Annotated in this window: 49 protein-coding genes, 1 tRNA gene, 1 other RNA gene and 2 riboswitches; of the genes, 16 read left to right on the top strand and 35 right to left on the bottom strand. The window is 54.6% G+C overall.

Annotated features, from left to right (window positions below):
* Positions 1-262 precede the first annotated feature (262 nt).
* The 6 genes from MJ257_RS15975 to ffs form a co-directional block, all read right to left on the bottom strand.
* Positions 263-526, bottom strand: coding sequence for a pro-sigmaK processing inhibitor BofA family protein (locus tag MJ257_RS15975; protein ID WP_240270196.1), 264 nt, complete (start codon positions 524-526; stop codon positions 263-265).
* 25 nt (positions 527-551) lie between these two features.
* A complete protein-coding gene (locus MJ257_RS15970; protein WP_372489824.1) occupies positions 552-779 on the bottom strand; it encodes a DUF2508 family protein in 228 nt (75 codons plus the stop codon).
* Between the two features lie 211 nt (positions 780-990).
* Entirely contained in the window at positions 991-1,590 is a 600-nt protein-coding gene (recR, locus tag MJ257_RS15965) for a recombination mediator RecR (RefSeq protein WP_059040434.1), read from the bottom strand.
* 27 nt (positions 1,591-1,617) lie between these two features.
* Positions 1,618-1,929: a YbaB/EbfC family nucleoid-associated protein gene (locus MJ257_RS15960; RefSeq protein ID WP_178024067.1), complete on the bottom strand. Its 312-nt coding sequence runs from the start codon at positions 1,927-1,929 to the stop codon at positions 1,618-1,620.
* 98 nt (positions 1,930-2,027) lie between these two features.
* The gene (dnaX, locus tag MJ257_RS15955) at positions 2,028-3,794 is read right to left on the bottom strand and encodes a DNA polymerase III subunit gamma/tau (protein ID WP_240270194.1); all 1,767 of its coding nucleotides are present in this window, start codon (positions 3,792-3,794) and stop codon (positions 2,028-2,030) included.
* 126 nt (positions 3,795-3,920) lie between these two features.
* Positions 3,921-4,187: signal recognition particle sRNA large type (gene ffs, locus MJ257_RS15950), an RNA gene on the bottom strand.
* A gap of 184 nt (positions 4,188-4,371) precedes the next feature.
* Between ffs and MJ257_RS15945 the strand changes: the two genes are divergently transcribed.
* Positions 4,372-5,628, top strand: coding sequence for a stalk domain-containing protein (locus tag MJ257_RS15945; protein ID WP_240270193.1), 1,257 nt, complete (start codon positions 4,372-4,374; stop codon positions 5,626-5,628).
* A gap of 447 nt (positions 5,629-6,075) precedes the next feature.
* Here MJ257_RS15945 and rpmE read toward each other — a convergent pair whose 3' ends face one another.
* The 8 genes from rpmE to rpoE form a co-directional block, all read right to left on the bottom strand.
* Positions 6,076-6,273 carry a 50S ribosomal protein L31 gene (gene rpmE, locus MJ257_RS15940; protein WP_155608687.1) on the bottom strand — a complete coding sequence of 66 codons (198 nt, stop codon included), beginning with the start codon at positions 6,271-6,273 and terminating at the stop codon, positions 6,076-6,078.
* Positions 6,274-6,374: 101 nt separating this feature from the next.
* Positions 6,375-7,643 (bottom strand): radical SAM family protein, encoded by a 1,269-nt coding sequence (locus MJ257_RS15935; protein ID WP_240270192.1) that lies wholly within the window; start codon positions 7,641-7,643, stop codon positions 6,375-6,377.
* A gap of 54 nt (positions 7,644-7,697) precedes the next feature.
* On the bottom strand, positions 7,698-9,062 hold the full coding sequence (gene rho / locus MJ257_RS15930) for a transcription termination factor Rho (protein WP_240270191.1): 1,365 nt from the start codon (positions 9,060-9,062) through the stop codon (positions 7,698-7,700).
* Between the two features lie 112 nt (positions 9,063-9,174).
* Positions 9,175-10,431, bottom strand: a complete 1,257-nt coding sequence (gene murA / locus MJ257_RS15925) for a UDP-N-acetylglucosamine 1-carboxyvinyltransferase (RefSeq protein ID WP_240270190.1) — start codon at positions 10,429-10,431, stop codon at positions 9,175-9,177.
* Between the two features lie 196 nt (positions 10,432-10,627).
* Positions 10,628-11,482 (bottom strand): class II fructose-1,6-bisphosphate aldolase, encoded by an 855-nt coding sequence (fba, locus tag MJ257_RS15920; protein WP_240270189.1) that lies wholly within the window; start codon positions 11,480-11,482, stop codon positions 10,628-10,630.
* 223 nt (positions 11,483-11,705) lie between these two features.
* Positions 11,706-12,083: a response regulator gene (locus MJ257_RS15915; protein ID WP_059040443.1), complete on the bottom strand. Its 378-nt coding sequence runs from the start codon at positions 12,081-12,083 to the stop codon at positions 11,706-11,708.
* A gap of 161 nt (positions 12,084-12,244) precedes the next feature.
* Entirely contained in the window at positions 12,245-13,846 is a 1,602-nt protein-coding gene (pyrG, locus tag MJ257_RS15910) for a CTP synthase (RefSeq protein ID WP_240270187.1), read from the bottom strand.
* A gap of 340 nt (positions 13,847-14,186) precedes the next feature.
* Positions 14,187-14,756 carry a DNA-directed RNA polymerase subunit delta gene (gene rpoE, locus MJ257_RS15905; RefSeq protein WP_240270186.1) on the bottom strand — a complete coding sequence of 190 codons (570 nt, stop codon included), beginning with the start codon at positions 14,754-14,756 and terminating at the stop codon, positions 14,187-14,189.
* Between the two features lie 426 nt (positions 14,757-15,182).
* On the opposite strand from rpoE, the gene MJ257_RS15900 reads away from it, so the two are divergent.
* Positions 15,183-16,334 (top strand): S8 family peptidase, encoded by a 1,152-nt coding sequence (locus MJ257_RS15900; RefSeq protein ID WP_240270185.1) that lies wholly within the window; start codon positions 15,183-15,185, stop codon positions 16,332-16,334.
* A gap of 91 nt (positions 16,335-16,425) precedes the next feature.
* Here the strand turns inward: MJ257_RS15900 and argS are convergent, their stop codons facing one another.
* The 5 genes from argS to speE all read right to left on the bottom strand — a co-directional run bounded on the left by argS (position 16,426) and on the right by speE (position 21,455).
* Positions 16,426-18,105 carry an arginine--tRNA ligase gene (gene argS, locus MJ257_RS15895; RefSeq protein WP_240270184.1) on the bottom strand — a complete coding sequence of 560 codons (1,680 nt, stop codon included), beginning with the start codon at positions 18,103-18,105 and terminating at the stop codon, positions 16,426-16,428.
* Positions 18,106-18,525, bottom strand: coding sequence for a YwiB family protein (locus tag MJ257_RS15890; RefSeq protein WP_240270183.1), 420 nt, complete (start codon positions 18,523-18,525; stop codon positions 18,106-18,108).
* A gap of 155 nt (positions 18,526-18,680) precedes the next feature.
* Positions 18,681-19,607, bottom strand: a complete 927-nt coding sequence (locus MJ257_RS15885) for a hypothetical protein (protein ID WP_240270182.1) — start codon at positions 19,605-19,607, stop codon at positions 18,681-18,683.
* A 133-nt stretch (positions 19,608-19,740) separates the two neighbouring features.
* Positions 19,741-20,610 carry an agmatinase gene (gene speB / locus MJ257_RS15880; protein ID WP_240270181.1) on the bottom strand — a complete coding sequence of 290 codons (870 nt, stop codon included), beginning with the start codon at positions 20,608-20,610 and terminating at the stop codon, positions 19,741-19,743.
* Between the two features lie 17 nt (positions 20,611-20,627).
* Positions 20,628-21,455, bottom strand: coding sequence for a polyamine aminopropyltransferase (gene speE / locus MJ257_RS15875; protein ID WP_240270180.1), 828 nt, complete (start codon positions 21,453-21,455; stop codon positions 20,628-20,630).
* 210 nt (positions 21,456-21,665) lie between these two features.
* Between speE and MJ257_RS15870 the strand changes: the two genes are divergently transcribed.
* The 5 genes from MJ257_RS15870 to MJ257_RS15850 all read left to right on the top strand — a co-directional run bounded on the left by MJ257_RS15870 (position 21,666) and on the right by MJ257_RS15850 (position 28,532).
* Positions 21,666-23,741: a transglycosylase domain-containing protein gene (locus MJ257_RS15870; protein WP_240270179.1), complete on the top strand. Its 2,076-nt coding sequence runs from the start codon at positions 21,666-21,668 to the stop codon at positions 23,739-23,741.
* A gap of 91 nt (positions 23,742-23,832) precedes the next feature.
* Positions 23,833-24,519 carry a DNA-3-methyladenine glycosylase gene (locus MJ257_RS15865; protein WP_240270178.1) on the top strand — a complete coding sequence of 229 codons (687 nt, stop codon included), beginning with the start codon at positions 23,833-23,835 and terminating at the stop codon, positions 24,517-24,519.
* Between the two features lie 159 nt (positions 24,520-24,678).
* Positions 24,679-25,044 (top strand): ArsR/SmtB family transcription factor, encoded by a 366-nt coding sequence (locus tag MJ257_RS15860; RefSeq protein WP_240270177.1) that lies wholly within the window; start codon positions 24,679-24,681, stop codon positions 25,042-25,044.
* Positions 25,045-25,048: 4 nt separating this feature from the next.
* Positions 25,049-27,295: a heavy metal translocating P-type ATPase gene (locus MJ257_RS15855; protein ID WP_240270176.1), complete on the top strand. Its 2,247-nt coding sequence runs from the start codon at positions 25,049-25,051 to the stop codon at positions 27,293-27,295.
* Positions 27,296-27,368: 73 nt separating this feature from the next.
* Positions 27,369-28,532 carry a copper amine oxidase N-terminal domain-containing protein gene (locus MJ257_RS15850; protein ID WP_240270175.1) on the top strand — a complete coding sequence of 388 codons (1,164 nt, stop codon included), beginning with the start codon at positions 27,369-27,371 and terminating at the stop codon, positions 28,530-28,532.
* 82 nt (positions 28,533-28,614) lie between these two features.
* On the opposite strand, the gene MJ257_RS15845 is transcribed toward MJ257_RS15850, so the two are convergent.
* Positions 28,615-29,127: a YwhD family protein gene (locus MJ257_RS15845; RefSeq protein ID WP_240270174.1), complete on the bottom strand. Its 513-nt coding sequence runs from the start codon at positions 29,125-29,127 to the stop codon at positions 28,615-28,617.
* Positions 29,128-29,417: 290 nt separating this feature from the next.
* On the opposite strand from MJ257_RS15845, the gene MJ257_RS15840 reads away from it, so the two are divergent.
* The 6 genes from MJ257_RS15840 (at position 29,418) to MJ257_RS15815 (ending at position 35,399) form a co-directional block, all read left to right on the top strand.
* Entirely contained in the window at positions 29,418-31,418 is a 2,001-nt protein-coding gene (locus MJ257_RS15840; protein ID WP_240270173.1) for a M1 family metallopeptidase, read from the top strand.
* 53 nt (positions 31,419-31,471) lie between these two features.
* Positions 31,472-32,302 carry a hypothetical protein gene (locus MJ257_RS15835; protein WP_240270172.1) on the top strand — a complete coding sequence of 277 codons (831 nt, stop codon included), beginning with the start codon at positions 31,472-31,474 and terminating at the stop codon, positions 32,300-32,302.
* Between the two features lie 221 nt (positions 32,303-32,523).
* Positions 32,524-32,660, top strand: a riboswitch (cyclic di-AMP (ydaO/yuaA leader).
* Between the two features lie 4 nt (positions 32,661-32,664).
* Complete coding sequence (locus tag MJ257_RS15830) at positions 32,665-33,156, top strand: C40 family peptidase (RefSeq protein ID WP_240270171.1); 492 nt, start codon at positions 32,665-32,667, stop codon at positions 33,154-33,156.
* 241 nt (positions 33,157-33,397) lie between these two features.
* Positions 33,398-33,623: riboswitch (cyclic di-AMP (ydaO/yuaA leader) on the top strand.
* A gap of 4 nt (positions 33,624-33,627) precedes the next feature.
* On the top strand, positions 33,628-34,119 hold the full coding sequence (locus MJ257_RS15825; RefSeq protein WP_240270170.1) for a C40 family peptidase: 492 nt from the start codon (positions 33,628-33,630) through the stop codon (positions 34,117-34,119).
* Between the two features lie 259 nt (positions 34,120-34,378).
* Positions 34,379-34,876: a GNAT family N-acetyltransferase gene (locus MJ257_RS15820; RefSeq protein WP_240270169.1), complete on the top strand. Its 498-nt coding sequence runs from the start codon at positions 34,379-34,381 to the stop codon at positions 34,874-34,876.
* A 163-nt stretch (positions 34,877-35,039) separates the two neighbouring features.
* A complete protein-coding gene (locus tag MJ257_RS15815; RefSeq protein ID WP_240270168.1) occupies positions 35,040-35,399 on the top strand; it encodes a c-type cytochrome in 360 nt (119 codons plus the stop codon).
* 77 nt (positions 35,400-35,476) lie between these two features.
* Here the strand turns inward: MJ257_RS15815 and MJ257_RS15810 are convergent, their stop codons facing one another.
* Positions 35,477-35,776 (bottom strand): 4a-hydroxytetrahydrobiopterin dehydratase, encoded by a 300-nt coding sequence (locus tag MJ257_RS15810; RefSeq protein WP_178024095.1) that lies wholly within the window; start codon positions 35,774-35,776, stop codon positions 35,477-35,479.
* A 170-nt stretch (positions 35,777-35,946) separates the two neighbouring features.
* Positions 35,947-36,240: a hypothetical protein gene (locus MJ257_RS15805; RefSeq protein WP_240270167.1), complete on the bottom strand. Its 294-nt coding sequence runs from the start codon at positions 36,238-36,240 to the stop codon at positions 35,947-35,949.
* Between the two features lie 189 nt (positions 36,241-36,429).
* Between MJ257_RS15805 and motA the strand changes: the two genes are divergently transcribed.
* Together motA and motB are read left to right on the top strand one after the other, a co-directional pair.
* Positions 36,430-37,233, top strand: coding sequence for a flagellar motor stator protein MotA (gene motA, locus MJ257_RS15800; RefSeq protein ID WP_240270166.1), 804 nt, complete (start codon positions 36,430-36,432; stop codon positions 37,231-37,233).
* Positions 37,217-38,023 carry a flagellar motor protein MotB gene (gene motB / locus MJ257_RS15795; protein WP_240270165.1) on the top strand — a complete coding sequence of 269 codons (807 nt, stop codon included), beginning with the start codon at positions 37,217-37,219 and terminating at the stop codon, positions 38,021-38,023. The genes motA and motB overlap by 17 nt, the downstream gene beginning before the upstream one ends.
* A gap of 56 nt (positions 38,024-38,079) precedes the next feature.
* Here motB and rluF read toward each other — a convergent pair whose 3' ends face one another.
* Positions 38,080-38,784 (bottom strand): 23S rRNA pseudouridine(2604) synthase RluF, encoded by a 705-nt coding sequence (rluF, locus tag MJ257_RS15790; RefSeq protein WP_240270164.1) that lies wholly within the window; start codon positions 38,782-38,784, stop codon positions 38,080-38,082.
* A gap of 41 nt (positions 38,785-38,825) precedes the next feature.
* The gene (locus MJ257_RS15785; protein ID WP_240270163.1) at positions 38,826-40,724 is read right to left on the bottom strand and encodes an ATP-binding protein; all 1,899 of its coding nucleotides are present in this window, start codon (positions 40,722-40,724) and stop codon (positions 38,826-38,828) included.
* A 370-nt stretch (positions 40,725-41,094) separates the two neighbouring features.
* Here MJ257_RS15785 and tadA point away from each other — a divergent pair, with 370 nt between their 5' ends.
* Complete coding sequence (gene tadA, locus MJ257_RS15780; RefSeq protein ID WP_240270162.1) at positions 41,095-41,574, top strand: tRNA adenosine(34) deaminase TadA; 480 nt, start codon at positions 41,095-41,097, stop codon at positions 41,572-41,574.
* Between the two features lie 89 nt (positions 41,575-41,663).
* On the opposite strand, the gene MJ257_RS15775 is transcribed toward tadA, so the two are convergent.
* From MJ257_RS15775 to MJ257_RS15725, 11 genes are all read right to left on the bottom strand, one after another.
* Positions 41,664-42,740, bottom strand: coding sequence for a hypothetical protein (locus MJ257_RS15775; protein WP_240270161.1), 1,077 nt, complete (start codon positions 42,738-42,740; stop codon positions 41,664-41,666).
* Between the two features lie 105 nt (positions 42,741-42,845).
* Positions 42,846-43,733: a YitT family protein gene (locus MJ257_RS15770; protein WP_240270160.1), complete on the bottom strand. Its 888-nt coding sequence runs from the start codon at positions 43,731-43,733 to the stop codon at positions 42,846-42,848.
* 237 nt (positions 43,734-43,970) lie between these two features.
* Positions 43,971-44,126 carry a small acid-soluble spore protein P gene (locus MJ257_RS15765; protein ID WP_240270159.1) on the bottom strand — a complete coding sequence of 52 codons (156 nt, stop codon included), beginning with the start codon at positions 44,124-44,126 and terminating at the stop codon, positions 43,971-43,973.
* A gap of 667 nt (positions 44,127-44,793) precedes the next feature.
* Positions 44,794-44,882 (bottom strand) — tRNA-Ser (locus MJ257_RS15760).
* Between the two features lie 61 nt (positions 44,883-44,943).
* Positions 44,944-46,230 carry a serine--tRNA ligase gene (serS, locus tag MJ257_RS15755; protein ID WP_240270158.1) on the bottom strand — a complete coding sequence of 429 codons (1,287 nt, stop codon included), beginning with the start codon at positions 46,228-46,230 and terminating at the stop codon, positions 44,944-44,946.
* Between the two features lie 141 nt (positions 46,231-46,371).
* On the bottom strand, positions 46,372-46,950 hold the full coding sequence (gene pdxT / locus MJ257_RS15750) for a pyridoxal 5'-phosphate synthase glutaminase subunit PdxT (protein WP_240270157.1): 579 nt from the start codon (positions 46,948-46,950) through the stop codon (positions 46,372-46,374).
* Between the two features lie 114 nt (positions 46,951-47,064).
* Positions 47,065-47,946, bottom strand: a complete 882-nt coding sequence (gene pdxS / locus MJ257_RS15745) for a pyridoxal 5'-phosphate synthase lyase subunit PdxS (protein ID WP_059040471.1) — start codon at positions 47,944-47,946, stop codon at positions 47,065-47,067.
* Between the two features lie 88 nt (positions 47,947-48,034).
* Positions 48,035-49,468: a D-alanyl-D-alanine carboxypeptidase family protein gene (locus tag MJ257_RS15740; protein WP_240270156.1), complete on the bottom strand. Its 1,434-nt coding sequence runs from the start codon at positions 49,466-49,468 to the stop codon at positions 48,035-48,037.
* A 126-nt stretch (positions 49,469-49,594) separates the two neighbouring features.
* A complete protein-coding gene (guaB, locus tag MJ257_RS15735) occupies positions 49,595-51,052 on the bottom strand; it encodes an IMP dehydrogenase (RefSeq protein ID WP_240270154.1) in 1,458 nt (485 codons plus the stop codon).
* A 370-nt stretch (positions 51,053-51,422) separates the two neighbouring features.
* Positions 51,423-52,013, bottom strand: coding sequence for an ATP-dependent Clp endopeptidase proteolytic subunit ClpP (gene clpP, locus MJ257_RS15730; protein WP_240270152.1), 591 nt, complete (start codon positions 52,011-52,013; stop codon positions 51,423-51,425).
* 19 nt (positions 52,014-52,032) lie between these two features.
* Positions 52,033-52,854, bottom strand: a complete 822-nt coding sequence (locus MJ257_RS15725; RefSeq protein ID WP_240270150.1) for an RNA polymerase sigma factor — start codon at positions 52,852-52,854, stop codon at positions 52,033-52,035.
* Between the last annotated feature and the right edge of the window lie 367 nt (positions 52,855-53,221).

Raw genomic sequence — 53,221 nt, 5'->3', positions numbered from 1 at the left:
TCAAGGTGTTTGACTTGCTCATTTAAAACAAACTGACGAGATTTAAAATCTCAGTTTATTACTCACTCGTTGTTCAGTTTTCAAAGATCAAACGATGTTTTTCGTTATCGCTTCGTTTCAGCAGCGACCTTTATAATATATCACGCTGCCCACTCTTTAGTCAAGACCTTTTTTATTGTCACCATCTGGAAGGCCTTGTCCGGCTTGTCCCGCCGGAGAAGCGATTTATAATGTACCACAGATGAACAAGCCGAGTCAACCTTCAGATCATGGTTAATTTTAGGCCGACCAATAGAGCGACTCCGGGCAGGCCAAGTACCAACACCGTGCTTAAGGTAACCGGATTTAAGGGAATGTACACTTCGGTCAATAATCCGGAGAAATTGATCACATAGATGCCCAGCGCCGCCAGCACGATATGCAGCCCAAACCGGGAAAGCCACACCCAACCGATTTTGCGCGAGAACAAAATATATAACAGCAGCACCAGCGATACGACAAGAATGCCGATTAGCACAAGCTTCATCTTTTATCCCCTCCTCCCTCAAAGTTCACGAACTTTCCCCAAAATAGGATCCATTGCGAAAAGCGTCCCAATCCACCTGAGCCTGCTTCGCCGCCTTGAGTTGGATCTGGTACCTGCGCTCCGCCGCCTCCAGGGTATAAATCGCCACATCTACCTCATCGTGTCCCACCGCTTCCTGGAAAGCGATCCGCGCCCGCTCCCACTCCTTTAACGCATTGATGACCTCTGCATACAATTCCCGTTTGTATTCCATGACCTCGTTTCTGCGAGTCTGGTTTGAGCGGCCTTCGCCCCAGAGCTTCAAACCCTTCAAGTTTGATCGCCTCCTCATCCGGTTTTATTTCATGTTTATCGGGAGAGGGACAAACTTAGAACCGGAGCAGCCGGAAAACAAAAAGAACTTTAAGCCCCAAGCGAAAGCGCAGGGCCTAAAGTTCTCCGGTTCCAAACGGTAAGAATAAAACCTAATTTAGTTCTCGTCGCCCTTCCAGCGCCTTGGATAACGTCACTTCATCCGCATACTCCAGGTCGCCGCCGACCGGCAGCCCGTGAGCAATCCGGGTAACGCGAATATCGAAAGGCTTCACGAGACGGGAAATATACATGGCGGTCGCCTCCCCCTCAATGTTCGGGTTGGTCGCCAAAATCAGCTCCTTCACCCGTTCATCGCTCAACCGGTTCAGCAGCTCCTTGAGCCGAATATCATCCGGTCCCAAGCCTTCCATCGGCGAGATCGCCCCCTGCAGCACATGATAGTAGCCATCGAACTCCTTCGTCCGCTCCATCGCCACCAAGTCCTTGGATTCCTGCACGACGCAAATCACGGAAGCGTCCCGGGTCTTATCCTGACAAATCCGGCAGGGATCGGTATCCGTGATGTTGCAGCAGACGGAACAGTAATGGAGGTTACGCTTCACGCTTACCAGCGCTTTGGCGAAGTCGATGACGTCGTCTTCCTTCATGCGCAGCACGTGAAAAGCCAGTCTGGCCGCCGTCTTCGGCCCGATACCGGGCAAATGGGTAAAAGCATCGATCAGCTTCGCGATCGGTTCGGGATAATACAATGGGGCCTTCTCCTTCAGTTCGTAAAATTAGAACAGGCCTGGAATTTTCATTCCGCCCGTAAACTTGCCCATATCCTGGTTCGCCAGTTCTTCGGCTTTCGTCAAAGCATCATTGACTGCGGTAAGCACCAAATCCTGCAGCATTTCCACGTCGTCCGGATCTACCGCTTCCGGCTTGATCGTCAAGGACAACACCTTCTTGTGGCCATTGACCTGCACGGTCACTACGCCGCCGCCGGCACTGCCTTCTACGGTTTTGCCCGCGAGCTCTTCCTGTGCTTTGAGCATTTGCTCTTGCATTTTCTTCACTTGCTTCATCATTTGGTTCATATTGTTCACGTCGTTCACATCTCCTTAAATTGGTCTGCATGTACGTCATGCGTTATATAGAAAAAACATAACCACGATTCTACGGTCTATACCTGGCCGGTGTTTAGTTATTCCTTGATGACGACCAGGTCATCCCCGAAAATATTCAACGCTTCGTCCACCCAAGGTTCTTTGCCGGATCCGCCATCCTCAGGCGGTGGTTCCAACTCGAACGGTTCGCCGCCGGGACGTTCGCCCGCGCCTTGCTGCGCATCGGTCCAATCCTTCTGCATCATCGTCACCAAATGGTACGGTTTGCCCAATTGGCGTTCCATGACCGTTTCGATCACCTGCTTATTGGCCGGCTTCTCGGTGGTCTCACGGTGAATATCGTTTTTGAACGCCACCAGCACGTTATCCTCCGTAACCGATACGGGCTCTCCGTTCACGAACCACGCATGGATCGTAATCTTGGCATCCTTAACGGCCTGGAGCACCTGGTTCCATTTTTGCTGGATCTCCATGAATTCCGGGCTGTTGCGGGCTGCAAGATACTGATCCATCCCGGATGGAATTTTGGCCTTCGAGGCTACGCGCGGTGCGGGGCTTCGCGAAGGACGATTTCCACCGGTCGCCGCGCCTCCCGTGACGGAACCGACGGCGGCAAGTCCACCCTGCAGCGCCCGCTCCAGCTTCGCCTCCAGTTCCGCCAACTGACGGCGGAGCTGATGGACCTCGGAAGCATCGGCGGACGACCCGGTCCCCGCTCCCGCGCTGCGGACCGAAGCCGGCTGTTCTACGGCGCCCTCTCCTCCAAACGTGCAGATCTTCAGCAAAGCGACCTCAAACAGCGTTTGCGGTTGGACGGCGTATTTCATTTCCGTCTGATAGTGGTTCAGCGTATCGATGATGCGAAACAGCTGCGGTTTCGAGAAGCCCTCGGCAATCTCCGCAAAATCCTGCGGATCCAGCACGCGTTCCGTCAACTTGTCCGCCTTCGGCACCATTTTGACCATCAGCAAATCGCGGAAATAATAGAGAAGATTCTCCATGCACTTGTCCGCGCTTTTGCCTTCCTGCATAAAACCATCGATCATCTGCAGCATCCCGCCGATGTCGCCAGCCAACAGCGTCTTTGCCAGCTCTGCGAACTGCCGGGAGGCAATGCCGCCGGTCATGTCCAGTACCTGCTGGTACGAGACCTTACGGCCGGAGAAAGATGCGATTTGATCCAAAATGCTTAACGCGTCGCGCATCCCGCCGTCGGATAATCTGGCGATATACTCGATCGCTTCCTTCTCCGCTTCGATGCCTTCCTGCTCGCAGATCATCCGCAGCCGCTCGCTTTGCTCTTCCAACGATACCCGGCGGAAGTCAAAACGCTGACAGCGCGAGATGACCGTTGCCGGCAAACGGTGCGGTTCGGTGGTCGCCAATATAAACATCACATGCGGAGGCGGTTCCTCCAATGTTTTTAAGAGCGCGTTGAAAGCTTCCGTGGTCAGCATGTGGACTTCATCGATGATATAAACCTTCTGCCGCACTTCCGTAGGGGCATATTTGACCTTCTCCCGCAAATCGCGGATCTCCTCAACCCCCCGGTTGGAAGCGGCGTCAATCTCAAGCACATCCATGACGGCGCCAGCCGTGATCCTCCGGCACGCATCGCATTCGTTGCACGGTTCTGCCGCAGGTCCTTTTTCGCAGTTTACGGCTTTGGCCAAAATTTTCGCGGCACTGGTCTTCCCGGTTCCCCGCGGACCGCTGAACAGATAAGCGTGCGACAGCCGCTGTTCGCGGATCGCATTCTGCAACGTGCGGATGATATGCTGCTGCCCCACCATGTCTTGAAACGACTGCGGCCGCCAAGCCCGGTACAGCGCAATATGCTCCATTATGCGGCACCTCTTTCTTTCCTCAAACGACGGTTGTCGTTTCCTTATTATACTATAGCCATTTGGTCTATGTACAAAAAAAACACCCCTGTCCGCAGACAAAGATGTATTCTTATCGAGTATTCACCGTGCACCTGTTATTGATCATTGCGATCCGAGCGGCACCTTTACGGCATGACTCGGGACAGGCTGCCCTCCGGCACAGGAGTAATACTGCTTATGGCTGCTTCCTTCCGGACCTGACCAGGTTCGCAGGTACTCCTTGCGGAGGACCCGTCCGTCAACATCTGCCGTAAAGACCGGCCTCACATCGACAAGACCTCTAACAGGACTTCAACCTCGCTACAGCGGATTGCGAGTTACAGGGCACCGCTACCTCCCCATCTAGCACGGTGAAACTAAGTATATCTCATGCCTGTACAAAATGCAACCGAAGGGAAGAAGTTGGCTGGAGTGCCTGGACTATGCCTCGTTTGTCATTCATTTATGCGTCTTCCTCTAAATGCAACTCTAGTTTTATTTTGATATATTAATAGAATAAGAAACTGGAAATCAGAGCATGAGAGAGGAGAAACAAATGAAACCAATCGGGAAAATTTTACTGGTTACGGCCCTTTTGGCCGGAAGCCTGGCCGGAATGCAGCCGTCTCGGGCTGAGGCGGCTGCATCGGTGCAGATCCTGCTGGACGGGTATCCGCTGGCCTTTTCCGGCGAACCGATGATCGTCAACGGCACGACGCTGGTTCCGTTCCGCTCCATATCCGAAGCGCTCGGGATTACCGTCACCTGGAACCAAGCCTCCAAAACGATCACTGCCGTCAAAGGCGCAGGGGCCGATGCGATCCACGTACAATTAACGCTGAACAGCAAAACGGCCAAGGTGAACAACGCCTCCGTCCCGTTGGCGGTTGCCCCCCGGTCCATTGGCGGCAATACGCTGATTCCGCTCAGCTTCTTCAGCCAGCAGTTCGGGGCCCAAGTCGGATGGGACCAAGCCTCGAAGACCGTATCCATCGCCTCCCCGCAGGAGCGAATGTATACGCTCGGCTTCTACGCCATATCCTCCTTCTCGGAGGTGGGGGCGGTTCCTAGCCTGGACGCCGTTGCTTTCGGCTGGAGCCGCATCAACGAGAGCGGGCAATTTACGCAAACGGGCGACGTGTTCAAGCTGCCGCAGGCCTCAGGCGAAGTGACCCCGGACAGTCTCGTGAACGACGCGGCCACCGCACGCACCTTGCCTTATTTGATGGTCTACTCTAGCGACGTGAAAGGTGAGCTGACCCGGGTCATCGAAGATCCAGCCCTGCGGCAGCAAGCGATCACCGATATGGTCAACGCTGCGACTGAAAGAGCGTTCCAAGGCATCATGCTCGATTTCGAAGGGCTCGGCTTAACTACGGAGAAGACGGCGACGCGGGAGGCTTTTAACAACTTCGTCAAGGAATTGTCCAAGCAAACCCGGGCGGCCGGGCTCAAGTTATCCCTGGCGCTGCACCCGCTGAACTCGTCCTATCAAGGTTATGATTATAAGACGCTCGGAGCGCTGGCGGACGAAATCGTGATCATGGCTTACGATTACCTCCCGGGAGACAACAGCGGTCGGCCGCAGCCCGCAGATAAAGTGGATGAAGCGATACGCCTGGCTCTGAAAGAGACCAGCGCCAGCAAGCTGATCCTCGGACTCAACCTGGACAGCGAGGATCAAACCACCATCAAAACGCTGACCGGTCTGGCGAAACGCTATGACCTGAAGGGCATCGCTTTATGGCGGCTGGGCATCATCAAGAGCGAAGAGTGGACTAGCCTCAAGCAGAGCGTGGAGTTCAAGAAATAATTGTAATCGGTTTGAGTAAGCAGGTTGGATTTGAGGGCGGACGGGTGTCGGCCATCGTTTTCCGGCCTGCTTTTTTATGATTCAATAACGAGCTTCACGGCTTCCGTCAACCAAGCGAAGTCCGCAAAGTACGGCCGTCCCCGCCAATCCGCGATCTCGTATTCCGGATGCAGGTTATCCAAGCTCCTCCGTAAAGGCCACCATACATTGCGCAAAAATAGCTGCTCTCCATGCCCATGCCCTCGTTCCAAACGATCCTTCCGTTCGCCGGAACGTGTTTGCGGTGCGATGCCAACCAATGTTGATGCGTCTCATCAAAACCCATATGTTCGCCGCCTCCCCTTAACCGAACTTATAAAATCACGCCAGTAAAAAAGAAAAAAACGCCTCCGCCTATCATCAGATAGGCAAAGACGTTCTTCGTCATGTCGTTTGTGCAAGGGTATCTTAGATACCGTATTTCTTTTTGAATCTATCCACACGTCCACCAGCATCCAGGAATTTCTGCTTCCCTGTGAAGAATGGATGGCAGTTGGAGCAAATTTCAACGCGCAGGTCTTGTTTCACGGAACCCGTCTCAAACGTGTTACCGCAAGCGCAAGTTACCGTAGTCACGTGATATTTCGGTTGAACTGCTTCTTTCATCACTTTCACCTCTTTCCGCCCTGAGCCTCAGTCGTGCCCAGAGTTATAATGACACATAATCGCATTATAGCACGGGCCATCCGTTCACGCAATTGCCTGTTTTATCCGCGTACTTTGACGCGGGCCAATTCGGCCGGAGGCACATGCGTATACGATCCGATGACGACATCCGGCAGCTCCTCCTGGAAAATCTCGATCGCTTGCTTCATGCCGAGAATCTCCCCCTTGGCTTTCGGGATCAAGTCCAGATAGCTTTCGGGGTCTATGTTCAGATTGCGCAGCTGAATCAGCTTCAGCTTGCTGCGACGGGCGAATTCGATCATCGCTTCAACTTCTTCCTCGCGGTCCGTTACCCCGGGGAAAATCAAATAGTTGATCGAGGTGTATACCCCTTGATCCGCAGCATACTTCAATGACTTCTCTACATTCGCGAGCGTATAGCCGCGCGGCTTGTAGTAGGCGTTGTAGTGGTCGTCCAGCGCGCTGATCGTGCTGACCCGCATCAGATCCAAGCCCGCATCTACGATGCCGCGGATATGATCGGATAAACCCGCATTCGTATTAATATTGATATACCCCATGTCCGTCCGACGCCGAACCTCGCGAATCGCTTCGATGATCAGCTTGGCCTGCGTCGAAGGCTCCCCTTCGCAGCCTTGACCGAAGCTGATAATCGACTCCGGCGTGGTCAAATGCTCCAGCATGACCTCCACCAGCTCTTCGACGCGCGGACGGAAGTTCATCCGCGTCTGCGGCGAGACGAACCCGCTATCGTCCGGCTGTTCAGAGATGCAGCCGAAACAACCCGCGTTGCAGGAATAGGAGACGGGGACCGCCCCTTCCCATCGATTCAAGAACGTATTGGAGGCCGTCAGGCACTCATAGCCCAGCGCGCAGTTCGATAAATGCTCATACAGCCGGTTCTCCGGGTAGCGGGAGGTATAGGCTTTCACTTGGTTCTTCAACTCCAGAGGATCGCAGTTCAGCGGGTTCCACTTCTCGGGATCGTCCGATAAGCGCGCCGTCACGTAGAACTGACCGTCCTTCCAAACAACCGCGGAGTACCCGAACAAAGGCAGTTTATAATCCTTGTCGGTCTTCACATACCCCGGCAGACAAAGACGGGTAAAGCCTTGCGGAAGCAAAGCCCCTACCGCCTGGACATTGCCCGGGAGCGGCTTCATTTCGCCGGTATCCGGGTCCATGCCGATCGGCCGGGTGGACGGTAAGCCCACCAAGGTCGCCCCCTCGGGAAGCGGAATCAGCTCATCCTCCATGATCTCCACGATCATGTCCGCGCTGCGAGCCAAGCCATACAGCGACGGGTGATCATAGACCTGTCCTTGTTCATCTGCATACACTAAGTACATGTTGTTCTCCTCTTTATATTCATCAACGGGAAGACAGCTCTCCCGATGGATCTCTTATACCGTAGAATTATGCGTGGATCCGGCGCCCGTAGAAGACGAGCCCGCCCGCGAAGACGTAGAACCCGACCGAACCGGACGACGCGCCCCGCCGTTGCCGCCACCCGAAGGGGTGTTGCCGGAAACATCGAAGGAAGCCAGGAATTCGGCATTGGTCTTGCAGTCACGCAGCTTTTTCAGGAACCCTTCGACAAAGTCGTAAGAATCGTTCATGTTCTTGCGAATCGACCAGATCGTATCCAGCTCTTCCTTGCTGAGCAACACTTCCTCGCGGCGCGTGCCCGAGCGGCGAATATCGATGGCCGGGAAAATCCGGCGTTCCGCCAGCTTGCGATCCAGATGCAGCTCCATGTTACCGGTGCCTTTGAATTCCTCATAAATAATATCGTCCATCCGCGAACCGGTATCCACCAAAGCCGTTGCCAAAATCGTCAAGCTGCCGCCCTCTTCCACATTTCGGGCCGAACCGAAGAAACGCTTCGGACGATGGAAGGCGGCCGGATCGATCCCCCCGCTGAGCGTCCGCCCCGACGGCGGAACAACCAAGTTATAGGCGCGGGCCAGACGCGTAATGCTATCCAGCAAAATCACGACGTCCTTCTTGTGCTCCACCAGACGCAAAGCGCGCTGCAACACAAGCTCCGCCACCTTGATATGATTCTCCGGCAGCTCGTCAAACGTAGAAGCGATCACTTCGCCTTTGACCGAACGCTGCATGTCGGTAACTTCTTCCGGACGTTCGTCGATCAACAATACGAATAACTCAATGTCGGGATTGTTGGTGGAGATGCTGTTGGCGATTTCCTTAAGCAGCAAGGTCTTCCCTGCTTTAGGCGGCGCCACGATCAAACCGCGTTGGCCTAGTCCGACCGGGGCAAGCAAATCCATAATGCGGGTGGATAGATGATTTGGGGAAGTTTCAAGCACCAATTTGGTCTGCGGATAGAGTGGAGTCAGCGCAGGGAAATGCAGACGTTCCGCCGCGATGGCCGGGTTTTCGCCGTTGACGGCGTTGACTTGCAGGAGGCCGAAATATCTCTCGTTTTCCTTCGGCGTTCGGCACTTCCCGGATACGAGATCCCCGGTACGCAGATCAAACTTGCGAATTTGCGAAGCGGAAATGTAAATGTCTTCCGTGCTGGGCAAATAATTAATCGGTCTCAGGAATCCGTACCCTTCCGGTAAAATCTCGAGCACGCCTTCCATAAACATGAGGCCGCTTTGTTCAGCCTGTGCCCTTAAAATGGCGAAAATCAATTCTTTCTTCTTTAATTGGCCGTAATAAGGAATCTGATACTGCTTCGCCAGCTTGTACAGCTCGGTAAGCTTCATCCCTTCCAGATCGGCGATTTGTAGATCCATATTAAAATAACCACCTATTCAATTTTATTGAAATCTATGAAGTATGGCGTAATGATAGACTCATTCGCCTAGTATGCCCCATCCTTGGCAACTTATGCGCGAGAGCGGAAAGTTATTCTTCCGTCTCTCGCCAAACGTCGGCACCCAAAGCGCGCAAATTCGGGACCAGATGATCATACCCCCGGTCGATCAGCTCTACGCCGAAGACCTCGGTAATGCCCTCCGGCACGGTTAACCCGGCTACGACCAGCGCCGCACCCGCGCGCAAATCGGCCGCTTTGACTTTGGCCGCATTGAGCGGTCCGCCTTCGATGATGGCCGAACGGCCCTCCACGCGGATTTTCGCTCCCATCCGGACCAGCTCCGGCACATGCTTAAACCGGTTGCTGTACACAAAATCGCTTAGCACGCTGACTCCCCTCGCCTGCGTAAGCAAACTGGTCATCGGCGATTGAATATCCGTCGGAAAACCGGGGTAGACTAACGCCTTGACGTCAACGTGATGGTAGTCCGGACGACCGATCACCCGGATGCTCTCGTCAAGTTCATCCACCTCGGCACCCATCTCCAGCAGTTTGGCGGTCAACGCTTCCAAGTGTTTCGGAATGACGCCGTCGATCAAAACATCGCCCTGCGTCGCTGCAGCAGCAATCATATAAGTCCCGGCCTGGATTCGGTCGGGAATAATCGAATGGCGGCAACCTTTCAGCTCGTTGACGCCTTCAATCCGGATCGTCTCCGTACCCGCCCCTTTAATCACTGCCCCCATGGAGTTCAACAAGGTGGCCACATCTATAATTTCAGGCTCTTTCGCCGCATTTTCGATAATCGTAGCGCCTTTGGCTCTTGTCGCCGCCAGCATAATATTAATCGTCGCTCCAACGCTGCTGACGTCCAGGTAAACCTTCGCGCCGCGCAGCTCTTTCGCATGCAAATGAATGGCACCGTGTTCATTGGTTACGGTTGCCCCTAACGCCTCAAACCCTTTGATATGCTGATCGATCGGACGAGGCTCAAAGTTGCAGCCCCCCGGCAAGCCGATGGTCGCTTCTTTGAAACGTCCTAACATGGCCCCCATCATATAATAGGAAGCCCGCAGTTTCTTTACCGGCCCGTTGGGCATCGGAATCGAACGAATATGGGTGGGATCAATGCGCATCTGACTGCCATCCCACATGACGCGGGCACCCAGCTCCTCCAAAATCTCCGAGTATACCGCCACGTCGCTCAAAATCGGCAAGTTATCCAGAACCACTTCGGATTCTGCCAAGATCGCAGCCGGAATTAGCGCAATCGCGCTGTTTTTTGCGCCGCTGATCGAAACGCTTCCGCGCAGCGGACGTCCGCCACGGATCATCAATTTCTCCATAAGTCCAGGATCCCCCTACGTATTTGCGTCGGTACACAAGCCCATGATTTTAACGGCAGAAATGGAAAGACACCGTCTAAGCGGTGTACTCTCCAAGTCACCTTATTCAGCTGGACGGTCCAAGGCCTTGTCCGTCCTAAAGCTTGCGCCGTATCCGCCCTAAAGGCAGTACGGCGCAAACGCTTGGCGTTGATCCTTAAGCTTTGTTGTTGGAACCAAACTCGCGGATTTTGCCAACAACCGTAGCCTTGATCGCGTCACGGCCAGGAACGATGTATTTACGAGGATCGTATGCGTCCGGTTTCGCAGCCAAGACTTCACGAACCGCTTTCGTGAACGCAATTTGGTTCTCGGTGTTCACGTTGATTTTGGAAGTACCGAGCGAAATCGCTTTGGTGATATCATGCGTCGGAATGCCTGTCCCGCCATGAAGCACGAGCGGAAGCTTAACCGCATCACGGATTTGTTCCATTTCTTTGAACCCGAGGTTCGGTTCGCCATGGTAAGGACCATGCACGGAACCCAAAGCAGGCGCCAGGGTATCGATGCCGGTTTCTTTGACGATGCGAACGCACTCGTCCAGGTCAGCGTATTTGATGCCGCCGATAACGTCGTCTTCTTGACCGCCAACCGTGCCGACTTCGGCTTCAACCGAAACGCCTTTGGCATGAGCGTATTCAACGACTTTCTTCGTCATGGCGATGTTCTCGTCGATCGGATGATGGGATCCGTCGATCATCACGGAAGTAAAGCCGGCGTCGATCGCTTCTTTACATTTATCAAAGCTCGAACCATGGTCGAGGTGAATGGCAACAGGTACTGTAATTTTCATGTCATGCAGCAGGCCTTCCACCATTTTGACAACGGTGTAGAATCCGCCCATATGACGGGCAGCGCCTTCGGAAACGCCCAGGATAACCGGGGATTTCTCTTCTTCTGCTGCAGCCAGAATGGCTTGCGTCCATTCCAAGTTATTGATGTTGTACTGGCCTACGGCATATTTGCCTGCAAGGGCTTTGTTCAACATGTCAGTCATCGATACTAATGGCATGGGTTTCAATCCTCCTAAGGATGTGGGATTTTATCTTATTTAGCCGACATTCACACACTTTCTTATTATACCACAACCTGTCAAAAATACTATTCATGCTTTCCTTTCGTTTGTGAACGCCTTGTGCTGATTTATCCCAGAAAAAAGAGGCCTCCTTTAGGAGACCGCGTGATCCAACGCCGCTCTTCTAAAGAAGGCCTTCTCTTCATCACGGCCGTACCGCCTAAAGGCGAGCTCCGCCTTTAAGCTGCATGTTGACCGCTGCACGCATTTCATCAATGTCAAAGGGTTTCGTAAAATGCATCAGAGCCCCAAGATCCGTCGCTTCCTTGATCATATCGAGCTCGCCGTAGGCCGTCATCATAATGACCTTGATCTCCGGATTGGCCTCCTTGATATGCTTAAGGATTTCCAACCCGTCCATCCCCGGGATTTTCATGTCGAGAAGCACCAAATCCGGCGAATCGCTGCGGACGATTTCCAAAGCCATTTTGCCGTTGGCTGCCTGAAACGTTTTATACCCTTCGCTGCTGAACACTTCCATCAATAAAATGCGGATACCGTTCTGATCGTCGACAATTAATACTTTCTTCTCTTCCACCGAAAAGCCCTCCTACAAGTCCACCCTGTAATCCTTGTCATAACTAATACTTCGCTCCCGATTTGCAAAACCCTTCTCCACTGGAAAAAAGAGCCTTAAAAAATCAGTCGAGCCAAAAATGACAGGGTGTCCCGGGACTGGCACAAGCGGTCAATCCGCGCTTAGGACAAATGCGCGATCGAGGCTTTCACGAACTCGCGGAACAGCGGCTGCGGACGGTTCGGCCGGGAAGTGAACTCCGGATGGAATTGCACCGCCAGGAACCAAGGATGGTCCGGAAGCTCGACGATTTCCACCAGCCGTCCGTCCGGCGAGGTTCCGGAAATGCGCAGGCCGACGCGCTCCAGCGTCTCGCGGTACGCATTGTTGAACTCATACCGATGGCGGTGGCGCTCGTATACCAACTCGTCGTCATAACACTGCATGGCGAGCGATCCCGGCGCCAGCTTGCAAGGGTACAACCCCAGGCGCATCGTGCCGCCGAGATCCTCGATATCCTTCTGCTCCGGCAGCAGGTCGATGACCGGGTACTCGGTGGACGGATTGATCTCCGAGCTGTTGGCGCCTTGGAGTCCAGCCAGCGAGCGAGCATACTCGATAACCGCCACCTGCATCCCCAGGCAAATGCCGAAGAACGGAATCCGGTTCTCGCGGGCATAACGGATCGTCGTAATCTTGCCTTCGATGCCGCGATCGCCGAAGCCGCCCGGCACGAGAATCCCGCCGACGCCTTGCAGCAGCTCGGCTACGTTCTCATCCGTCACTTCCTCCGCGTTCACCCAGCGGACCTTCACGTCCGCATTCGCGTCAAAGCCGGCGTGCGACAACGATTCCACCACGCTGAGATAAGCGTCGTGCAGCGCCACGTACTTGCCGACGATGGCAATCTCCACGGTTTTCTCCAGCTTGTTGATGCGCTCAACGAGACTCTCCCACTCGCGCATATCCGGAGCTGGCGTCGTCAGTTTCAGATGGTTCACGACGATCTCGTCGAGCCCTTCGTCGCGCAGGTTAAGCGGTACTTCGTAAAGCGTATCCGCGTCCCGGCATTCCACAACCGCGCTGGCGTCAACGTCGCAAAACTGGGCGATTTTCCCCTTGATATCGTCCGAGAGCTCATGCTCTGTACGGCAGACGATCACGTTCGGTTGAATCCCGATGCTGCGCAGTTCCTTCACGCTGTGCTGGGTCGGTTTCGTTTTGACTTCGCCGGCGGCTTTGATATATGGAATCAGCGTCACGTGAATATACATCACGTTCTCGCGCCCGATGTCGCTCTTGATTTGACGGATCGCTTCCAGGAACGGCAAGCTTTCGATGTCGCCGACGGTCCCGCCGATTTCGGTGATGACCACGTCGGAGCCCGCTTCACGTCCGGCGCGGAATACACGTTCTTTAATCTCGTTCGTGATATGGGGGATGACTTGAACCGTTCCGCCGAGATACTCGCCGCGGCGTTCCTTGCCGATGACCGAGGAGTAGATTTTCCCCGTCGTAACGTTGCTGTTTTTCGAAAGATTGATATCGATAAAACGTTCATAATGGCCCAGATCCAAATCGGTCTCGGCGCCATCGTCCGTGACGAACACTTCCCCGTGCTGATACGGGCTCATCGTGCCCGGATCGACGTTGATATATGGATCGAATTTCTGGATCGTTACCTTCAAACCTCTGTTCTTAAGCAGCCTGCCCAGCGAAGCCGCCGTAATGCCCTTCCCCAGTGAGGATACGACCCCGCCTGTCACGAAAATGTACTTTGCCACAACCCAAAACCTCCTAAAGTAGTACGTGTTCACAAATCCATCGGATCCCAGAAATTCAGGCAACTTAGATCATTAGCGTAACCTATTATCCGGTAAATCATAGCTAAAATGGCAATAAAAAAACAAAAAAGTGACACCCGAATAGGTCGGGGCACTTTTTAAAAAATGCATATGTTATAGGTTTGAATCATAAGCCCATGCAATAGTTTACCCGTTACCCCTGCCCGTGTCAAGTCAAGTCGGAAGGCATCCTCTGAACAAAATAAGACAATAAAAAGGACGGCGCAGGCCGTCCTTCAAATGTCGCTCAAAAACCGCGAAGCTCCTGTCCCAAAGCCGATCAATCCTCGTCGCTGTCGTCGAAGTCCTCGTCGGTTTCCAGTTCTTCCTCTTCTTCGGCGAGTTCGTCCTCGTCTTCGAGTTCTTCGTCCGGGAGCAGTTCGTCGTCTTCGACTTCTTCTACGTCGTCATCGTCGTCATCCGGGAACAGCTCGTCTTCGGAGTCCTCGTCGATCGCATCGTAATCCTCTTCGTCGTCGGATACGTACGTATCGTCCTCTTCCACGAAATCGTCGTCTTCCAGATCGTCGTCGTCATCATTAATGATGCGCGGACGCTTGGAGTTGCCGACCGGATCTTCCGAACGCTCGATCGGATACCAGCGCTTCAGGCCCCACAGGTTGGTGCCGACGCAGGCGAACCGTCCATCGATATTTATTTCCGTATAAAGCTGCGCAATCGCCTCGTTAATTTGTTCCTCGGTCATGCCGCGAAGCTGGGCAACCTCATTCATCAGGTCGCGGTAGTAATACGGCGTATTCGCCGCTTTCAAAATCATAAAGGCCAAGTCGACCATCGGGATTTCCTGGACCTTCTCCGGGTCGATTTTCAAATTCAGGGGGGTACTCACGTTACGGACACTTCCTCTCACGCAAATAGTTCACTATAAAGCAAAGATGAAACCTTAACCGTCGGGCCGGTTTCCTTCACTAACATATCCATATCACACAATAGTAAAACCTATTTGGAACCAAATTGCAAGTTTTAAAAACACACCAAAGCCCGCCCGAAAAAAAGGGAAGGAGCGGAGAACCCCCGGTTCTCCGCTCCTTGACTGTATCCTTCCCCAAAGAAGGCCCTGGCCCTCTCCTGGGTTGGCGAAAGCCGCAAGGCCTTCCCTTCATCCTATGTCCAGATTTGTACTTTGACACGCCGGATTCGTGCGAATTGCGGCATGCCGGGCCCATTTCCGCAAAACAGGGCCGCTTCCCCATTCAATGAAAAATGGACCGTCATACTATACTTCAACACGCTTTGTAGGAGGGGCTACTTATACATGGACTACTCCGGATTCCTCAGGTATTTGAACGATCATGTCGACGCCTCCGGAAAAAGCGGTCGTAGCATCATCCGCTTTGCGCACCCGGCCGATTTCGCCGAATGCGTACGTCAATTGCTCAAGCACAAGCGCCGGCATCCTGCGCTGCGGCATGTCCGTTCTTCATCGCTGCTGCAGGCGCTGATCTGCCCCCTCGGTTTACGGGGGGAGGCCGCCCGCTCCCGCTTCGGCCTATGGGTCGAAGAAGACAGCCTCGTCAGCGTTCATAGCCCGGCCCCGGCCAACAAGGGGCAAACCGCCACCGCGATCCCTTGGGGGGTGCGGCGAATCGGTGCCCCGGAAACCTGGTCCGTGTCCACAGGCTACCGGATTCGAGTCGGCGTCATCGATACGGGGGCTGATTTCAGTCACCCGGACCTGCGCCATTCCCTGGCCCGAGGGATCAATCTGCTAAATCGGATCAGCCTTCCGTACGACGACAACGGACACGGCACGCATATCGCCGGAACCATCGCCGCCTCCGGCGGATCGCAAGGAATGATGGGGGTGGCTCCCCGGTCCTTGATTTTTCCCGTCAAGGCATTTGACCATAACGGCTCCGCTTTTGTTTCCGACATTATTTTGGGCATCGACTGGTGCGTACGCAACCGGATGCACATCGTAAATATGAGCTTCGGCATGAAGAGCAACAGCACTTCGCTGCAAAACATCATCCGCAAAGCCCATAACGCAGGCATCGTCGTCGTCGCCTCCTCGGGGAACGACAAAAAGGGCCGCGGCGCCGATTATCCGGCGCGCTACCCGCAGACGATCTCTGTTGGCGCGACCGGCAAGGACGGCAAAATCGCCTCCTTCAGCAACCACGGTCCCAATATCGATATCTACGCCCCCGGCGAAAAAATCAGCTCGTCCTGGCTGGGCGGCGGCTACCGCGAAATGAGCGGCACCTCCATGGCGACTTCCCACGTCAGCGGGGCCGTTGCCCTGCTGTTGGCGATGAAGCCGGACATGAAGCCGGGCGAGATCAAGCGCCGCCTGCGCCGCACCGCCAAGCCGTTGCCCGGCACCGCGGCCAGGGCCAAAGGCGGCGGTGCCGGCGAGCTGAGCGCGGCGCGACTGCTGCGCGCCAAGCCGGGGCGCAGCAGCTAAAGCGCCAAGCCGGAAAGCAACAGCGTCAGAGCGGCGACGCCGTATCGGCCTAGTCGTCTCTGACGCTGCTTTTGCACGATGATTCCGGGAGTTACATCTTGTCCGGCGCGGACACGCCGATCAAGCGGAGCACATTGGCAAGCGCCGTGCGCACCCCGCCGAGCAGCACCAGCCGCGCCGCCGTTTGGTCCGCGTCTTCCGTGATGACGCGCTCCGCCCGGTAATAGCTGTGGAACAGCGCCGCCAGTTCATACACATAGCGGACCAGCCGATGCGGCGCGTAGTTCTCCGCGGCCACGCCGATTTCTTCCGGCAGCTCGCCGAGCTTCCGCAGCAGATCGTATTCGTGTTCGGCCGTCAGCTTGCCGAGGTTCACGCTCTCGGCGGCCGGAACCTGGATCCCTTGCTCTTCCGCTTGACGGAAGATGCTGCAGATCCGCGCGTGCGCGTATTGCACGTAATACACCGGATTTTCGTTGGAAGTCGAAATCGCCAGATCCATATCGAAATCCAGATGCGAATCCATGCTGCGCATCGTAAAGAAATAGCGAATCGGGTCGACGCCAACCTCGTCCATCAAGTCCACCATCGTGACCGCCTTGCCGGTCCGCTTGGACATTTTCACCTTCTCGCCGTCCTGGAACAGGCTGACCATCTGCGCGATCAACACGGTCAGCTGTTCCGGATCCTTGCCGATCGCCTGCATCGCCGCCTTCACCCGGGGAATATAGCCGTGGTGGTCCGCGCCCCAGATGTTGATGATCCGGTCGAAGCCGCGGTCATACTTGTTCCGGTGATAGGCGATGTCCGGCGTCAAATACGTGTACGTGCCGTCATTTTTCACCAACACGCGGTCCTTGTCGTCTCCGTACTCCGTCGTTCTCAGCCAGGTCGCCCCGTCCAGCTCATAGGTCTGCCCTTTATCGCGCAGCTCCGCGAGCGAAGCTTCCACTTGGCCATCCTGATATAGGGAGGTTTCGCTGAACCAGACGTCGAAGCGAACCCGGAACCGCTCCAGATCGCGTTGAATCTTGGCTAGCTCCTTGTCCAGTCCGAATTTGCGCAGGAACGCCGTCCGTTCTTCCTCCGGCATACCGAGCAGCTTATCGCCTTGTTCAGAGACAAGCTCCTTGGCGAATCCTTTGATATCCTCGCCATGGTACCCGTCCTCCGGCATCTCCACGTCCTGTCCAAGCTCCTGGCGGTAACGGGCCTCGATCGATTTGATGAGATTGACGATTTGGTTTCCGGCGTCGTTAATATAGTATTCGCGCGTCACGTTGTAACCTGCGAAATCCAGCACGTTGCACAGCGCATCGCCTACGGCCGCGCCCCGGGCATGTCCAAGGTGCAGACTGCCTGTCGGGTTGGCGCTGACGAACTCGACTTGTACCTTTTTCCCATTACCCAATGCAGTACGGCCGTAGTTCTCACCCTCGCGGTACACCTGCAGCAGAATCGGATACAGATAACTCTTGCTTAACGTAAAATTGATAAACCCCGGACCGGCGATTTCCGCCTTCTCGATCCCGGCCTTCCCGTGATCCAGCTGCCCGAGAATCTCCTCGGCGATTTGGCGCGGGTTCTTCTTCGCGATCCGCGACAGCTGCATGGCCGCATTGGTGGCGAAATCGCCGTGGGCCTTGTCCTTCGGCACCTCCAGCACGATCGCCGGGATTTCCTCCCGCTGCGCCAGCCCTGCGGATACGATCGCGTCCAGGATCGCTTCCCTCAGCGCCTGGTTCATTTGTTCCAACGGATTGTGTGGCATTTAAACGTCCTCCTGTATATGTAAACTGAGTTCAAAACGTCCGGATAGTTCCTCGAACATGTACAAATCGTATTCCCAGATCACCTGACCAACCGCGCCATCCCATCGGGATTCCAGCTTCACGGTGTCGGTAGACAGGTTAAACTTGGTGAAGGGCGAGCGATAAAACCCCGGAATGCGGCAGCCGCTGCGGAAGGTCTGCTCGGCCTCCACGCCTCCGTGGCGCATGATTTTCAGCTCGTCGCCGGTTAGTTTAATCATCGCGCGGGTCTTGGCGCCATTCGGCCCCGGGTCTGGTTCCTCATATCGGATATACAAGGTGTCGCTCCGGCGAACGAGTTCTCCCCGCAGTCGCTGCACCGTTTCCTCCGCTCCCTGTCGGCTCGTCAGCACGAGGCTCACCGGTTTTTTTTCCGGCATACGGCAAATCTCCTTCCGACATCGATCCTTACTGTACTACTATAGCCAGTTCGCCCCGGCAATTCAATACATGCGCGGCACAGCGCGTCTCCCAACCAAAAAGAAGCCGCTGCTTCAGCGGCTCCTTCTCTCGCCCCGGCACGGCCATTCGCGGCCTACAGGGGTTGGCTTAACGCGAGGTATTTGACTTTGCCATCCGCATAATACACGTGAAACCGAAAATAATCGCCAACCTTATAGCTCCAGCGGCTGACCAGCTTCAGCGCCTGCGGCCCCAGCTTCGCTATCACGTCTTCCGTACCGATCCCCGTCTTCACGCCGTCCGCGGACTGATGCTCCGGCCGGGTAAACACGATCATCCGATTCACAGCCAGCACCCCGTCCTTAAATAAACGTGCCTGCTTCACCTGGCCGGTACCGTCGTCGTAAAACGGCTTCGCCCAAACGATCTCCTCCGGCTGGGCCTTAGCCAACCGCTGCTCCCAGCCATCAAAGTCGAGCCCATCCACCCGTGCGGCCTCCGCGTCCAAAGGATCCGGGTCAACCGTACCCGCCTGCTCTTGCTCCACCCTGGCCTGCTCCAGCAGCGCATCCAGCGACGCCAGCTCCTCCCGCTCGCGGAAGAGCCCTTGTATCAGCAACAACACCTGGTCGTCCGCGTAGTAATATTGCCCTTGGTACTCAAAGGCGTTGTCGGTTAAGTCATAGGTCAGCTCATAATGGGTGTCCGCCAGCTTGAACTGCAGGACGATCGGCTTCCGGGAAGCCGCCGGAACCGGAGCCGCAAGCGCGCTTTTCATATCCGTGTAACGCAGCGATTGCAGGAGGACGAACCGACGTTCCGCCGGAACGTCGGCATGGATGCCGTTCCCGCCGGCCGTAATCGCCAGGACCTCCTCTTCCTTAAAGGGAAGATGGTCCAGCAAATACGGCGATTCGTCGGCCGCTTCGTGGTTCGCCTCCCCGGCGGCTTCTCCCGGCTCCTCCGCTGGCGCTTGAACCGGCGCGTTCGTCGAAACGCCGGAAGGAGCATCAGGGCGGCCGTAAAAGATCCAGCCGGCCACCATAACCACAATAATCATCGTAAGGCCCGCAAGCAAGCTTCGGACCGGGTTATTCGTTTTGATAAAAATCCCGCCTTACCCCATGAGAAAGTAGTGATATAAATCATACTATCATACTTTAAACGGACCATTTATAGTCCGATCGGCATATTTATTTCACGAAGCCGAGCAGCATTTCCCGAATCAGCTTCGCCGCTACGATTTGCGTCTGTTCGGTCGGGTCATACACCGGGGCCACCTCCACCACGTCGCAGCCGACAACGCGAACGTCCGAACCGGCGATCAGATGAACCGCCTCCAGAAGCTCCCGCGACGTAATGCCGCCGGCTTCGGCCGTACCGGTTCCCGGCGCGCAGGACGGGTCCAGCACGTCGATATCGATGGTGACGTAAACCGGGCGTCGGCTTAGCTCCGGCAGGACGCTCTTTAACGGCGAGGCCACGTCGTACGGATATAAATGGGTCTCTTCGCGGGCGAACCGGAACTCTTCCATCGAACCGGAACGGATCCCGAATTGAAAAATGTTCTTTCCGCCGATCAGCCCCGCCGCCTTGCGGATTGGCGTCGAGTGGGACAAAGGTTCGCCTTCGTACTGCTCGCGCAGGTCGGCATGGGCGTCGATGTGAACAAGCGCCAGATCGGGGTATTTCTCATAGACGGCCTGAATCACCGGCCAGCTGACAAGATGCTCTCCCCCGAGGCCAAACGGAAATTTTCCGTCGCTTAGCAGGCCCCGGACATAATCGTGGATGATCTCCAGACTGCGGGCAGCATTGCCGAACGGAAGCAGCAGGTCCCCGGCGTCGAAATAGGTGAGGTCGAGGATGCTTTTGTCCAGATAAGGGCTGTACTCTTCCAACCCCACGGAGGCTTGGCGAATGCGGGACGGACCAAACCGCGAACCGGGGCGGAAGCTGACCGTGAAGTCCATCGGCATGCCGTAAATGACTGCCTTCGCCGAAGCGTAATCCCCCGAGCTGCAAATGAACACGTTGCCGGAATAGGCTGGATCGAGTTTCATAGGCGATTTCCCACCTCTTACTTCACGAGATCTTCCACGAATTTAGGCAGCACGAACGCGGCCTTATGGATTCGCGGGGTATAGTATTTCGTATCCAGCTCGGGGATTTTCGTCTCGTCCACCTGCAGCGGATCATGGATCTTGCTGCCCATCGTGAACGTCCACAGCCCGCTGGGGTAGGTCGGTATGTTGGCGCCGTAGACGCGAACGATCGGAAAAATCTCCTTTACGTCCTTATTGACTTTTTGGATCAGGTCGGCCTTGAACCAGGGGTTATCGGTTTGCGCCACGAAGATGCCGTCGTCCTTCAACGCTTCGTAAATCCCTTGATAAAACCCGCGCTCAAACAAAGGCGCCGCCGGTCCGACCGGCTCGGTCGAGTCGACCATGATGACGTCGTATTGATTTTTGCTTTCTATAATATGCATGTAGCCGTCGGCCACCTGCACGTCCACCCGCGGGTTATCCAGCTCTCCGGCGATTTCCGGCAAATATTTCTTGGAATATTCGATCACCTTGCCGTCGATCTCCACCAGCACCGCCTGCTCCACTTCCGGATGCTTGATCACCTCGCGGATGACCCCGCCGTCCCCGCCGCCGACGACAAGCACGCGCTTCGGATTCGGATGAGTAAACAGCGCAGGATGCGCCACCATTTCGTGGTATACGAACTCATCCTTGATCGTCGTCATGACCATGCCGTCCAGCACGAGCATCCGGCCGAATTCCTCCGTATCGAGCATCGCCAAATCCTGAAATTCGGTTTGTTCCGTGACCAGCGTTTCGCGTATTTTTGCCGTAATCCCAAAGACGGGCGTTTGTTTCTCCGTAAACCATAATTCCATGCGCTCAACCTTCTTTCCCTGAATTCGGTGTATTGTCCGCCAAAACTTCTTTCCTATATTGTACCAAACGAAAAAATAATAACACATCTCCCGAGAAATCGGGGTTGCCCCGGCTTTCGGTGTGAATGATCTCTCCCAAACTTTCCCATACTAAAACAAAGACAATCGTAGTACGGATTCGCCCTAGGATTAAGAAAGGAGAGTCTCTTCGTGCAGAAACTCGTTCGCAGTGACCGGCATCATCATAAGCGCAAACCCCGCCGTCCGTGGCTTCTGCTGATCAAGCTGACGATCGGCGCCGGCTTGCTAGGCCTATGCGCCGTCGGCGTCCTGCTCCTCTACTTGTCTCAAGCCGAACTGCCGCTGGCCGATTCGGACCGCAACTCGCAGCTGATCAACAGCCGGGGAGAGACGATCGCGGTGTTCTCCGATGGCGGGAAGAACCGGGAGAGCGTTGAGCTGTCGAACATCTCGCCCTGGCTGGTGAAGGCGACGCTCGCGACCGAAGACCGGCAATTTTACCATCATTTTGGCTTTGATATGAAAGGGATGGCCCGTGCCGCCCTCGTTAACCTCAAGGAAATGGGCACCGTCCAGGGAGCGAGCACCTTGACCCAGCAGTTGGCGCGGAATTTGTACCTGTCGCATGAACGGACCTGGTCAAGGAAAATCAAGGAAGCGATGTACACTGCCCAGTTGGAGATGAAATACGCCAAGGACGACATTCTGCGCATGTACCTGAACGAGATTTATTACGGACACGGCGCATACGGGATTGAAGCCGCCGCGCAGATGTATTTCGGGAAGCCTGCCAAGGATCTCAGCCTGGCGGAAAGCGCGATGTTGGCCGGGGTTCCGAAAGGACCTACTTATTATTCGCCGTTCAATCATATGAAGAACGCCAAGGACCGTCAGCGGACCGTGCTGTCGGCGATGGTCGCCACAGGCGAGATTACGCAGCAGGAAGCCGATCAAGCTTACGAAGCCATGCTGAAGTTCCAATCGCCGAAGCAGCAAAGCCCCGCCGATAAAGCCCCTTATTTCCGCGATTATATCCGGAATGTGGTGGTCGGCGAACTTGGCTTCGACGAAACGATGCTCGAGCACGGCGGGCTCAACATCTACACGACGCTGGATCCCGATGCGCAGCAGGCCGCGGAAGCGGCGGTGGCTTCCGAGCTCGGGAACGCGCCGGAGCTGGAGGCGGCCCTGATCTCCATCGATCCCCGCAACGGGTACGTCAAGGCGATGGTGGGCGGCGCGAATTACAAGGAGAGCCAATACAACCACGTCTTCGCCTCAACCCGCCAGCCCGGATCCAGCTTTAAGCCGATCATGTACCTCACGGCGCTCTCCTCGGGAAAAATGACCAGCGCCAGCAAGTTCAGCAGCCAGCCGACCTTGTTCCATTACGACGATAACCGCAAAACGTACAGCCCGAAAAACTTCGGCGACAAGTATCTGGGCGAAATCGATATGCGTCAGGCGATCGCGGCTTCGGACAATATCTATGCGGTCAATACGATTCTGACGGTCGGAGCGGAGCAGGTCATCGATATGGGGCGGAAAATGGGCATAACCAGCTCGCTTCAGGCCGTCCCTTCGCTGGCGCTCGGTACGTCGCCGGTCAGCCCGTTCGAGATGGCTACGGCATTTGCGGTCATCAGCAACCAGGGGCGCAGCGTCAAGCCGGTGGCGGTGTTGAAAATTACCGATGCCAGCGGACGCGTGTTGTATGAGGCCAAGCCGGCCAAAAGCGAGCAGGTCGTCGAGCCCTCCGCCGCCTACGTGCTGACGCATCTAATGGAAAGCGTGTTTGAGACCGGAGGAACGGGAAACCGCGTCTCGAACGAAATCAAGCGGCCGGTCGCCGGCAAAACCGGGACGACCAGCACGGATGCCTGGCTCGTCGGCTTTACCCCGGAGCTGTCGACGGCGGTTTGGGTCGGCTATGACAAAGGCAAGACGCTCGGCACCACCGAGTCGCGCAAAGCGGCGCCGATCTTCGCCAAGTACACGGAGAAGGCGTTGGAAAAAGTGCCTCCGAAAATTTTTCCGATTCCCGACGGGGTGGTCAGCGTGTATATCGATCCGGGGACGGGGTTGCTCGCCACGAAGGATTGCCCGGACAAGAAGCTGGAAGTGTTCATTCAGGGGACGGAGCCAACAGAGTTCTGCACTGCGCACGGGGAAGGTCAACCCGAGCCGCTGCCGCCTCCGGCCGAGGAGGAGAAGAAGGAAAGCCATTCCTGGTGGAACGACTTGAAGCGTTGGTGGATGGATTAATGCGGCAGGGGTTGGACAACCTGTGCAAAAGTTCTTACGATATAAGGAAGCTAACCGGAGTTGAAAATTGATGAAGGAGACTTCCTTATCTATGGACCCTATCTTGAAAAAGATCAAACCGGGGGCGTCGCTGCCCCCGGATTTTTATCGATTGCCGGCGCTGGAGGCCGCCCCTCTGCTACTTGGGCAGACGCTCGTTCGCCGCACGGAAGAAGGCGACATCCGCTGCCGCATCGTGGAAACCGAAAGCTACGGCGGCGTTGAAGACAAGGGCAGCCACGCCCATGGCGGACGCCGGACGGCGCGGACGGAGATCATGTTCGGCCCGGGCGGGACGGCCTACATCTACCTGATTTACGGCATGTACAACTGCCTGAATGTCGTGACCGGCACGGAAGGGGATCCGCAGGCCGTACTCATCCGTGCCATAGAGCCCTTGACGCCGGAGGACGAAGCGCGAATGCGCCGCTACCGCGGCACGGCTGCCCGCAAGCCGGCGGACTTGTCCGGCGGTCCCGGCAAATTGTGCCGCGCGATGGACATCAGCAAGGCGTTGAACGGTCTGCCCCTCGATCAGCCGGGCGGGCCGCTCTGGCTGGAAGGCGGGCCGGGACCCGGGGGATCGGGGATGCAGGAAGCGATCGTCCAAGCGCCGCGAATCGGCATCGCTTATGCGGAAGAGTATGCGGCGAAGCCGTGGCGGTTTTATTTTCTCGGCAATCCTTATGTGTCGGTTATCGATAAGCAGGCCGAGGCATGGTCGGCCGGGAGGCTTTGAAGCTGGATTGAAGAGGCGCCGAAAGGCGCTTTTTTCATTATGTTCACCTGCCCGCTGCTTCGTAACATTCAAACGAATCTTTGAATATTAAGAAGGATGGGTTATACTGGATAACAAACACATTCAAACATTGATTTGAATATAGGAGGTCGATGATCCATGGCGGATGGGGTAGAGACAGCAGAGGTGTGCGAGCAGTTTTGTACCGAACCCTCCCGCACGAATGGGCTCCGGGACAGCCTGGAGGATCGGGACGTGAACGGAATGGTCCAAATGTTTAAAGCGTTGTCCGATCCGAATCGGGTGAAGATCGCTTATTTTCTGCAGCATCAGGAACTCTGCGTCTGCGATATCGCCGATTTGCTCGACGTCTCGGTGGCGACGGCTTCCCATCACCTGCGCCAGCTGAAGGCCCTTCATATCGCCAAATCGCGTAAAGAAGGCAAAAACGTCTACTATTCGTTAAGCGACCATCATATTCAGACGTTGGTGGCCATGACGCTGGAGCATCAAAAGGAGCGATGAATGCATGAATACAACGTTGAGGAACGATCAAGAGCTCGGCGGCGAAAGCCGCCGCGTAGAGTATCGCGTTCAAGGCCTGTCCTGCCCCAACTGCACCCGGGAGATGCAGGAGGAAATCCAGCGCCTGGAGCATGGGCAGGACGCCTCTCTTCTATATAACAGCGGGCGTCTGCTGATTAACCCCGCCGTCGATTTGCAGCAGGTGGAGCGGATTTTGAAAGGGGACGGAGCGACGTTGATCAAACCTGACCCCGGTTCCCCTGACGGGGCGAGTGCTGCGGCTGTTGCCGGGTCTGTCGAGGGGCGGACTGCCACCGAAACCGGGAGCGCCGGTGAGCCGGAAGAGCATGAAAGCCGTCTAGGTCTGTGGCTGCTGGTGTTAGCCGCCGTGATGTACGGGGTTACGTTTGTCCCTGCTGTGCCAGGCGCGGTGGGAATTGGCTTGGATCTGGCCGCCATCGCGATCAGCGGATATTCCACGTTTCTTCGCGGACTCCGCAATCTGATCCGCCTGAAATTCAATATGGATACGCTAATGACCGTTGCTTTGACGGGCGCGGTCATCATCGGCGAGTGGAAAGAAGCGACGCTTGTCGCGATCCTGTTTGGATTGAACGAGCTGCTGGAGGGCTACGGCATGAGCCGTGCCCGCCGCTCGCTGTCGGCGCTGCTGGAGGCCGCTCCGAAGGAGGCGGTCGTTGTTCGGGACGGACGGGAATCCGTCGTTCCGATCGCGCAACTGAAAGTGGCAGACGTGGTGCTCGTCCGGGCCGGGGAGAAGATCCCTTCGGACGGCACCGTTCTGGAAGGAACGAGCGCCGTTAACGAAGCGGCCATTACCGGGGAATCGATTCCGGTCACGAAACGGCCGGGGCAGCCGGTATTCGGCGGCAGCGTCAATAGCGAAGGTCTGCTCCGGATCCGCATCGATAAGCCGTACGAAGACTCTTCCCTGGCCAAAATCATGCATCTCGTGCAGGAAGCCCAGGATAAGAAAACCCCCACCGAACTGTTCATCGACCGGTTTGCGAAGGGGTATACGCCGGCCATTATGATCTTGGCAGCGCTCGTGATCCTGGTTCCGCCGTTGCTGTTCGGACAGCCGTGGATGAAGTGGGTTTATGAAGGCCTGGCGATCCTGATCGTCGGCTGCCCTTGCGCCCTTGTATTGTCTTCGCCGATCGCGCTGGTCAGCGGGATGACCCGCTGCGCCCGCCTCGGCGTACTGGTCAAGGGCGGCGTACATCTTGAGCAGCTCGGGAAGGTGAACGCGATCGCGTTCGATAAAACCGGCACCCTGACGAAGGGGCAGCCGGAGGTGCAGCGCGAGATCGCGTATGACCCGCAGCGGTTGTACGCGGTAGCCGCCGCTCTGGAGAGCGGCTCCCTGCACCCGCTGGCCGCTGCGGTGGTGCGCCACGTCGCCGCCCACAGCGGCGGCGCCGAGCGGCCGCAGCCCGCCGGGCTCGTGACCTTGCCCGGCGTCGGCCTGAGCGCCGAGGTCGACGGCGTTCGCTGCTTCGTCGGCAGCGAAGCGCTGCTCGCGCAGCTCTCCCGCGGCGGCGAGGAGCAGGCGCGCGTCGCCGAAGACCTCGCGCGCCTGAAGGCGGAGGGCCTCACCGTGGTGCTCGCCGCGGAATCCACGCGCGTGTTGGGCCTGTTCGGCCTCGCCGACGAGCTCCGTCCGGAAGCCCCGGACGTCGTCCGCGCCTTGCACCGCGCCGGAGTCGCCCGCACCGTCATGCTGACGGGCGACCACGCCGCGGCAGCCCAAGGGATCGCCGCCCGCAGCGGCGTCACCGAATGGCACGCCGGCCTGCTGCCGGAGCAGAAGGTCGCGCACATTCAGGCGCTGGCCGGCCGCGGGACGGTGGCGATGGTCGGCGACGGGATCAACGACGCTCCGGCCCTGGCCGCCGCCGACCTCGGGATCGCCATGGGCCAAGGCACGGACAGCGCCGTGGAGACCGCCGACATCGTGCTGATGCAGGACCATCTCGGCCAGCTGCCCAGCGCCATCCGCATCGCCCGACGAGCCGGCCGGATCATCGCCTGGAACATCGGCCTCTCGCTTTCGTTGAAGCTGATCGCCCTGCTGCTGACGATCCCCGGCTGGCTAACGCTATGGATCGCCGTCATGTCCGACATGGGCGCGACGATCATCGTTACGTTGCTGGGTCTGACGATTTTGCTGGGCAAGGATCCGAAAACGCTGGATCCGCACGTTCGGCCGATTAAGGATTCCAATTAATTCCACAACTTTTTGTCATATGGCTCCGTCTATTCCTAAGAGGATATTTATTTTCGCTTAGGAGGCATCGAATATGAGGAGGCATTTCAAGCCTTTCGCTACATTGGTTACGGCAGCATTCGGACTTTTACTGATCGTCACGGCGGGTTTCGTACCGGGCTTGCCCCCGTCGCAGACCGCAGCCGCTGCTTCATCGAAGCAGGAACAGTTTATCTATGGTCTCGAACACCCGACGTTTCGGCAATCCGGCCAGCTTTATGTGCCGTTGAAGGAGGTCGCTCCCCTTCTCGATCTTCAGGTGGGATACGACTCGAACAGCAAAGCGGTTCTTGTCACCGGCCTTCAGCAATTCGCCAAACTGAACGTCGGCAAATCTAAAGCCATCGGGAAAAATAACGTCACCGTCTCCCTGGGTGCACCCGTGCGCGTGATCAAGGGAAACACTTATGTTCCGGCTACGCTGTTTTCCAAAATGTTCGGTGTGCCAATCACCGTTCAGAACGCCAAGGAACCGCAGGTGATCTCGGCGGCCTACGCGTCCAAATATCTTACGATGCGTACCGGCGACATGCTGTTCTGGATGAATAGAACGCAAGGAACCTTGTATGCCGGGCTTAATGGCCAACTGCCTGCCAAGGCCGGGAAGGTAACCCTGCAAAGCCCCGATTGGCTTGGCGGGAAGGCTCGTCAGGTTGACGATTCGACGTACGTACTCGATATTAACAACGCCCATGGAGAGCCGCATATTTTTAACGATTGGTGCCGGGTCCTCATTCATGACGGCAAAGCCGTGCAACAGGCGGTAATGTCCTTCGGCGGTCCTTCGTTCGTTAACCTGATGGAAAACGCGGCCTCCTCCGAGGGGCTCATCGTCCTGAATGACGGGCATCAAGCCAAGCTGGTTACGCCGGAAGGAAAGCTGGCCGAGACGCTGAATCTCGATCAACTGGGCGGTGCCGAAGATGTCTACAGCCTGGAAGCGATGGAGAAGGACTTTCTGCTGATCCGTCCCTATTCCACCGGGAGGCTGCTGCTGATCGACCGGCAGTCCGGCGAACGGACGGCGTTGTATTTGAGCCTGTTGGATCAAGAGACGATCGAACGACTGGAAAGCGATGATATGGGGCTTGATGACGGGTTGGCCTATACTGGCCGTTCCGGCTCCGTCTTGAATTTCAGCTGGCATCCCCCGTTTAGCAGTGAAACCGAAACGAAATCCTTTGACATGTCCAAGTAACTGTATTGATGTTTATAAAAAGCGCCCCCCTCCGGCATCAAACCGGAGAGGGGCGCTTCTCCCTTTGCTTCGTCTATTTCGGTTACGCGTCCAGCGCCGCTTTCAGTTCTTCCGGCGAGCGGTCCCACCATTCCGCGTTGGTCTCGATCAGCAGCCGTTTCAGCCCTGCTTTCTGTTCCTCGCTCAATCCGTCTAAAATCACTCTGCGCTTTAACGCATAATCCATTTTGTTGACATGGTCGGCGAGAATTTTCCAACCGCGGCGCGCCTCGGTGTCAATCCACATCTCGCAGGCCGTCATCCCGCCGTAAAACTGCCCTTCCGGGCCGCGATCCACCGCCACCCAAACGATCCAGACCTGCCGGCCGTTCGGTACGTCCTCGCGGGTGGTCGAGAATTTAATGCCCTTCTCCACCTTGCTTTTGGCATGCATCGCGCCGACGTCGATATACACCTCGTCACCATCGATAATGACGGGTGACATGCTGTTCAAATCGATGGACCCTGCGCCAAAGCCTTTATGTTTGCTCTTCTCGTCGTTACTGATAATATTGAGGGCAAAAATCTTTTTACCCGATTTCGGTGTCTGATCCATAATTCCCTCCATTTTTCCGCGAAGCGGTTGAGTCCAAGATTCGATGTCGATTAGGCCTCTAGAAACCGCATCGTGATAAGAAAAACTTCCTTCGTCGTACACTCCCGGTAGACAGACCGCATTTAGCGGTAGTTTTTCTTGCGATATAAGGATGAGGATTCTCTGGTGCTTACTCCTCCTTATATCTTCAAAAGACGACTTTTTGAACTACCTCTCAATTTTAGCTAATAATCTTCCAATTGCAAACATATACATGCTGTAGATGCTTGTCAACGGGAGGTATCCATTGTATGACCCGACGTACTATTGTCTACAGCATTTCCATCCTTGCCTTATGCCTCACCCTCGGAGCCGCCTGGCTGACCCTGCGGGGAGGCGGGGATTCGCTGGCTTCGTTCGTCCCGGCCAAGGCGGGGCCCAAAGCGGTCCAAAAAACCGGACAAACCCCTGCGCCGCCGCAAGCCGAAAGCATTCAGCAGCCGACCGCCGAAGTGCTCAGCAATCGGGTCGCCGAATACCACATCGACGTTACGCTGAACGAGCAGGACGGCACGTTAACCGGCTCGGAGACGCTGACCTGGACCCATCCCGGCAAAAAAACGATCAACGAAGTGTATCTGCATTTGTATCCGAATGCATTTGTCTCCGAGGATACGACCTTTATGAAGGAATCGGGCGGGAAGCTGCGGAACGACATCATGCCTAAGGACGGCTGGGGATCCATGGAGATCACCGAGCTGCGGACGACGGACGGCATTTCCCTGCTGCATCGGATTCAATACGTCCAGCCCGACGATGGCAATACGAAAGACAAAACCCTGGCCAAGGTGCGCTTGCCCGTGTCGGTCCAAGGCGGCGAAAGCCTGACGCTGCGGATGAAATTCACCGTGAAGCTGCCGAAAATTTTCGCCCGAATGGGCGTGGCCGACGATTTCGTCATGGCGGGGCAATGGTTTCCCAAGATTAGCGTGTACGAGCCGGCCGGCACCCGGGGACGGACATCGGAAGGCTGGAACCTCCACCAGTATCACGGGAACTCGGAATTTTACTCCGACTTCGGGATTTTCAGCGTAAGGATCAACGTTCCCGAAACGTACACTGTGGCGGCCACCGGTTTTCAGACCAAAAAGGCGGTATTGAAGGACGGACGAAAAACCATCCAGTTCTACGCCGACGACGTCCATGATTTCGCCTGGTCGGCTTCGCCGAACTTCATTTATGCGGAGGAGCCGTTCTCATCTGCGGAGGTTCCGGGCGTGCGCATCAAGCTGTATCTCGATCCCGCCCACAAGGACCTGAAGGAACGCTACTTCTATGCCGCCAAGGTAGCGCTGGCAAACTACAGCAAATGGTACGGGCGTTATCCGTATTCCACGCTGTCGGTCGTTGTCCCGCCGGCCAACGGTAACGGAGCGGGCGGCATGGAGTATCCGACCTTGGTGACCGCATTCGGAGCCGCCGGCGATTCGCCCGGCTACGACGAGCTGGAGCGGACGGTCATCCATGAAATCGCCCACCAGTTTTTCTATGGGATGATCGCCAATAACGAGTTCGAGGAAGCCTGGCTGGACGAGGCCTTTGCCTCGTACGCGGAGGATAAGCTGATGGAACAGGAATTCGGCATCGCCCCGAACCTGCCGATTCAGTCCGCTTTGATTACTTCTCCGGCCTCGCTGACCCAAAACGCCTGGAAATACGGTTCCGGGGACGGTTACGCCAAAAACGCGTATTACCGCGGCAAACTGATCCTGCTCGACATCGAGCGGCAGGTCGGCAGCAAAACGATGAAGCGGATTCTGAGCACGTACAGCCTTAAATACCGCTTTAAGCACCCGACAACGGCTGATTTCCAACGGGTCGTTGAGCAAGTGACCAGCCGGAGCTGGAAGGCTTATTTTCAGCAATATGTATATGACGGGAAAATGGCCGATTTCGCGGTGGATCGAATTCAAGTCACCCCGGTTGGTCAGGAGGGGAACCGCCTGTTCGAGTCAAGCGTGGTCTTCTCCCGAAAAGGCGCAACGCATCCGAAGGTCCCGCTGCTCTTTACTTTCACCGACGGACATACCGTACGGAAGCAGTGGAACGGCGAGGACGACCGCGTTGAGATCAAGCTGCAATATAAAGCGCCTTTGGCTTGGGTTCAAATTGACCCGGATTACACCTTGACGGTCGAAAACATGCATATCAACAACTATCTTAAGGCGGAAATCCCGGAACCTACGTTATCCCGCTCCAACATGAGCGTTACCAAGCTGCTCGAGGCGATACTCGGGGCGTTCCTGTGGTAGGCCGGCCCGATGAGAGATCACTTTGATAATCCACCTCTAAAGGAGGGAAAGAAATGAGTTTCGTTCGTTTGGGGTGGACCACCCTGAAAAGCCAATTTCCCTCGGTCATCATCTTGTTCCTGTACCAGCTGCTTTGGGGATTGTTCCTGTACCGGCTGGTCGATTCGGCCGTGACAGCGCTGCTGCAACGATATCCCGACCCGCCGCCCACCGCGCTGTCGCGCATTCTGTTCCTGCTGGAGGGGCAGATCAATTTATGGAGCAATCCGGACGTCCGGCTGTATTGCTGGCTGCTGGCGGGGATGGCGGTGCTGCGCATGGCCCTGACCCCGTTGATTCAAGCCGGGATCCTCTACGGCTTCGCACCTGCCGAAAGTCGAAGCCCGGGCTTCCCCCTGTTCCGGGGAATGAAAGAATTCGGCAAGCCGGTGATCCTGTTTTATGCGCTGGAGCTTATGCTGACGCTGCTGCCCGCCTTCTGGATCGTGCCAAGGCTGCTCTCGCTGTGGCCGGGACTCGCGGGGGTAGAAACACCGGCTACAACCTGGCTCGCCGGGCTCGGATTGATTCTAGGCTGGCTGATCTACGGCTGGCTGATCCGGCAGTGCCTGCTATTTGCCCAGTTTGGCTATTTGTTCAAGGCCGGCGTCTGGAACTCCCTGCTGCTATGCTTCCGGAGTCTCCTGCAGGCCATCGGCATTTCGGCGATTCTCGGGTCCTTTGGACTACTTCTCTTCCTGCTGTTCGGAACCGTCTCCTGGTTTTGGACCGGCATGCTGGCCCTCATCTTGCAGCAAACCTATCCCCTCTTTCGCAGCGCGTTTAAGGTTTGGAAGGTCGCCTCTCAATTTCATCTTTGGCAAACCAAGGCACAAAAAAGTTAAAATTTTTTTACCCCGCTAAACCCCAGCAAAATCAAGGCCTTCGCCGAACGGCGGAGGCCTTGAGTCCTATTTTCCCCTCTTAATCTTGTGAATTAACCATTGCCAAAAGATACCTGACTTTGTTACAATAACAGCAACGCAATTTCAGTAACAGTTTTGTAATTATTTTTGTCATCTTTGGCAGGAGAATGACGCCGGATGTCGAATATGTAAATTCAGGTGTGAAATCAAAGCCGAATTCCCTTCGCCAGGGAAACGGGGGAACCACTTTGGGTGAATTGATCTCGCTTTAGAGGGATCATAGGGAACCTTCAACCGAATCCTTAAGCTAACCTCGTAGGCATTGGAAGGAGCATAACTTCTTGAAAAAGCGTTTGACGGTAGCAGCAGTAAGTTTTGCCTTGCTTTTCACCATTGGAACTGGTAGCGTTTTCGCCGATTCCAAATTGGACGGCGTAATCGACGGCGCGCTTGGAAGCGACTATGTTTCCGGCGGCACCACCACAGCCGGTTTCGACTGTTCCGGATTTACCATGTATGTCTTCTCGAAAATCGGCATCAAGCTGCCTCACCAATCCGGATCTCAATACAAAATGGGAACCGCGGTTGAGAAAAGCGAATTGATCGCCGGCGATCTGGTCTTCTTCAATACTTCCGGTAAAGGCGTATCTCATGTCGGCATCTACGTCGGCGACGGCAAATTTGCTCATGCCTCCTCTTCCAAAGGCGTAGTCATCAGCAAATTAAGCGAGAAGTATTACGTCGAGCGTTACGTTGGAGCCAAACGGATCATGAGTACCGACAAGTACGAAGATGTAACCGGTGAAATCGCTGAACACGATGATGTTCAATAAGAACTGCCACGAAGCCCGTGGGGATGTTGATACCAACGTCTCTGCGGGCTTTTTCCTTTCCCGCGCCCCGTCCCCTTAGGAACCATTACCCACGGAATCCTTCGTCAAAACAGGCCAAAAGAAGCCTTTTTCCCTACAAACTTGTCAACTCTGGACGCCTTTGGTAAAATGAACAACGTAAATAGTAACAACTTTGTAATGATTGTTGTAACTGTTCTTGTGCAACATCTGGGGTGCAAACTACAATGAAATGCCGAATTCCCAAGCACCCGGGAAACGGGGGACCCACCAAAGGGTGAATTGATCTGCTTCGTGATGGAAAGACGCCTTTTTGCATTTCCCTTTCCAATCAAGGTTAAAAAGTTAGGTTTGGAGCACCGAGAATTTAACCCACCTCTATAGTGAGATCATAGGGAACCTTCAACCGAATCCATAAGCTAACCTCGTAGGCCATGGAAGGAGTATGACATCTTGAGAAAGACTTTGACAGCAGCGGTAACGAGTTTAGCCCTTCTGTTCACCTTAGGGGCAGGGAGCGCCTTTGCCGACGCGGAGACCGCGGAATCCACGCCGCTCGCCAGCATCGTGGATTCCGTGTACGGGACGCCTTATAAATTTGGAGGCACCACGGCGTCGGGATTCGATTGCTCCGGGTTTACCCGGTACGTGTTCAGCCAAATGGGCATCAAGCTTGCGCGTGTATCGACCGCCCAGTATAAGCAAGGGACGCCGGTACCGAAGAGCGAACTCCAGGAAGGGGATCTCGTCTTCTTCAAAACCACGGGAGCAGGCAAAGTATCGCATGTCGGCATTTACGTTGGCGACGGCGAATTTGCCCACGCGTCTTCCTCCAAGGGCATTCGCATCGACAAGCTAAGCAACAGTTACTATCAGAACCGCTACGTTGGCGCGAAGCGAGTTCTCAGTAAATACGGTTATTCCGTCTACGCTGCGGAATCTTGATCACCCTGGTTTCATCAAGTTCATCGTCTCTCGCCGCAAGCTGCATTTCCGACAGGAACAGCTTGCGGTCTTTTTATGTCCGCGGCCTTATCTATATAACGAGACATCCGGCAAAAAGGTTACCGGAAAGTTGGAAATCCGGTGAAAATCCGTGAGTTTCCTCCCCGGGGCAAAGGACTTTACAAGCTGCGTAAATCCGGCTATTGTGAGGGTAATAGAAGAAACTACGACGGATTACCTCTAACAAAGGAGGGGCAATATGGATCAAGCGATGTCTACGTTTCGGATCGTGCCGATGGAAGAAGCGCATGGCGCGGAAATTTGCACTTGGCGTTACGATTCCCCCTACGATATCTACAGCTGGCTGCCCTGGGATCAAATGAAAGCGCTCGACGTGGAGTTTGGGAACCCGGCGATCCGCGCCGAGCAATATGTCTCTGTGTTGAATGAAGCCGGCGAGCTGGCTGGTTTTGCCCAATATTTCCCGATGGAAGGGGTGACTCGGCTCGGCATCGGCATGAAACCCGATCTTTGCGGTCATGGTTTGGGCAAGTTGTTCGTAAGAACCATCGTGGAGGAAGCTCAGCGTCGCAAACCGGATAACCAGATCGATCTTGAGGTGCTCACGTGGAATACTCGAGCGATCCGAGCCTATCAGAATGCCGGATTCACGATTACCGACCTTTATGAGAAGATGACGCCCGGCGGGGTGTCCAAGCCGTTTTATTGTATGGTTTATAAGGGGCTGCCCGGATAAGGGCACGCCCTTTTTTCATCCCGTTCCGCATAGCGATATGATTTTGAGCACATATTTTAAGGAGTATGGCTCATTTTCGTTCCTATTTTTGACACAAAGACTATGATCGGACGGCGTGTTCCGTTATAATAAATAGGTAGCATACATAGGAGGGGCGATTGGAATGCAAAAGTGGATCATGAGCGGTTTGTTCGTTATCGCAGGCGCTTTGGCCCTTGTACTGATGTTTACCTTGCCTAGCCGGGAGCAGGCCGAGCAAGAGGCCAAGCCGCAATTGCCTGAAATTACGATGAATGCGGAACAAGCTGAAGCCACCGTTAAAGCGAACTGTATCAGCTGTCACGGCGATCAACTGCAAGGGGGAGCCGGCCCGAATCTGCAGAAGATCGGCTCGCAACTGTCCGCTGATCAGCTCTACTCGATTATCACCAAAGGAAAAGGCGGCATGATGCCTTCGTTCAAGGATCGCTTGAAGGAAGAGGAAATCGCCAACGTCGCCATGTGGCTTGCAGAGAAAAAATAAAGGCATACGAAAAGCACGCCCGCCGGGAATGTTACGTTCCCGGCGGGCGTTTTTTATCCATCCTTATTCTTAACCGGTTAATCTCCCGAGCGCATCTTCTCGAAAGCTTCGTTATACTGCTGCGCCTCTTTGATGTCGACGGCCGTTATGCCGCCATCCTCCCACGAAGTCAAGCGGAGCGTTACCGTTTTATAGTCAATGGTAATAAACGGATGATGGTTAAACGCTTCCGAAATCGCCGCGACCTCATCGACAAACGCGATCCCCTTCATAAAGTTGGAGAACGTGTATTTGCGGAAAATCCATCGTCCTTCCTCAAGCTCCCAGCCTTCCAGCTTTTCCAAATGCGCTTCTACTTCTTGCGGTGTAAACGGCATTCTTCTTCCTCCCCGTTCTCTTCAAGAACTCCTGTATATGTAAGCATCCTCATCACGCACCAGGATCTGAAGTTGATTTGTCCTAGCCCCGTCCCCATTTATTGTATTCTCCAATTCATGCCTTCATGCGTACCGGCCGCTGCCGGACCCAGTCCCGATGGAAGTAAGGTTTAAATCAAGGAGACGGATGTCAGTTCTGCATCCCCGATCAGGAAATTAATGCGATGGCCTTCCGGATCATAAATCACGATCGCGCTGCCTACCTCGATCATCGGCTCCGTACCCAGCCCAAAGAACAAGTCCTCCGCCAATGCTTCAAGCACCTCGTTCCGATCTGCGTCAGATAATACTTCCCATTCCGAAGGCTCCATTTCGAAGAAAAGATAACTATCTTGAATCCGGCCAACCGCTTTCGTCAAATCAGCCAAAATAAATTCATAATCCCTGCCGTGTTTTACGCCCACTGCGATATCCTCCCTTTTGGCCCTCTCATTTCGGCCGTATTCTTATTATACCGGAAAAAACCACTTAAAAAAAAAGGGAAATCTGTCGATAAAATAGTTAATCGTTTCAAACTGTGCAGGTACGCTCTTTCCGCAAGGATGCGGGGAGGGCAGGAAAGGATTCAATTTCTCTCAAGGACGAGGTGTACAATGGAAATTTCAACAATTCTTGGTTTAATTCTCGGATTTGTCGCGCTTATTTTGGGGATGTTTCTGAAAGGCGCGCCTATCGAAAGTTTGGTCTCTAACCCCGCGGCCTTTGTCATTATTCTTGTCGGGACGGCGGCCACCCTCTTCATGGCCTTCCCGATGGCGGAAATGAAGAAATTCCCGGTATTGCTCAAATTAACGGTCACCAAGCCGAAAATGATTAGCAAAGCGGAATTGATCACCCTGTTCATGGAATGGGCGACGATTACCCGCCGTGAGGGTCTGCTTGCTCTGGAAGCGAAGGTCGAAGAGATCAACGATGACTTCTTGCGCGGCGGCATGCGGATGATCATCGACGGGAACGACCAGGAATTCGTGCAGGACGTACTGACTGAAGATATCGCTGCCACCGAGGAACGGCATAAGGCGGGAGCCCTGATGTTCTCCCAAGCCGGGATGTACGCCCCGACGCTCGGGGTGTTGGGTGCGGTAGTCGGCTTGATTGCCGCGTTATCGGATATGAGCGATATCGAAAAATTGTCGCATGCGATCTCCGGTGCGTTTATCGCTACCGTTTTTGGTATTTTTACCGGTTATGTGCTATGGCACCCGATTTCCAATAAACTGAAACGGCTCTCGAAGAAAGAGATGGAGATCCGGTTGATGATGGTTGAAGGTTTGCTGTCCATCCAATCCGGCGTATCCACCATCGCGATCCAGCAGAAACTCGCCGTGTTCTTAACCCCTGCCGAACGTGCGGAAATTCTAGAAAAGGGGGCGGGTGAAGGTGAGCAAAAAGAATAAGCATCAGGATCACGAGGAACATAACGACGAGAGCTGGCTGCTTCCTTATTCCGACTTGATGACGCTCCTGCTTGCCCTCTTTATCGTGCTCTTCGGGATGAGTACCGTGGATGCGCAGAAGTTTCAAGAGATGAGCGAAGCGTTCAAGAGCGTGCTGACCGGCGGAGTTGGTGTCCTGGACCAAACCGCGATGACCAGCAACTCCAAGACTTCGAACAGCGACAGCGAGCTGCCGAAGCCCTCCTCGGACGGCTTAATGACCAAGAAAAACGAACTGAAGCGCCAAGAGCAGCAGAACCTGGAGGCTCTGAAGAAGCAGCTTGATACGTATATCAAAGAAAACGGTTTGACCGACGACCTGGAAACCAAGCTGAACCAATCCCAACTGATGATTACCATCAGCGACAAGGCGCTCTTCGCATCCGGGGAAGCCGTGGTGAAGCCGGAAGCCCGTCAGTTGGCCAAAGCAATCTCAACGATGCTGCAGAAATTTCCGGACTACGAGGTCATCGTTTCGGGGCATACGGACGACGTGCCGATTTCGACCAGCGAATTCCCGTCCAACTGGGACCTGAGCTCGGTGCGAGCCTTGAACTTCATGAAAATTTTGCTGATCAATCCGCATTTGGATCCGAAAAAATTTAGTGCCATCGGTTACGGCGAATATCATCCCGTTGCCGGCAATGATACAGCGGTCGGTCGGGCGCAGAACCGCCGGGTCGAGGTTTCGATCATCCGCAAATATGCAGACAGCAGCGAGCAGCTCGGCGTAACGGCTGCCCATGAATAATGCGAAAAGGACAGGCTCCTCAACCGAGGCGAGCCTGTCCTTTTTGTCGTCGTTCGTTAGGAAAGTTCATAGTTCAGCGCCATGCCCAATTCCCGCTTTTCCTGCTCGGTCAAATCGCGCCAGGTACCGATCTTCTGTTGGCCCAGATGAATGTTCATAATCCGGATGCGTTGCAGCTTCCGCACTTCATAGCCTAGGGCGTTACACATCCGGCGGATTTGCCGGTTCTTCCCTTCGGTCAGAATAATACGGAACACGCGATCCGAAATCCGCGTTACTTGGCACGGAAGCGTCATTTCGCCGAGGATCTTGACCCCTTCGCTCATCGCCTTCACAAAGCTTGGCGTAATCGGACGATCGACCGTCACGATGTACTCCTTCTCATGTTTACCCTCGGCCCGTAATATCTTGTTGACGATGTCGCCGTCGCTGGTAAGCAAGATGAGCCCTTCCGAGTCTTTATCCAACCGCCCAATCGGAAAAATCCGCTCCGAATGCCCGACGAAATCGACAATATTGCCCTTCACATGCGCCTCCGTCGTACTGGTGATGCCTACCGGCTTGTTTAAAGCGATGTATACGTGCTTAGAGCGCTTGGTCTCGATCGGTCTCCCGTTTACCCTGACATCGTCTCCCGGCTCCGCCTGGCTGCCCAGAACCGCTTTGACGCCGTTAATGGTCACTTGACCCGTCTCGACCAGCTTGTCCGCTTCCCGCCGGGAACAAAATCCCGTCTCGCTGATAAATTTATTGATCCTCATGATGTTGCCTTCGGTCCCTCCGCCTGGCCCAGCAGTCCGCTTCAATTGGCGATATCCGCTTGCCCTTCGTTATGATCTGTATCCTCCTGCACGCGCGGGAGGGTAATGGTTACGGCCGTTCCCCGCCCGAGCTCGCTGTCGATCTTCAGCGTCCCACGGTGTCCTTCAATGATTCGTTGGCTGATCATCAGGCCAAGTCCGGTCCCCTTCTCCTTGTTCGTGTAGAACGGCTCTCCAAGCTTCCGGAGCCGATCCTTGGCAATGCCCTCGCCTTCGTCGATGACACGCAGCACGGCCTGCCCTTTGTCGTCCTCCTCCACCTGCAAGAGGATCTTCCCGCCCTTGGGCATGGCCTCCATCGCGTTTTTCAACAAGTTAATGAATACTTGCTTCAATTGGTTCTCTTCACAGTGTACCAGAATCGGGCCGGGGGAGAAATGCACCTCGAATTCGATATTATGTAAATGGGCTTCGCTATCCAGCAAGGACACCACGTCTCCCATCGTAAACCGGACATCCTTCGTCTGGAACTGAACCGCCTGCGGTTTGGCTAGGATCAGAAACTCGCTGACGATGAGATTAATCCGGTCCAATTCCGCGAGCATGACGTCGGTATGCATGACGTTAACCACCCGGGTTCGCTGCTGCATTTGCAGAAACCCGCGAAGCGTCGTCAGCGGGTTGCGGATTTCATGCGCCACTCCGGCGGCGAGCTGACCAACCGTTGTCAGCTTCTCCGAGCGCCGAAGCAGCTCCTCCATTTTATTGTGCTCCGTCATGTCCCGGGAAATGCTGATCAGCGCGGTGATTTTCCCCCCTTGGTCAAAAATAGGGGATACGCTAATGCTCACCTCCACTAGGCTGCCGTCTTTGCGCAACCGGACTGTCTCGGCCAACACCGATTCGGCGGTTTCGATCACTTCCGTTTCCGGACGCCAGATCGATCTTCCATCCATTTCGGATTCCGGGAGAAATTCCAGATACGTACCGATGATTTCGTCGCTGCTCCAACCGTATAACCTCTCGAAGGCGGCATTCACTTGCAACACCCGCCCCATGATATCCGTGATATGGATGGCATCGGCGGTCTGGCTGATAATCGATTCCAGATACTCCTTCATTGACCGGTTCTCTTCGTTCTTCTGCTTCAGCTCGGCTGTATATCGGCCTAGATTGTCCGACATGATGTTGATTTTATGAGCCAGCAAGCCAAGCTCGTCATAACTGCCGATCTTCAGCCGGGTCTCCAGCTTACCCGAAGCCAATACATTCACCTGGTCCAAAATATGGCGGAGTGGACGGATCAGCCTCCCGGCCATCCAATAGCTCGCCATCATCATCAATCCCAGCAGGCAGAGGGAGACGATAAGCTGGCTGGCCATCTGTTTGGAGATCGCCTTGGAGATCGGGGCATAACTGGAGACCACCCGAATGACGTAGGGCTTCTCGCTGCCGTTCCGAATCGGGACATAGCTCTCCAGGACGCGTTCGCCGTTGATCCGCGTATCTACCAGCAGGCTGCGGTTGTGGGTAGTCGCCTCCGCCACGGAACGCTTCAATACGTGATCGTTTTTATATTGGTACGTTCCGAACAGCAAATGCTTCTCATCCATACGGCTCGGGTCGATTCCCGTGATCTCCAGCAGACTAGGATTCGTGCCCATCGATTTTTGCGAAACCCGCTCCGGACTGGTCATGGTGAGGATCGCATCCGTCATGTCGCTGCTCATTCTTCCGCCTAATGTGAGTTTGACGTAGTTGTATACCGAACGACTTTGTTCGACAGCAATGGCAATTTGATTGGCCGTCAACATCATGTTCGCTTCGCTGTCCCTGCGCAAATTATCCCGTACCGTGAAATAACTTAAAACGATATTCAGAGATAGGATAATCAGCGCAAAACAAGATATAATCAAAGCAAGCTTTGTCTTTATAGTCAAGCGTTAATCCCACCTCTGGAGCTTGTTTTTGGATATATATGGAACCCTAAATTTCTACATCCATCATACCTTTTACGACATGTTTTGCAAAGACGTTGAAATTCCCAGATCCTTTCCCTACAATATGTAGAAATGCCTACAGGACTGGTTCTCCAGACTCAAACCTAAAGGCCATACCTTAAAATGTTATCCACAGAATATTGACATACTCACAGCTGGTTAGGTGAATATGTGTATAATAGTGGGGATAATTCTAAGGTTATGCACAATGTTACCCACAACATGTTAACAACGAATGCTTGTTCGTTGGACAAGGCTTATGGATACGCTGATAAGGAGATGATTTGCTCATATGCCATCCTCATTCCCTATGATTCCCGAACCGCCATCCTCAACTTATCCCCATGAATATTGGATGGCTGAGGCCATTCGCGAGGCCCGTAAAGCGGAGGCGATCGGCGAAGTCCCGATTGGCGCGGTCATTGTCCGGGGCGATGAGATCGTCGGCCGGGGCTACAATCTCCGGGAAAGCTCCCTCGACGGCACCGCCCATGCGGAAATGATTGCGATTCGAGAGGCCAGCGAGCGGCTTGGCGCCTGGCGGCTGCTCCATTGCCGTCTCTACGTCACGCTGGAGCCTTGCCCGATGTGCGCCGGGGCGATCGTGCAATGCCGCGTCCCTCAGGTGATTTACGGGGCTCCGGATCCGAAGGCGGGTTGTGCCGGAACCTTGATGAATTTGCTGCAGGAGCCACGGTTTAACCACCGCACCGACATCACCGCCGGGATTTTGCAGGAAGAATGCGCTTCGCTGTTAACTGAGTTTTTCCGCCGGCTTCGCAAAAAATAAACTCCCGGACGCAAAACAACCTCCAGCCCCATGAGATCATGGAACTGGAGGTTGCTTTCATTCATTCATACTCAACGATTGACTAGTGCTTAATAGCCGTACTGGCCCATTTCCTCCTGCAGCTGCTCCAAAGTCAGCGTATCCGTGGGGATGCCGATTTCAAAGGCCGGCTTCTCGTTGATTTGCGTAAAGCGGCTGGTCATTTGCACGGCCACCTTAATGTTCTCCTGCGTTTCCGGATCGTTCACGGCGACATCCGCCTGAACGTTATAATACGCCGGGTAATTGTTCTCGTCGATTGCGGTATCAACCGTGAACTTGTTGATTTGCAGGTTATTTTTCATCTCGTCCAACGCCTTACCCAGTTCATCCTGGTTGCCTTCTTGCAGTTCCTTCTTCGCCTGGTCGATTTCCTCCGGCGTCAACTGCAGCATCGAACGGTATTCCTCTTTAGCCAAGATATCCAGCATCTTCGGCAGCGCCTGATTCACCAGGATCGTCACCGCTTCCTTAACGTTCTCATTCGTTATGGCGAACTGAACCACTTGCTTCGCTTTGAAACCTTCCGGCAGCGAAGCCTCCTTAGGATCGATGTTGGTGAAATAAGCGCCCGATTCATATTCGGCGAACAAGGCTCCCATCAATTCCGTACCCAGCTTCTGGCTCTTCTCCGGATTGAACAGATCCGGATTAAACTCCTCGCCGCTTTGCTCCGCCAGTTCCTTCATGTCGAGAACCAGGAATTTCCCGGTCACCGACTCCGGCATCGGCAGGAACGGGATGCTTGGTACTTTTACGTACAGCTTCTCCGGCGTGATGACGAGCGGAACCGCAATCGTCGTCGTCATATCCCCCGTCAGTTTGACTTCCAGCGTTGCTTCGGTTTGCATCGGGTCCTTCTGGAAAATTTGCTTGATGTTGATCTCGGCGTTCTTGAGCATGGATAACACAGCGCCCACTTCCGGCGACTCCGCTTCCGCTGCCCCTTCCACGGAGAAATCCAAGATTTTGATTTGATTCTCCAGCACGTACGAGTTCATCTCAAGCGCCTTCACAGCCGCGCTGCTTAAGGCTTCCTTCGGTTCTTTCTTGCTGCTGCAGCCGGACAATACCAGTACAACGGACAGCATTACCAGCAAGCAGGACGTCAACACCTTCTTAGACATACAGTCTCCTCTCTCCTACCCATTCATCATCAATAAAAAACAGAATTTTCTAAACATAACATATCATAAACCATTCGCAAGGATTTCGGAATATGTTTCGGCAAACTAATGGATTGCCTTTTTCTTGAAACGTCCGCCCTTGACGTCATGAATATTTCCGACCGCCAAAAATGCATTTTCATCGTAATGATTCACGATTTCCTTCAGCTTGGCTTCTTCCAAGCGGGTGATGACGCAGAAGATCACTTTTTTCGGGTCGCCGGAAAAACCGCCTTCTCCCGACAAATACGTAACGCCGCGCCCCAAACGGCTTAAGATGGCGTCGCCGATTTCATCGATCTGGTCGCTGATGATCCAAACCGATTTCGATTCGTTTAAGCCATCCACGACGATATCGATCGTCTTATAGGCAATATAATAGGCCAATATCGAGAACAATGCGCGCTCCCAGCCAAATACGAAGCCTGCGCTTAGCAGGATGAAGAAGTTGAAGAACATGATGATCTCGCCAACTGAAAACGGGGTTTTCCGGGAAATGAGAATGGCGACGATTTCGGTGCCGTCCAGCGAGCCGCCAAAGCGGATGACTAAACCGGTACCTAACCCCAGCAAAATGCCGCCAAAGACAAAGGCAAGCAAGGTATCGCTCACAAAAGCGGCAACCGGGTGCAGCAAGGCCGTGCCAACCGACATCACGGTGATGCCCAACAGGGTGGATACGGCAAACGTTTTGCCGATTTGTTTGTAGCCGACAATGAGAAAGGGGAGGTTGAACAGGAAGAGGAACACCCCGAGCGGGAATCCCGACAAGTAGGAAGTCATTACGGAAATACCGGTTATGCCACCGTCCGTAATTTTGTTAGGCACCAGAAATAGTTCCAGCGCAACGGAGACGATAATCGCCCCGATCACGATAAACAAGGACCTGAGCAGGTTGCTTTTCAAGGTACGCTGTTTATGTTGGCGAACTTGAGTGGCTGTGGGTGGAATCATGTGGTTTGGATTAACCGCGTTCAAATGGCATCACGATCCTTTCAATATGTTTTTAGTTCTTCCCTCACCATTCTTTCACAAATATTCATGTTCCCGTATAAGGACACACCCTATCTTTATTATGACATTTTCTCCGCTTGTTGTCTTGCTCTAATTCGTAATCATTCCGTTTGATCCCCACGAAAAAACCCCAGCCGAAGGCTGGGGCAAGGATCTGCAGTAACTCCTCCAAAAGGCTTAGCCTTCCGGATTGAAGTTACCGTCTTGTTTTCTGATTTTCGCCTTTTTCGACCCGGACAGCGGTTCGGGTCCGCCTTTGCCCTCGTTCCGCCCGCGATCCCGGTTCTGCCCGTTTCCGGAGCCCGAGGTTTGGTAGGTTTGCGGTTTCGTCATAATGGAATGAAGCCTCCCTTGGTTTGATCAACAGGGTTAATTTGCGAAGAATCGGCCTCCCTTATGCATGAAAAAAGAGAGCATCTCTGCTCTCTGAATTTACGATGTATGGCGGAGAGGGTGGGATTCGCTCCGTCGTACGTCGCCGTACATGTGCGGCGACGCTGTGCGACTATCACGCCGGGGTCTACGAACATGCCTTAGGGCATGTCCGCTTCACGGCCCGTTCGAATCCCACCTTTCGCCATACGCAAAAAACCGACTCCTTTTCAGGAATCGGTTTATGATTCTCGTATGGCGGAGAGGGTGGGATTCGCTCCGTCGTACGTCGCCGTACATGTGCGGCAACGCTGTGCGACTATCACGCCGGGGCCTACGAACATGCCTTAGGGCATGTCCGCTTCACGGCCCGTTCGAATCCCACCTTTCGCCATACGCAAAAAACCGACTCCTTTTCAGGAATCGGTTTATGATTCTCGTATGGCGGAGAGGGTGGGATTCGAACCGTCGTACGTCGCCGTACATGTGCGGTGACGCTGTGCGACTATCACGCCGGGGCCTACGAACATGCCTTAGGGCATGTCCGCTTCACGGCCCGTTCGAATCCCCCCTTTCGCCATACGCAAAAAACCGACTCCTTTTCAGGAATCGGTTTATGATTCTCGTATGGCGGAGAGGGTGGGATTCGAACCCACGTGGGCTTGCACCCTAACGGTTTTCAAGACCGCCCCGTTATGACCGCTTCGGTACCTCTCCAAAGGTGAATCCGATTTGCGTAACAAATCAGATTCTACCATATCAGATGCAGGCACGCAAGCTAATTACGCTTGGTAATCTTCTGCAGATTCCCCATATAAGGGCGCAGAACCTCCGGAATTTCCACGCTGCCGTCTTCTTGCTGGTAGTTCTCGAGGATGGCGGCGACGGTGCGTCCGACGGCCAACCCCGAGCCATTCAGCGTATGCACGAACTCCGGCTTCGCTTTCGGCTCCGGACGGAACCGAATGTTCGCCCGGCGAGCCTGGAAGTCCTCCACGTTGGAGCAAGAGGAAATTTCGCGGTATAGACCGCTCTCCGGCAGCCATACCTCCAGATCGTACGTTTTCGCTGCGGTAAAGCCCATATCGCCGGTACACAGCGCAAGCACCCGATAAGGCAAGTTCAGCAGCTGCAGCACGCGCTCGGCGTTGTTCGTCATTTTCTCCAGTTCGTCATAAGAGGTGTCCGGGTGAACGATCTTAATCATTTCCACCTTGTTGAACTGGTGTTGGCGAATCAAACCGCGGGTATCGCGCCCCGCCGCACCGGCCTCTGAACGGAAGCAGGAGCTGTATGCGACATAGTAACGCGGCAAGTCTTCCGCATTCAGGATTTCGTCGCGATGGTAGTTGGTCACCGGCACCTCGGCAGTCGGAATTAGATAATAGTCGTTGCCGCCGGAGAGCTTGAACAAATCCTCCTCGAATTTCGGAAGCTGACCGGTACCGTATAAGCTGTCGCGATTTACGATGTACGGCGGCAGCATTTCCTCATAGCCGTGTTCATTGCTGTGCAAGTCCATCATAAAGTTGATGAGCGCACGCTCCAGGCGGGCTCCCAGACCTTTATAGAACGTAAAGCGCGAGCCGGTAACCTTCGCTGCGGCCTCGAAATCCAGGATCCCCAGGTCTGCCGCGATATCCCAATGCGCCTTCGGGGTAAACTCGAACTTCCGCGGTTCGCTCCATCGGCGGACTTCGACGTTCTCTTCTTCCGAAGCGCCTACAGGTACGCTCGCGTGCGGAAGGTTCGGAATGGAGAGCATCAGCTCGTCGATTTTCGACTCCAGCGCCCGTACCTCTTCGTCCAGTTCCTTGATGCGATCCCCGACTTCGCGCATCTCCACGATCAGCTCGTCGGCGTTTTCTTTATTTTTCTTGCGTTGCGCCACTTCCGCGGAAACCGTGTTCCGGCGATTTTTGAGCGCTTCGCTCTCTTGAAGCAGCACCCGGCGTTTCTCATCCAACGGCGCAAAACCGGAGATGAGATCCAACGATTTCCCCCGATTCTTCAGCGCTTCCTCAACGCGCGCGTATTCGTTTCGCATGATTTTCACATCTAACATGAATAGTCCCTCCTAGAATGATCCCGCACAGACCTGCCGACCTTCATCTGGGGAGACCCGCGGACGGAAAGGCTGCTATCGGAAGTTCAAAACGCCGGTAAAACAGATAAAACCTCAACCCGCAAAGGAGTCAAGGCCTGCTTACGGCTGCTTGGTTTGCTTGATCATCTCTACAAAATACGTATGTAGCGAGAAGTCATCGGTCAATTCCGGATGGAACGACGATACGAGCAAATGCCCCTGGCGTGCCGTCACGATTTCATCCTTATATGTCGACAACACCTCGACTCCTTCTCCAACCGCCGTGATCAGCGGGGCACGAATGAATACCGCCCGCAGCGGAACATCAAGTCCCTTCACATCAAGATCGGTTTCGAAGCTTTCGCGCTGACGTCCAAACGCATTGCGCGATACCTTGATGTCCATCAGGCCGAGATGAGCTTCCTCGCCGCCCTCGATCTCCTTCGCCATCACGATCAATCCCGCACAGGTCCCGAATACCGGTTTACCTTGTCCGGAAAAGTCCCGAATCGCCTCGATGAAGTCGTATTTACGCATCAGTTTGCCGATCGTCGTGCTTTCGCCGCCGGGAATGATCAGTCCATCCAACTCGGCGAGCTGTTCGGCGTGCTTTACGGCCACGCCTTCGGCTCCGGTCTTCTCCAAGCTGCGGATATGTTCCGCAACCGCGCCTTGCAGCGCCAACACCCCTACTCTCATGACAAACCTTCTTTCTAGCTCACGTGTACTATGATGTACCCCGGCCATCTTACAGAGACGGCCGGGGTGGAAGAATTGCTTTTAATTCCTACGTTTACTTCGCGAGCCGATGATTCACCAGCCGCGATCCGACATCCGCTCTGCCGCGGACAGCTTGGAAATCTCGATGCCCTTCATCGGGGTACCTAAATTTTTGGATACTTCGGCAATCAATTTGTAATCCGTGTAATGCGTCGTCGCTTCGACGATCGCCCGGGCAAATTTCTCGGGGCTATCCGATTTGAAAATACCGGAGCCGACGAACACCCCGTCCGCACCCAAATGCATCATCAAAGCGGCATCCGCCGGAGTTGCCACGCCGCCGGCTGCAAAGTTAACGACCGGCAGTTTGCCGTTCTCGTGAACTTCGAGAAGCAGGTCGTAAGCTACGCCAAGGTTCTTCGCTTCAGCATAAAGCTCATCCTTGGACATATTCTGAACCTTGCGGATTTGGCTGTTGATCAACCGCATGTGACGCACCGCTTCCACGATGTTGCCCGTTCCAGGTTCGCCCTTGGTCCGGATCATCGACGCGCCTTCGCTGATCCGGCGCAACGCTTCGCCCAGATCCTTCGCGCCGCACACGAACGGTACGGTGAAATCCCGTTTATCGATATGGAACACTTCGTCCGCCGGGGTCAATACTTCACTTTCGTCCAAATAGTCTACCCCAAGCGATTCCAGAACTTTCGCTTCCACGTAATGACCGATGCGCGCTTTCGCCATCACCGGGATGGAGACAACCTTCATGACTTCCTCGACGATCGTCGGATCCGCCATGCGGGCTACGCCGCCGGCCGCCCGGATATCGGATGGCACACGTTCCAGCGCCATAACGGCAGTAGCTCCGGCCGCTTCGGCGATCTTGGCTTGTTCCGCATTCATGACGTCCATAATGACGCCGCCTTTTTGCATCTCAGCCATACCTCTTTTTACACGCGATGTTCCTGTTTCCATGTCCAATCCTCCCGATAATAATCTAACTAAATATTTTACAAGATACGCCTCAAATACACAACCCGTTTACTCGGATTTGAAAGGACCCTTAGAAAAGATTTTTAATGCCATTGAACAGGTCGCTGAAGAATTCCCCGATGGCCCGCATCATCAGCTTAAACCAGCCGGCTTTCTCCGCATCCTCGGCCGTGATCAGGTTCACCGTCTTCTCGAGCGTCTGGTCCATGCCTGGAGCCTTAAACGAGTAGGTTACGGTTCCGACCTTCGTTCCCTGCTTCAACGGAGCCGTCAAGGTGCTTTCGTCGGCCAACGTCACTTTGGGTTGCACTGCGCTCGTGTCCGCGCCTTTCGGTACGACAAAGCTAACCGCTTGATCGGTCACGACGGGAACTTCCGTGTTTTTCGCTTTCTTCACCGTCACGGTCTCCGTCCCAGCAACAGTCGTTTTTGGCGGCACGATTTGTTTCGTTTCGAAGTTATTGAACCCGAAATCCAACACTTTGCGGCTTTCAACGAAACGGGAGCCTTCCGTTTTAGCACCCATCACGACGCTGATCAACCGCATTCCGTTACGGACGGCCGTCCCGGTAAAGCAGTTGCCCGCATTCGTGGTGTGTCCCGTTTTAAGCCCGTCAAGTCCATCATAAGCATATTGCTTAAAGTTAGTTACGTTTTTATTGGCTTCCAGCATCCAGTTCCAGTTGATCATCGGAGCGGTATCGCGCTCGCGGAACTTGTACGATTGAATTGTCGTGAACCGGGTAAAATCCGGATGGTCCGTTACGATGTATCTGGCTAAAATAGCCGCATCCATCGCCGACATCACGGTCTCTTCAGTATCGGTAGGTTCGAATTCATCCGGCATATCCGCGATATCCAAGCCCGTCGAGTTCGCGAAGTGCGCAGTTTTCATACCCATCCGCTTGGCTTCGTCATTCATCATTTTCACGAAAGCTTGCTCGGAGCCGGCAACATGCTCAGCCAAAGCCACCGTCGCATCGTTTGCGGAGCCGACGGCCATCGCGATGTATAACTCTTCAATAGTATGTTGATCCCCTTCAGCCAGAAAAATCCGCGAGCCGATCGTTTGGGCGGCATTTTTTCCGACCGTCACGACATCGTCCCATTTGAATTTGCCTTGCTTCACCAGGTCAGCCACGATATATTCGGTCATCATTTTGGTCATGCTGGCCGGAGGCAGAGGAACATCGCCGTTGATGTTCATCAACACTTGCCCGGATACGGGCTCCAGCAAAACCGCGGACTTGACTTCCAAGCCCAGGGATTCCACGGAAGGAATTGAGGTGGTCGCAGTTTGCACTGTCGTCGTTTCGGTGGTCGTAGATTCCGTCGTAGAAGATTCCGTTTGTTCCCCTTCCGCCAGCGCCAAAGCCGGAACGAGAGAGAAACATAATAGATTCAGCAACAGTACAGAAGCTACGCCTTTGCGCAGGAAACGCCGTTTGGTTGTCGATTTACGTTGTGGTTGTTTGAGTTTCAATGCCCTTAAAGCTCCCCTCATATTCTTTCATTTGCTTTATCTATTCTATCACAGGGGTACCCGCAAAAAAAGACAAGCAGGGCGGAAAACGCCCTGCCAGTGGTGGAAGATTATGGTCAATCGGTTGGAGGCCAGTTCTGCCTACGGTTACAGCGAGTAGTTTGGCGCCTCTTTGGTGATTTGAACATCATGCGGATGGCTCTCGCGCAGGCCGGCACCCGTGATGCGGATAAATTGCGTATCGTTCCGCAGCTCGTCAAGCGTCTTCGTGCCGCAATATCCCATCCCGGAACGCAGGCCGCCAATCAACTGATGGATCGTATCGGAGATCGGTCCTTTGTAGGCTACACGGCCTTCGATCCCCTCAGGCACCAGCTTCTTGTCATCGTCCTGGAAGTAGCGGTCCTTACTGCCTTGCTTCATGGCACCCATCGAGCCCATGCCTCTGTACACTTTGTACCGGCGGCCTTGGTAGATTTCCGAGTCGCCAGGGCTTTCCTCCGTGCCGGCAAACAAGCTTCCCAGCATCACCGCATGGGCCCCGGCTGCGATGGCCTTCGTAATCTCGCCGGAATACTTGATGCCGCCGTCCGCGATAATCGGCACGCCATATTCGCGGGCGACCGTCGCGCAATCGTAAACGGCCGTGACCTGCGGCACGCCAATCCCGGCGATGACGCGGGTCGTACAGATCGAACCCGGTCCGATGCCGACTTTCACTACGGATGCACCCGCTTCGATCAGGGCTCTTGTCGCGTCGCCCGTGGCCACGTTACCGGCGATAATCGTCAGATCCGGATACCGTTTGCGAAGCTCGGCTACCGCTTCAATGATATTGATATGGTGGCCATGCGCCGAATCCACCGTAATTACGTCGACACCGGCTTTGACCAGGGCATCGGTCCGGTCAAAAGTATCCTTGGAGATCCCGACGGCTGCGCCTACGAGCAAGCGTCCTTGCGCATCCTTGGCCGCGTTCGGGAATTGGATCGCTTTTTCGATATCCTTGATCGTAATAAGGCCCTTCAGCGTATTGTGCTCATCCACCAAAGGGAGCTTCTCGATTTTATGTTTTTGCAAAATGACTTCGGCTTCCTGCAAAGAGGTTCCTACAGGTGCGGTAATCAAGTTGTCCCGCGTCATGACCTCGCTGATCTTGATGCTGTAGTCATGCACGAAACGTAAGTCGCGGTTCGTCAAAATCCCGACCAGCTTATGCTCCCCGTTCACGATCGGCACGCCGGAAATCCGGAATTTGCCCATGACCTCTTCCGCGTCGGATACAAGGTGATCCGGAGTCAACGAGAAAGGATTCGTGATGACGCCGCTCTCGGAGCGTTTCACCCGGTCGACCTCTTCGGCTTGCTGTTCGATCGGCATGTTTTTATGAATGATACCGATGCCGCCTTCCCGTGCGATCGCGATCGCCAGTGCCGATTCCGTGACCGTATCCATTCCCGCGCTGATCAACGGGATATTCAGCTTCACCTTGTCGCTGAGCCGGGTAGATACATCCACCTCTTTAGGCAATACCTCCGATTTACGGGGAACCAGAAGCACATCGTCAAACGTTAAGCCTTCCTTGTCAAATTTACTTTCCCACACCGCGATGAATCCTCCTTCGAAATGTTATTGGTTAGTTGGCTCTTCCTGAAATCCGGGTATAAAAAAAACGCCTACCGCTGTAATCCCTATGAAGACATAACCCTTATATATCAAGACCAAATAGCCGCTTACGAAAATATATTGTTCCCATCTTAGCAAAGCCCCCCTAGGCTGTCAAGGACAACCGCAGCTAAAAAAAACGTCGGCCGCCCAGCAAATACGAGTGTCTCTTTCACGCGCACATCAGCTTGTTCGGCATAGATCCTGATGCTAATCGTGCCCCATTCCCCCCGGTTTGATTCTGCAAAAGAAAAAGGACGGACGGGCTATTAGCGCCCTTCTCCGTCCTTCTAATCTCTGTTTTATTTGACTAACGCTTGTCGTAAGTAATGACCTGGTCGATGATCCCATACTCGCGTGCTTCTTCCGCGCTCATGAAATAATCGCGGTCCATATCCTTTTCGATTCGCTCCAGCGGTTGACCGGTGGATTCCGCGGCAATGGCATTCAGCCGTTCCCGGATTCCCAAGATCCGTTTGGCACTTATCGCTATATCGCTGGCCTGCCCTTGCGCACCTCCATGCGGCTGGTGAATCATGATTTCGCTGTTGGGAAGAGCGAATCGTTTGCCTTTAGCCCCGGACAATAGCAGGATCGCGGCAAAGGACGCCGCCAGTCCGGAGCAAATGGTTTGCACGTCCGGCTTCACATATTGCATCGTATCGTAGATCGCAAAGCCTGCAGACGTCGAGCCGCCCGGACTATTGATGTAAAAGTAAATATCCTTCTCCGGATCTTCCGCGGCCAAAAACAGCATTTGCGCCATAATGCTATTCGCGACTTGATCGTCAATCGCCGAACCGAGAAACACGATCCGGTCTTTCAGCAAACGCGAATAAATGTCATACGACCGTTCACCCCGGCCGGTTTGTTCAATGACGTAAGGAATAACTGAACTCATGGCATACCCCTCCTTTGGATCAGGCGGCATGAGCGAAGGACATGAACATGAGCCGGTTTTGAACCGGATCGGCTAAAAGGGAGCTCGAATGGTTTCGTCGGGAGTTGCTGCGATACGATTGGAGTGTTAATACCGGGACCAAATCCTGCGGCCGAACCTCGTTAAACAGCATCGCGAGCGCGGCGGCATCCTGACGGCGTATCGCATCAATGTAGGCATGAACTAATACCTCATTGGAAGTATCAGCGGAGACCGCCTCGTCCAAGGTAGTTCCTATGCCTGAAGCGTCCCGCCCCTCTTTTCCTGTGCTTTCCACTGCGTTCCGCAGCCTTACCCTCGCGCGGTGCAGGGCGGCTTTGACTGCCCCTTCCGTGGATTGAATCAACTGCGCTGCTTCGCTTGCCGTATATTGCAAAATATCGATTAGCAGCAGCGCCGTTCGTTGAAGGGGAGATAGCTCGGAGACCAGCGTCTCCATCGCAGCCCAGACCACCGCAGGTTCGATCTGCGCCGGCGCTTGCAGAAGCTCCTCCATGGGAAGCGATTCAACCGGAAGCCTCTTTCTTCGGCTGCGGTCAATCCATGCATGCTGAGCCGTGCGGTACAGATACGAACGCGTCAAGCGAAATGCGTCGCCCTTGCCCTGCGCCGCAGACCATATCTTTAACCACGTATCCTGCGCCAAATCGTCGCCTTCCCAAGGAGTTCCGGTCAAAGAACGGCAATAGTGACGTAACGCTGCTCCGTGCAATTGCACCCATGCCGGGAAGTTTCCCCGTTCCGCATTGGACCCGGCACGCTCGGGCATTCGCAAAACCTGCTCTTTAGCAACCGTTGGCATCCGGGACACACCTCCCATCTGTAGACTGACAATGCCTTTTCATCGGCCATCCATCCCTGTTCCATGCCTTCACATCACGATCGGTTCATCGCCAACCTGGAGTAAGCTGAAATTCTTACTCACCGGTATAAACGTAAAATTCGGCGGAATCGATACGCATCTTCACTATAAATTTTGGGGCAGGGTAGTTACTTATATCATACACTATTCGAACGGCTCGGAGACTCCACCATTGGCCTTTGAGACAATAACTGCAAAAGTGAAGACATTTGGAGCCTAAACACTTGAATTGCCCCCGATCCGAAAAACCACCTGCACTTTTGCAGGCTTTTCCTTAGGCTGCATACAAAAAGAGCACTACCGAGTG

It is taken from the genome of Paenibacillus timonensis (assembly GCF_022427145.1).
In the GTDB taxonomy this organism is placed as follows: Bacteria; Bacillota; Bacilli; order Paenibacillales; family Paenibacillaceae; genus Fontibacillus; species Fontibacillus timonensis.
This window is presented reverse-complemented; position numbering and strand designations above follow the sequence as displayed.

Bases quoted from the DNA above. Each gene is read 5' to 3' on its own strand.
- MJ257_RS15945 (WP_240270193.1), top strand. From the start codon at position 4,372: ATGAAACCAATCGGGAAAATTTTACTGGTTACGGCCCTTTTGGCCGGA.
- MJ257_RS15775 (WP_240270161.1), bottom strand. From the start codon at position 42,740: ATGTCTAAGAAGGTGTTGACGTCCTGCTTGCTGGTAATGCTGTCCGTT.
- MJ257_RS15820 (WP_240270169.1), top strand. From the start codon at position 34,379: ATGGATCAAGCGATGTCTACGTTTCGGATCGTGCCGATGGAAGAAGCG.
- speB (WP_240270181.1), bottom strand. From the start codon at position 20,610: ATGAAACTCGATCCAGCCTATTCCGGCAACGTGTTCATTTGCAGCTCG.
- MJ257_RS15935 (WP_240270192.1), bottom strand. From the start codon at position 7,643: ATGTACTTAGTGTATGCAGATGAACAAGGACAGGTCTATGATCACCCG.
- MJ257_RS15860 (WP_240270177.1), top strand. From the start codon at position 24,679: ATGGCGGATGGGGTAGAGACAGCAGAGGTGTGCGAGCAGTTTTGTACC.
- clpP (WP_240270152.1), bottom strand. From the start codon at position 52,013: ATGAGTTCAGTTATTCCTTACGTCATTGAACAAACCGGCCGGGGTGAA.
- rho (WP_240270191.1), bottom strand. From the start codon at position 9,062: ATGGATCTACAAATCGCCGATCTGGAAGGGATGAAGCTTACCGAGCTG.
- MJ257_RS15740 (WP_240270156.1), bottom strand. From the start codon at position 49,468: ATGAGGGGAGCTTTAAGGGCATTGAAACTCAAACAACCACAACGTAAA.
- MJ257_RS15855 (WP_240270176.1), top strand. From the start codon at position 25,049: ATGAATACAACGTTGAGGAACGATCAAGAGCTCGGCGGCGAAAGCCGC.
- MJ257_RS15815 (WP_240270168.1), top strand. From the start codon at position 35,040: ATGCAAAAGTGGATCATGAGCGGTTTGTTCGTTATCGCAGGCGCTTTG.
- tadA (WP_240270162.1), top strand. From the start codon at position 41,095: ATGATTCCCGAACCGCCATCCTCAACTTATCCCCATGAATATTGGATG.
- argS (WP_240270184.1), bottom strand. From the start codon at position 18,105: ATGCCACACAATCCGTTGGAACAAATGAACCAGGCGCTGAGGGAAGCG.
- MJ257_RS15765 (WP_240270159.1), bottom strand. From the start codon at position 44,126: ATGACGAAACCGCAAACCTACCAAACCTCGGGCTCCGGAAACGGGCAG.
- MJ257_RS15725 (WP_240270150.1), bottom strand. From the start codon at position 52,854: ATGCCAACGGTTGCTAAAGAGCAGGTTTTGCGAATGCCCGAGCGTGCC.
- rpmE (WP_155608687.1), bottom strand. From the start codon at position 6,273: ATGAAAGAAGCAGTTCAACCGAAATATCACGTGACTACGGTAACTTGC.
- MJ257_RS15835 (WP_240270172.1), top strand. From the start codon at position 31,472: ATGAGTTTCGTTCGTTTGGGGTGGACCACCCTGAAAAGCCAATTTCCC.
- MJ257_RS15850 (WP_240270175.1), top strand. From the start codon at position 27,369: ATGAGGAGGCATTTCAAGCCTTTCGCTACATTGGTTACGGCAGCATTC.
- murA (WP_240270190.1), bottom strand. From the start codon at position 10,431: ATGGAGAAATTGATGATCCGTGGCGGACGTCCGCTGCGCGGAAGCGTT.
- MJ257_RS15840 (WP_240270173.1), top strand. From the start codon at position 29,418: ATGACCCGACGTACTATTGTCTACAGCATTTCCATCCTTGCCTTATGC.
- motA (WP_240270166.1), top strand. From the start codon at position 36,430: ATGGAAATTTCAACAATTCTTGGTTTAATTCTCGGATTTGTCGCGCTT.
- MJ257_RS15890 (WP_240270183.1), bottom strand. From the start codon at position 18,525: ATGCCGGAAAAAAAACCGGTGAGCCTCGTGCTGACGAGCCGACAGGGA.
- pdxS (WP_059040471.1), bottom strand. From the start codon at position 47,946: ATGGAAACAGGAACATCGCGTGTAAAAAGAGGTATGGCTGAGATGCAA.
- fba (WP_240270189.1), bottom strand. From the start codon at position 11,482: ATGCCATTAGTATCGATGACTGACATGTTGAACAAAGCCCTTGCAGGC.
- MJ257_RS15970 (WP_372489824.1), bottom strand. From the start codon at position 779: ATGGAATACAAACGGGAATTGTATGCAGAGGTCATCAATGCGTTAAAG.
- MJ257_RS15885 (WP_240270182.1), bottom strand. From the start codon at position 19,607: ATGATTATTGTGGTTATGGTGGCCGGCTGGATCTTTTACGGCCGCCCT.
- MJ257_RS15975 (WP_240270196.1), bottom strand. From the start codon at position 526: ATGAAGCTTGTGCTAATCGGCATTCTTGTCGTATCGCTGGTGCTGCTG.
- MJ257_RS15865 (WP_240270178.1), top strand. From the start codon at position 23,833: ATGGACCCTATCTTGAAAAAGATCAAACCGGGGGCGTCGCTGCCCCCG.
- speE (WP_240270180.1), bottom strand. From the start codon at position 21,455: ATGGAATTATGGTTTACGGAGAAACAAACGCCCGTCTTTGGGATTACG.
- MJ257_RS15810 (WP_178024095.1), bottom strand. From the start codon at position 35,776: ATGCCGTTTACACCGCAAGAAGTAGAAGCGCATTTGGAAAAGCTGGAA.
- pdxT (WP_240270157.1), bottom strand. From the start codon at position 46,950: ATGAGAGTAGGGGTGTTGGCGCTGCAAGGCGCGGTTGCGGAACATATC.
- serS (WP_240270158.1), bottom strand. From the start codon at position 46,230: ATGTTAGATGTGAAAATCATGCGAAACGAATACGCGCGCGTTGAGGAA.
- dnaX (WP_240270194.1), bottom strand. From the start codon at position 3,794: ATGGAGCATATTGCGCTGTACCGGGCTTGGCGGCCGCAGTCGTTTCAA.
- rluF (WP_240270164.1), bottom strand. From the start codon at position 38,784: ATGAGGATCAATAAATTTATCAGCGAGACGGGATTTTGTTCCCGGCGG.
- MJ257_RS15845 (WP_240270174.1), bottom strand. From the start codon at position 29,127: ATGGATCAGACACCGAAATCGGGTAAAAAGATTTTTGCCCTCAATATT.
- MJ257_RS15900 (WP_240270185.1), top strand. From the start codon at position 15,183: ATGGACTACTCCGGATTCCTCAGGTATTTGAACGATCATGTCGACGCC.
- MJ257_RS15770 (WP_240270160.1), bottom strand. From the start codon at position 43,733: ATGATTCCACCCACAGCCACTCAAGTTCGCCAACATAAACAGCGTACC.